We start from the raw sequence: 57,671 nt of genomic DNA, 5'->3' as shown, positions 1-57,671 counted from the left end.
TCCCAGTCCTCAGTCAACTGGCGCAAGAGAACACCAATGAGAGGCGAGGCCTCATGATGCAACGTGGCCCGACGCAAATCCACGTAATAATCTGCTTCCTTACCAGAGGACAGTGTCACTCTCCCCATGACCACCGCTAGTTCTTTTACCAGCTCAGCCAGCCGTGCACGACGTTCCGGGTCAAGGGCAGGCACACTGGTTGAGGCCTCCACTCCTCCGATCATCGGGGAGGGATCTGTGGTGGGTTGCTCCGACATCAACGGCATACTCCTTCTCGCTACTCAGGCATGATCGCTCACTACTGATGCGTCACCGATCAATTGTCCTCTAATGATCCTGGTCTACCTGATTCTCTGGTTCCAACTCACCATCAACGATGGGTGGTTCGTCATCCTCCCGGCGGTGCGACGCACCATGCCGATCCGACGTCTTCCGATGGCGACCTTCCGAGGGCGAATCACCAAAGATGGTGGACTTCTCATAATCAGATTCCACACGAATGACACGCCCCGAACGTTCCTGTGCACGTGAATGGTCAGGGTCACTCCCCACCACCGGAATATCTTCGCTGGACTTTCCAATACCATCCCATACAGCGTCATCGGCAGTGCGCCCCTCCCGGCGGCGGCGGTCCCGCCGTGGCAAATCCACATACTCGTGACGAAACTCAGGACGATCCGACCACCCGATCTCAGAATCCACCGCCGAGTGCTCGTCCTGGTGAGACGCCGGCGTGCCATCTGCGTCAACAACGTCAGAGTTGTCCTGGTCACCGGCCTGCGGGACAGCCTGTATACGCGGCCCCTGCCCCAGTGTGAAGACATCATACGAGTATGGACGACCGGGATCACCATCGGTGACATCAAGATATTCAGCCGTGGGATTAGGCAATACGCGGGCGGCGTCGTCAAGATCCGCGATGAAGGAGAAGAGTCTGGGAAGATCATCGACAGTGGGCCGCTTGCTGCACCGAACAAGAATCCACCACGGGTCAATGACTATGGCTGAAGTGGCCCCGCGCAAACAGGTAAGCGCTCGAGCAGCGCGGGAATCCAGCATGAGCTGGACAGCAAGCAGATTCGAGGAATACGCCACGAACCCACCAGAGAGACCCGCGTATTCCTGGCCAGGCCGGGGTGGCCCTGCACGGCGAATATCATCCTCCGTATGCGCTTCGGGAGCCCACACCGTGCGATCCCAGAAGTCAATGAGGATGTCCGAGGACCCCGATCGACGCAGGCCCACATACGAATTTTCATTGATATCAGCCACACGAATATGGTGAGCACGCGCACGACCGGAGAGAACATCTTTGGCTTCGCTCGCCGATACACCAACATGATCGGCCCACTCCTGGGCCAACTCGGTGTCGCTGCGGTCAAATTGCCATCCCTGCTCAGAAGCCCACGATCGACGAGCACGGCGAGTGGCGAGGGGCGTGTTCGTAAACCACGGTTTCGACGTCACCTCACTGGCCGCCGGCGGTGCCGGTGTGGAGGCCTCACCCGACGCACCGTCACTATCATTCGACGACGCCCCGGCCGATGCCATGCCAGACGCCTGCCCATCGACCGCCGAACGACTAACATCATCGTCAGCACAGACAGGCGGAGAAGCAAGACGCTGCCCGGTCGGCTGCTCGTCCCCGCCCGATGGGGACGACGAACCACTGTGATCAGCCACAACGCCACTAGTTTTCTGCCGTGCTCGCCGCTCAGTTCTCAATTTTCGACGGCGCGGAGGAAAGGCGACCGAGGCCTCTCCATCATTCAGACACGCACCCGCCACCGGCGATACCGCTGAGGCAGGCTCACCCCGGCGAGCGTGCCCGTGCCGGGGCTTCGTCGACACGGCACTCTTTCCCCGTGGCTCTTCCGAGGTCGAAGCCATCGATTGCCCACGGGCACCAGCACGAAGTTGACGCAGTTTCCGCCAGACACCAGCATCCGCCGGCTGATTGGCAAACCACAGTAGCGCTGCAGCTGAGAGAAGCAGCAGAGCGCCGAGAAGAAAGAAAACTGCGGAGTTCATCGATAGATAGTCTATCCGCTCTATCGGTTGTGAACGCTATATGGTGCGTTACGCTTCACTATCATTCTCCGAAGCGTACGTACCCTGATCCATCAGATCACCCAGGTCAGAGATACGCACCTCATAAAGCCAGCCGTCACCATAGGGATCAGAATTAATAAGTCCAGCGTCATCACCGAGGTCCTCATTAATCGCAACCACCTCACCGGATACCGGCGCAAAAATGTCCGACACCGACTTCGTAGACTCGACCTCACCAAAGGCCTCGCCGGCTTCCACCTCCGTCCCCACGTCAGGCAAGTCAACGTACACAATGTCACCCAACTGGTCAGCAGCAACATGTGTGATACCCACACGAACAGTGTCGCCAGGCTCGGCAGCATCATTATCAATCCACTCATGATCACCGGAGTAGAGGTAATCGGTAGGCATTGAAACACTCGACATAACGGGTCTCCTTCACAATGTCATCCACGTCATCATCACTGTGAATGTGTGGACGTTACCGTCAGTAAATGAAAAATTCGCTCAAACTAGCCAAGGCCAACACGTGAATCAATGCTCACGCTTATAGAACGGAAGCTGAACCACCGTGTACGAATAATGCTTACCACGAATGTCAACAGAAAGCTCGGTTCCCGGCTCCGCCACGCCAACATCAACATAAGCCATGGCCACCGGGTACCCCAACGTTGGTGATAACGCCCCCGATGTCACCTCTCCAACGTCAACACCATCGCTGGTCAGCACGCTGTAGCCAGCGCGAGCAGCGCGCCTACCCTCCCCCCGCAGGCCCACGAGTGTCCGCGTCGCCCCGTTCTTCTTCGCCTCGACAAGAGCGTCACAACCAATAAACGACTCTTTACTCGTCGTGGCAGCCAGGACACCCAGCCCCGCGTCAACAGGAGTCACCGAACGACTAAGTTCATGCCCATATAGGGGCATACCAGCCTCCAAGCGCAGCGTGTCGCGACTAGCAAGACCGCACGGAGTAACAGCACCCGTGTCCATCACCGCAGCCCATACATCACGGGCGCCATCATTCGAAACGAAAATCTCAAAACCGTCCTCACCGGTGTATCCCGTACGCGCAATGATGACATCGTGACCACCCACCATTCCGCGGAAGAATGCGTAGTATTTGACATCCGCCACCTTGTGAACATCGACGCCAGGCAGGGACGCCACCACATGTTCCGCATTGGGCCCCTGAACAGCAATGAGCGATGTCTCGTGGGATTCGTCGACAACGGTGCAGTCATAATCCGCCGTCCGGGATACCAATTCTGCCGCCACTGTGCCGGCATTCCCAGCGTTCGGGATCACCAAGAACTCGTCGTCGGCCACACGGTATGTGATGAGGTCATCGATAATGGTGCCCTCGTCGGTACACATCATCGAATATTTCGCCTTGCCAATAGACACCGCCGACAGGCGAGAAATCAACGCGTCATCGAGCGCCTCACTAGCCTGAGGCCCGCTGACCCGAACCTCACCCATATGGGAAAGGTCAAAAATACCGGCATCGGTACGAACAGCCCTATGCTCGTCTAATTCGCTGCCGTATTTGAGGGGCATATCCCACCCACCAAAATCAGTGAACCGAGCACCAAGAGCCTCATGAACATCGTAGAGAGCAGTTTTCTGCGGGGTGATCCGCCCAGATTCAGGTTGTGCTGTCATTCTTGTTCTCCTCATGAAATGTTTCCGCGACACAACATCATGCAGCAGCATGCGCTACACGGAAGGGCCCGGCGTGGTCAAAGAAATGGATTCATCATCAGTGATGGCAAAATCCTCCAGCGGCGGGCACGAGCACACAACGTTGCGGTCACCGTAAGCGTTATCAATACGACGCACCGGTGGAAAGTACTTCGTCCGACGCAGACCCGGCACCGGAAATGCTGCTTGCGCACGAGTGAAATGCCCATGGGAAACAGCATCATCGAAATCGTCACGTGTCACTGACCACGCCGTATACGGGGCATGCCGAAGCACAGAATCGTCCTCAGAGACAGTGCCATTGATAACATCATCGATTTCTTGTCGAATTGTGCGCATCGCTTCAATGAAACGATCAAGCTCGCCTTTATCTTCACTCTCCGTGGGCTCCACCATAAGCGTTCCAGGAACAGGGAAGGCCAACGTCGGTGCGTGAAAACCAAAATCCATCAACCGCTTAGACACATCCTCAGCTGTAATACCGGACCGCTTCGTGAGATCACGCACATCGAGGATGCATTCATGCGCAACCAACCCATTCTTACCGGTGTAGAGCGTCGGGAAATCATCGGCAAGCTGATGGGAAATGTAATTCGCATTCACCAAAGCCATTTCCGACGCGGCTGCCAAACCATCCCCACCCATCAAGGCAATGTACGCCCACGAAATCGGCACGACACCAGCCGAACCATACGTGGCACCAGAAATCGGAACACCAGTAAGGTCACCATTCTCACCCCCACTACCCGACGCCTCTCCGGCGCCCATCGCCGTAGACCCCATGGGATCACTGGGAAGGAAAGGCACCAGGTGCTCCGCCACACAAATCGGACCCACACCCGGACCACCACCACCATGCGGAATGGTGAACGTTTTGTGGAGATTCAGGTGGCTGACGTCCCCACCAAACTGGCCGGGTTGCGCAAGCCCAACCAGCGCGTTGAGGTTCACACCATCGATGTACACCTGGCCGCCAGCAGCATGAACCTTGTCACAAACAGCGCGAACATCGTCTTCATACACGCCGTGGGTGGACGGGTAGGTGATCATGATGCCAGCAACCTTGTCGCCCAGCGTGTCCAGTTTCGCATCAAGATCACCCAGATCGATAGATCCATCGTCGCGGGACTTCACAGCAATAACCGTGAGCCCAGCCAACGCGGCAGACGCCGCGTTCGTGCCATGAGCGGATTCGGGGATCAGGCAGATCGTCCGTTGGCCATCACCCCGCGACTGGTGGAAACGACGAATGGCAAGAAGGCCAGCAAATTCACCCTGCGACCCGGCGTTCGGCTGTATACTCACCGCCGCGTACCCAGTCATGTCCGCCAGGGTGTGCTCAAGGTCCTCAATGAGCGCACGCCACCCTTCCGTGTGCTCCTTCGGTGCCAAGGGGTGGATGGAGGCGAATCCTGGCCACGTAATCGGTTCCATCTCCACCGCAGAGTTCAGCTTCATGGTGCATGAGCCCAGCGGGATCATCGTGCGATCAAGAGCGAGATCACGATCAGCCAGCATCCGCATATAGCGCATCATCTCGGTTTCCGACGTCACCGCGTGGAAAATGGGATGCGTGAGAATCTCATCCTGACGGAGAAACGCCACAGGCATATGCGCGGTCCCGCGTACCGCCACGGTGCGGTGGTCACCAGGCAAACCCGCCGTGAGAGTCCGCACGTCGTCCATACTATCGGGGCCAGTGCCACTATCGCGCCCCTCAGCACTGATGAGGATCGCAGCCAACTGTCGAATATCAGCATTGGTGGTGGATTCACCGAGGGAAATACCCACCATACGACCACCAAGCTCACGCAGATTGAACCCTTCCTCACGCGCCCGGGCAAGAGCAATACGTGCTGCATTCTCCGTGCTGTGTTTGACCGCGATCGTGTCAAAAAACGTGTCGTGAACGATCTGTAGACCCGCCACCACAATGGCATCCGCCAACGCTGCCGCCTGCGAATGGATACGCCCAGCAATCTCCTTCAACCCCTCAGGGCCATGCCACACGGCGTACATCCCCGCCACTACCGCCAGCAACGCTTGCGCCGTACAAATATTGGATGTGGCCCGATCACGACGAATATGCTGCTCACGTGTCTGCAACGTCAACCGATACGCGGGGGTTCCCTCCTCGTCCTTCGATACACCCACGATACGACCAGGCATTTTCCTCGTCAGCGCCGACGTCACCGCCATGAACGCCGCGTGCGGGCCACCGAAGAAGAGCGGCACACCAAAGCGCTGCGCCGAACCAACCGCGATATCCGCACCGAGTTCACCAGGCGACGTCAATAATGTTTGCGCCAGGAGATCACAATCCACCGTCACCAGCGCTTTCTTTTCTTTCGCAGAGTTGATTAACGGTGCGAGATCCCTCACTTCGCCCGTCGTCCCTGGCTGAGCAATGACGACGCCAACCAGGTTATCCGCACCCGCAATGACCTCAGAGGTGATCGTCGACACGCGAAGAGCAATACCCGCTGCCTGCGCCCGTGACCGAGCAACGGCGATGATCTGGGGATGGCAGGCACTATCCAACAAGACGAGCGCATCACCACCGTTACTGCGGCGACCCCCACGAACCATGAGCTGGATAGCTTCTGCCACCGCTGTGGCCTCATCAAGCAAGGATGCATTGACCACATCAAACCCCGTCAACTCCCCCACTGCTGTCTGAAAGTTCAGCAACGCTTCCAGGCGGCCCTGAGAAATTTCCGGCTGGTACGGCGTATACGCCGTGTACCACCCGGGATTCTCCACAATATTTCGCCTGATAACAGCGGGAGTCACAGTATCGTAATACCCCGCACCAATAAGCTGCTTCTTCTGGACATTCTTATCTGCGTAAGCCTGCAAAGCAGCCAACACATCCTGCTCCGACCGACGCGGCGGAAGGTTGAGCTCTCTGTTCTTAATCGAATCAGGCAACGCCGCATCAGCAAGGTCACGCGCCGACGCATAACCCAATGTGTGTAGCATCTCCTGGATGCTTGCAGCGTGAGGACCAATATGACGCGCCGGAAAAGACGAGGTAGACACCCTCGGGGAGCTCAACGGCGCCGTGAGCTCGGAGGTAGCCTGGACAGGTTCGGAACCTGTCTGCTGAGGACTATTCGGATCAAACTTCTGCTGAGACAGTGGACGAGGCATGAGTTCCCATTCGTCGAAGGCGATGACCGGTCGCCTCCCCCGCACTGTCCCTGATACCTGAGAGCTTCAGCACCCCTACTCGCCATCCCTTCATACGACGGCGTGCCGGGCTACTTTTCCCCGTCGGCGGCTGCATACGCAGCGCTTTCCAGTGGTGCCTGATTGCAGCGGTACTGGGCCTGAGAGATTCCCGGGGAGGGTTTGCTCCTACGGCGCCCCTCCCCCGGCCAGGAGCACAATGCGCCTAGCGAGAAAGTGAGCTCTCCCGATGCAACTCGTAGCGGCATGTTCGCCCCTCGACTATATCGATAACCCCACCATGCCTGGAGCCTAATCCACCTTCCACCCCACCGATCAACACAACGACCAGGTAGGACAGCCACGTCGACTACCCCCATGAGACACAAGAACTAACCGCGCACCCTCTCAATTGGGTTATTCGGATTTCCCGCCCACTGTGACCAGCCACCAGGGAACAACCTCGCACCGTAGATACCTGCATGCTCCATCACGGCCACCATCGCACACGAATGCAAACCAGACCCGGAATACACCGCGACCCTCGACGCATCGGAGATGCCAGCGTCATCGAAACGCGAACGAATATCATCAGGCGAGCACACCGTCCGATCGTCGTTAAAGAAATCCCGGACAGGCATATTGACTGCACCGGGAATGTGACCGGCACGAAAATCCAGCTTTTCAGCGATGCCGTTAAACCGGCGTTCATCCCGAGCATCCAGAAGGATGCCTCCATCTTGAATCCACTGGTCAACCTCGTCGACATCAATCGTTGGCATATGTCCGACGGAAATCATCGTCTGGAACCGTCGTGGCAAACTACCAGGACCTGCGATCACGGGGTGCCCATCCGCTTCCCACCTAGCCAAACCACCATCGAGAATGTGGAGATCAGTAAACCCCGCCCACTTCAACACCCACCATGCCCGTGCAGAATAAATCCCGTGGTGCTGGCCATAGATAACAATCGGCGTTTTTCTATCAAGACCCCACCGTAATACCCATTCCTGCAACACTTCTTTATTCGGCAACGGGTTACGACCATCCTCCCGGGAGGGGAGCCCCGTGAGTGCCAGCTCCGGAGGACAGAACTGCGCAGCCGGAATATGTTCAGACACAAACCTCGAATACGCAGTACAGCTTCCATCAGACCAGTGGGTGCTCACAATACTAATGCGATTCGACTTATGAATAGCTCTCGACAAAATCTCGGGGGAAACATACACAGTCATACACCCCACTTTATGCCGATGCCCACAAACCCGCAGCGCAGAGCAAAGAGGGTCACATGCTGACCGTCAGGCTAGGTGGCTGCACTGGAACACAGCAGTGCAGCCAACCAGATGCTTACACCGGTGCAGCCCCCGCACCATGAACGTCAAGGTGGTCCCCATCAGCGGCCACCGAGACCCGGACAACGTCACCGTCGCGGACCTCCCCAGCAAGGAGTTCCTTCGCGAGCTGATCACCAATGGCTTGCTGCACCAGCCGACGCAACGGGCGGGCCCCATAGGCTGGGTCATACCCGCGCTGGGCCAGCCACGCCTTGGCGTCGTCGTCCACATCCAGAACCAGGCGCCGGGATTCCAGACGTGTCGCTAGAGCATCGATCTGAATATCCACAATCATGGTTAGCTGATTACTCGTGAGGGCGTCGAATATGACGACGTCATCGAGTCGGTTGATGAACTCCGGCTTAAAGGTAGCCTTAACAGCAGCCTCTACCTGCTCTTTTGTTCCACCTGCGCCCAGATTGGAGGTAAGGATCAGGATGGTGTTCCGGAAATCCACCGTGCGTCCTTGTCCATCAGTGAGTCGACCCTCATCCAGGACCTGCAGAAGAACATCGAAGACATCTGGGTGCGCTTTCTCCACCTCGTCGAACAGAACGACAGTGTAGGGGCGACGCCGCACAGCTTCGGTGAGCTGGCCACCAGCGTCATAGCCAACGTATCCGGGAGGGGCGCCAACCAACCGCGCGACCGAATGTTTCTCCCCGTATTCCGACATGTCGATGCGCACCATGGCTTTATCATCATCGAAGAGGAAGTCAGCCAGTGCCTTGGCAAGCTCGGTTTTGCCGACACCAGTCGGTCCGAGGAAGAGGAATGATCCCGTCGGGCGGTTGTCATCGGCAATGCCAGCGCGGGAGCGCCGCACGGCGTCCGATACCGCGGTGACAGCATCGTCTTGCCCAATGACTCGGCGACCCAGGACATTCTCCATTGCCAAGAGCTTTTCGGTTTCGCCCTGCATCATCTTGCCCGCTGGAATACCGGTCCATGCGGAGACAACCTCGGCAACAGTCTCCGGTGTAACTTCCTCAGAGAGCATGGAGTTGTCTTCCGTCGAATGCACGGAGTTCTCCGCCGCAGTCAGCTTCTTCTCTAGCTCCGGGATGGTGCCGTAGCGTAGCTTGGCAACAGTTGCGTAGTCGCCGTCGCGCTCAGCGAGCTCCGAATCAGACCTCGCTTTCTCCAGCTCCTCTTTCACACTCTGAACCTCAGTGATAGCGGCCTTTTCGTTTTCCCACCGGGCTGTGAGTGCCTTGAGGTTTTCACGCTCGTCAGCAAGTTCCTCTTTGAGATGGCCTAGCCTTATCTTTGAGGCGTCATCCGTTTCCTTTTCCAGGGCCATTTCTTCAATTTCGAGCCGACGTACAACACGCTCGGCAGTGTCGATCTCCTCGGGGCGGGAGTCGATTTCCATGCGCAATCGCGATGCGGCTTCGTCGATAAGGTCAATAGCCTTGTCAGGAAGGAACCGCGCTGTGATGTAACGGTCCGACAGTGATGCAGCAGAGACTAGGGCAGAGTCCATGATTCGGACACCGTGGTGTACTTCGTAGCGTTCTTTAAGGCCACGCAGGATGCCGACGGTGTCGTCCACGCTGGGTTCGCCAACGTATACCTGCTGGAACCGGCGCTCCAGTGCAGCATCCTTTTCGATGTATGTCCGGTATTCCTCTAGGGTGGTGGCGCCTACGAGGCGGAGCTCACCGCGGGCGAGTAGTGGCTTAATCATGTTGCCGGCGTCCATGGCAGAGTCGCCAGTTGCACCAGCGCCCACAATGGTGTGGAGCTCATCGATGAAAGTGACGATGTTGCCGTCGGCATTCTTGATTTCGTCGAGGACGGCTTTGAGTCGCTCTTCAAACTCACCGCGGTATTTCGCGCCTGCGACCATCGACCCGAGATCTAGCGAAACGAGTTTCTTATCCTTCAAGGATTCAGGCACATCACCAGCGACGATACGTCGCGCGAGGCCTTCGACGATGGCAGTTTTACCGACGCCGGGCTCACCGATGAGCACAGGGTTGTTTTTCGTCCTCCGTGATAGCACTTGGACGACGCGGCGGATTTCGGCGTCGCGTCCGATAACGGGGTCAATTTTGCCGTCGCGTGCGCGGGCGGTGAGGTCCGTCGAGTACTTTTCGAGAGCCTGGAACTGGCCTTCTGGGTTCTCGGTGGTGACTTTTTGGTTTCCACGTACCGACGGGAATGCCGCTTTGAGTGCGTCTGAGGTGGCACCACACTCTTGCAGCAATTTCGCTGCATCGCTATCGCCGGAGGCAATGCCGGCGAGCAAAACCTCGGTGGACACATAGCTATCGCCGAGCTGCCCTGCTAACTCCTGGGCGGTGGTGAGCGCATTGAGCGAATCGCGGTTGAACTGCGGGTTCGCCATTTGTTGGCCACTGGCGGTGGGGTATCCACCCACCAGACTTCGCGCTCGGGTGAGAACGTGGTTCGGGTCTACGCCCACAGCCTGAATAACGGGCGACGCAATGGAATCGACCTGCTCGAGGAGTGCGACGAGTACGTGTGCTGGCCGTATGTCTGGGTTACCTCGTTTCGAGGCGTCTTGGAGTGCAGCCTGGAGGGCTTCAGCTGTGCGGGTGGTGGGGGTAAAAGAGCTCATGATGTCACCTTTCTGTTCTGGTTTCGATGTTTCGGGGTTTGTTTGTCTGTGGTTCGTCGTCGGGTTCACGCGGGGTTCTGCGGTGTGAGGTTCGCTGCTCAGTCGACGGACACTGCGGGGTTGTCGACGGGGACGCTGACGACGACTGCCACTATAACCATTATTGAGTGTGCTTCACGCAAGTTTTAGTCACATCTAGTACAACTAACACGACATTGAGTCTATTCCACTCAAGGCAGATTTTTTAGCGATGGAAGCAAGGGGGCTGACCTCGTCGAAAGTTAGACGCGTACGCGAGTGACCCAACTACGCGCAACAACACCGCGGCCCCACGACCACAACCTGCAGCCACACACCCCATAGCCACAACACTGTAGGCAATGCCCCCGCCAATCGTTTCCCACCCCAGATAACGAGCCGTCATCATGCCGACTACACCAACGAGAATGAGAACACATAATGACCGACAGAATCAGGCGTGGACGGTCCGCCAAACGCCCGATCCGACAAGGCTACACATCCCACTTCTACCCTCGGATATTCACTAAGCCGTAATCCTTAAATTCTACAGGGAAGTATTAACACCCCCCTTCCCAAACTGACTTACGTCGGTAGCTTGTTTTGCTACTACTCTCTTAGTTGGACTAATTAACCCTTCTTTGACTCACAATTCCCCACAGCGAAGGATGACACCAGCTTAAATCACACCAACACAGCGCCAGCCATGAGCAATAGAAAGACACGATAACGTAAACTCTACATTTAATTCAGGTGACAACGATGAATACACAATACAGAAAATTACCAATTATCGAATTCGCATCGATTGCCGTTGGCATTCTCTTAATTTTTATTGGCTCCGCCATAAAAGGCGCGTGGCCAATTGGCCTGGTAGGAATTGGATTAACTATCGTATCAATTTTTGGCCTCATCCTTTTTCTCCCCATCGCGTTGATTGATTCAAAAAACAGTACTTCGTCTGGATCACAAGCACTATTTTAATTATTTTCGGACTATGGTACGGGGTTACCCAGCAAGAAGACACAGAAATCTTCTCACCATCCCTACTCGGATTCGTTGGTGGAGGCGCTTTACTAACGTCGCTAGCCACTCACGTCAGGAAACGGTCACACTAGATCGCTACCCCAGACGTCGTCCTCAGCCCAGCCGTCGGCATTAATCCTCACCGAGCACCGGGAGGCTTTCCCGCACAGAATCTACCCGGCCAGAATCAATAGTCGCGGTGACATATCCGCACGTATAGCCCAATTCCGCCACCCTCGTTCCGTCTGGCCCAACCACCACACTATGGCCAATCCCGGTCGGACCCGCGGCCTGGCCGGCCTTGTCATACCCACCAGGACGCGCTTGCCCCACCGCCACAATCCACGTCGTCGAATCCAACGCCCGCGCCGCCGTCAACGTCCGCCACTGCTCCCTCTTCCCCGGCCCATCCGACCACGACGTCGGCACCACAATCACCTCAGCCCCACCCCGCGCAAGGTCCTTAAACTGCTCCGGAAAACGCACGTCATAACACGTCGCCATCCCCACACACATTCCAGCGCACTGAAAGTACGCCAGCTCACCTCCCGGGCGCACAGTATCGGACTCACGGTACCCAAACGCGTCATAGCAATGAATCTTCCGATAAACAGCACTCACACGCTCCCCGCCGGCACCATCACGACCGACCGCCACAGCAACATTATCCACACGCTGGCGCGTTCCATCCTTCGTCTCGACAAAATCCGCCGGAACAAACATCCCCACCACAGCAACAATCCCAGCAGCCTCCGCCACCTCGCGGATCCTCGTCGCAAAGCACCCGTCCAACGGCTCCGCAACACTGTCCAACCGCCCCTGCCCAAAGGGATACATCGAGGCCTCTGGAAACACAATGAGATCACACTGATCCAACGCCGCACGCCTGATCAGCTCACACACCGCATCAGTATTCGCCACAACATCAGGAACAGAACACATCTGAGCTAGTGAAACCCGCATAGGGCCAGGCTATCAGCGCCCGTCATGCCACATGACCAACACGACCTACCACTGATCACCTCTTCTCCATCACCAACGCTCTTTATCCACAGGCACATAGTTATCCACAGCAAACCCCATCCACAGCGCAACGCGACACGAACAAACTCACACCGAGTGACACCATATGCCGCATGTCTCTCACCGTAACCCCCGCCGCGCTACGCAGCCTCACCCACACCCACAACGAACACGCCGACACGATCCGAACCGTCGGTGGCACAGCCGAAAACATCCCCAACCAAGCGTCAAGCTTCCATTCCTCACAGACATTCACCGCCCTCCTCGCCATGGCCGACGCCGCCCGGGCCCACACCGACAACCTCCACGCCCGCCATAGCCGCTTTGCAGAATCTGCCGACCATCTACGACACGCCACCTGCGCCACCGACGACACCGCCGCCGCACAGTTCCACCAGATGGAGACAGCCTCATGGCACTAACCCGAGCACCACAGTGGAACCCCCACGAACTCGATCACATCGCCACCACACTGAGTGATCTCATCCCTCCGATGGCGCGCAGCATCACCACACAGCCCATCCACCACACCATCATCGGCGGAATCAACGGCGACGCCGCCAATGCAGCGCTGAAGTCAATCAACACCCACACCCACACCGTCATCAACCAGATCACCCAATCCACCGGGCTTCTACGCGCACACGCAGCAGCAGTGGCTGGCCCCCTCCGGCTCGCCCACCGTCTGGAAGAAAAAATTGACGACCTTGAGCACCGGATAGAAACCGCCACCAACCCCCTTATCAGCGCTGGGCTGAAAATCCTTAAAGTCCGCTGCAAATGTGTGCTCACCGCCATCCTGACCTACATTGATGTCCTCGACGGGGTACTCGCACACCTCATCACAACAATATGGAACAGCCTAAACAACCAATCACACACCTACCCCCTCTCCGATACAGAAAAAGCGGAACTCACCCGTGACAACTCAAACCCCTGGCACGACGGACAATCCCTCCACGACACCGACCACATCCTCCGCGAACGACTCAGCACCTGGATATCCACCGCACACAACGATGAAGAACGCAAGTATCTCGTAGGAATCGAACAAACCCTCAAAGACAACCCCGATGCCCACCTCATCCACCTCGACCACAACGGCGTAGCCATCGCACTCGGCGACCCCACCACCGCACCTGCCGTCGCCACCCTTATCGGCGGGGTCGGCTCCAGCAAACCCGAACACATCGGCGGACACACCGAATGGGCCAACACCATCCGCCAGAAAAGCGGCAACACAACCAGTGTCATCGCATGGTCCGCCTACCCTGCACCACCCACACTCCTCGACGCCCCCAGCACCGCAAACGCCACACGAGGGGCCCACAATCTCCGCTCATTCCAACAATCACTCCGCCAACGCAACCCCAACGCACAACTCACCGTCACCGGACACAGCTACGGCAGCGTCGTCGTTGGCCACGCCGCACAACCATCCGAGACCGCCCCACCCCTCGAAGCCGACAGTGTCATCATCCTCGGATCCCCCGGAACAGGCGTGAATAGCGCACACGAACTAGCACCCCACGCCCGCGATGGACACGCAGAAATCGTCGTCGGACGAAAAGACGCCGACCCCATCATGTTGGCCGTCGGACCACGCGGAGGTGCACACGGAACCGACCCCTCCTACCCACACTGGGATGCCGACGCCTGGATCACCCGTGATGGGCTAGCCCCAGCACCCCCGTGCGACCAAAAGATTCGAGACCTTGGCGCTCTCCTTGCCTCCCGTGTCTCGGGCAATCTTCTGAAAAACCACGACTACAAAGACTATTCCGACGCCATCGCACGCGTCACCACCGAGGGAGTCACCACAACGCGCACCAGTGCTCACTAATGCCATCGGGGGGTGAAGATTGCGGGGGAAATGACGGAACAATAATCTAGTGTCCACACGTACTGACCAGCACAATCGCGTCTTTTCGACCACGCGCTGCAGCAGGACACTGATAACCCCATCATTCACCGCACTCCACAAGGGAGCACCCATGAACAACAGTCACACCGTCACCAACCCAGACATCCTGACACCCCCGTCTAACTCACACGACCTCGAAACCATCACGCACCGCGCCATCGCCCGAGCACACGACTGGCTCGACGCCACCAACGGCGAACAAACACGCAAAGAATCATCATCCACCGAACAACTCGCCGCCCTCGTCCACGACCCCCAGGGCATCGACTTCACCATGGGCTTCGTCGACCGCGTCGCCCGCCCAGAAGACAACACTGTCGCAGCCAAGGAATTCGCCGCCCTCGGCAGCCCTCTTGCGCGCAAAGAATCACTCCCTGACTTCCTCGGACCTCTCAACACCGCACTCGTCTCCCTCGGAGCGCTCGCCGGTCAAGTCCTCCCCAGCATCGTCATGCCCATCGCCCGTGGCTACTTGCGCAAAATGGTCGGCCACCTCGTCCTCGACGCCAACGGCAAAGCCCTCGACAAACTCCTCGACGACGCCCACGCCAACGGCTTCCGCCTCAACATCAATCTTCTCGGTGAAGCCGTCCTCGGTGAACGCGAAGCCACCCGTCGCCTCGACCGGACCATCGACCTTCTACGCAACCCCAAAGTGGACTACGTGTCCATCAAAGCATCATCCGTCTGCTCACAACTTAACCCGTGGGACATCGACGGCAACACACGCCGACTAAAAGAACGCCTCCGACCGCTCTACCGCGAAGCCGCCAAACGCTCACCACACCCCTTCATCAACATGGACATGGAGGAATACAAAGACCTCCATCTCACCATCAAACTTTTCAAAGAACTCCTGAGTGAAGACGAATTCATGAGCCTCGAAGCCGGCATCGTCCTCCAGGCGTACCTCCCCGACACACTCGAAGCACTCCACGAACTCATCGACTTCGCTCACGAACGAGTCAACAACGGCGGAGCAAAAATCAAAGTCCGCGTCGTCAAAGGCGCCAACCTATCCATGGAACGCGTCGACTCCGAAATCCACGACTGGAAACAAACGCCCTACCTCACCAAAGCCGAAGTCGACGCCAACTACCTCCGACTTCTCGACGTCGCCCTCCAACCCGAGCACGCGAACGCCATCCGCATCGGCGCAGCCTCGCACAACCTCTACACCGTCGCCACCGCACACGAACTCTCCGTCCAACGTGGCGTCGAAGACCAACTCGACATCGAAATGCTCCAAGGCATGGCACCCGCCCAAGCCCGAGCCGTCCGCCAAGTCACCGGCACAGTCATCCTGTACACCCCCGTCGTCCACGCAGAAGACTTCGACGTCGCCGTCTCCTACCTCGTCCGACGCCTCGAAGAAAACGGAGCACATCAAAACTTCCTTTACGCCCTCTTCGCCCCCGACGTCACCGGCGATGACGACATGACCCCCATGCAGGAGCAAGAAAAGCGCTACCTCAACGCCGTCAACGACCGCTGGAACACCTTCGCCGGACCACGACGCGAACAAGACCGCCGACAAGAGAAAACCGCAGCCGACATCTCCAAACGAGTCGAATCCGTCCCCGGGCACTTCGTCAACGAACCCGACACCGACCCCTCACTCCCCGCCAACCGCGAATGGGCCCAGCACTGGCTCGCCCAGGACCCCGGCCCCACCACCAGCCCACTCATCACAGACAAATCCGACATTGACGCCGCTGTCGCCCGCGCGCGTTCCCGCTCCTCAGCATGGAGCGCCACCAGCGGCCACGACCGCGCCACTCTCCTCGACGCCGCTGCCAACGCCATCGCAGCACACCGCGGCGAACTGCTCTCCGTCATGACACACGAGGCCAACAAAACCGTCGCGGAAGCCGACCCCGAAATCTCCGAAGCCATCGACTTCGCCCGCTACTACGCTGAATCAGCCCGCGCACTCGACAACCTCAAGGGCTCACGGTTCACCCCCTACTCCGTCGTCCTGGTCACACCACCCTGGAACTTCCCACTAGCTATCCCCATGGGAGGCATCTTCGCAGCCCTCGCCGCTGGTGCAGCAGTCATCATCAAACCTGCCCCACAGGTCGTCCGTATCGCCGAAGTCGCCATCTCGATCCTCCGCAAAGCAGGAATCGACGACGACCTACTCCAACTCGTCAATGTCGCCGAGAACGAAGCAGGACAACACCTCGTCTCCCACCCCGCCGTCGACTCGGTCATCCTCACTGGCGCCTCCGACACCGCCCGACTCTTCCGTAGCTGGAAACCACAGATGGTCATCAACGCCGAAACATCCGGCAAAAACGCCATCATTGTCACACCATCGGCTGACCCAGACCTCGCCGTCGCCGACGTCTACAAATCCGCATTCGGACACGCGGGACAAAAATGCTCCGCCGCATCCCTCGTCATCGTCGTTGGTAGCGTCGGAACATCACAGCGGTTCATGAACCAACTCGTCGACGCCGTCGAAACACTCCACGTTGGCCCCGGAACCGATATCTCCACCACGATGAACGGGATTATCGAGGCCCCATCCGACAAACTCATGCGAGGCCTCACCCAACTCGATAGCGGAGAAAAATGGCTCGTCAAGCCACGAAAACTGAACAAAGAGGGAACACTGTGGTCCCCGGGGCTCCGCGACAACGTCAAACCCGGATCCTGGTACCACACCCATGAATGCTTCGGCCCCGTCCTCGGAATCATGCACGCCAGTACCCTAGAAGAAGCCACCGCATGGCAAAATTCCACGGGCTACGGCCTGACAGGCGGCCTCCACTCCCTCGACACTGACGAAATTGACTGGTGGATCGACCACGTCGAAGTCGGTAACGCCTACGTCAACCGAGGCATCACCGGCGCCATCGTCCAACGCCAATCATTCGGCGGATGGAAAGCCTCCGCACTCGGCTCAGGTGCCAAAGCAGGCGGCCCCAACTATGTCACCCAGCAAGGAACCTGGTCCGAAGGAGACGTCGACGAACTCCCCCGCGCTGGACTCCAACGCCACGTCGCCCAACGCCTCCGCCAGATCAAAGGCCAACTCGATAACACCCTTACCCCCGCCGACCTCCACTGGCTACGACGCGCCGCAGAATCCGACGCGTACGTCTGGAATACCGAATTCAGCGTTGACCACGACAACACCGCACTCATCGCTGAATCCAATATCTTCCGCTACCGGCCACTCCTCGAACCACTCCGCGTCCGAGTCGGCTCGCCTAGCTCATCCCCTACCCTGATTCGCGACCTCGTCCGACTCACGTTGGCATCGGAAATCACGGGTACCCCCATGGACGTGTCCTCCACAGCTGAAACCGCAACAGAACTCGGAGCCATGGGATTCAGCATCCGCCGCGTCGAAGATGCCACCTACGCTGCTGAAATCGAAAACGCACAATCAGTCCGTGTCAGAACCCTCGGCACCGTCGACTCCGCACTGTACAAAGCAGCAGCACACTCAGGATCCATCATTCTCGACCAACCCGTCCTCGCTGACGGCCGACGTGAAATCCTGCCATTCCTCCTGGAACAAGCAGTGTCTATCACCAACCATCGATTCGGCTACGTCAAGGGCCTCACCAACTGACCTCACCGGGCGGCATAGCGGCCGCTACAATCATCACACAACCAGCTAGCCTCAACGTTGAGATAGGAAGCTATGCCACACCGCCAGTTCTCCAAGGTTCTCGTCGCCAACCGCGGCGAAATCGCCATCCGCGCATTCCGCGCGGCCAATGAACTCGACTCCAAAACCATCGCCATCTACCCCTGGGAGGACCGGCACTCCTCCCACCGCGTCAAAGCCGATGAGGCTTACCAAATCGGGGAAGAAGGCCACCCAGTCAAGGCCTATCTCAACGTCGACGAAATTATCTCTGTCGCCAAGAAAGCAGGAGCACAAGCCATCTACCCCGGCTACGGCTTCCTCTCGGAAAACGCTGACCTCGCCCGCGCTTGCGAACGCGAAGGCATCACCTTCGTTGGCCCCACCGCCGATGTCCTTGACATGACTGGCAACAAGGCAACCGCTATCCAGAACGCGAAAGAGGCCGGTCTCCCCACCCTCGGCGACACCCCCGCCACCGACGACCTCGACGAACTGGAACGCCTCGCCGACGAGTCCGCCATGCCCTACCCTCTCTTCGTCAAAGCCGTCGCGGGCGGCGGCGGACGCGGTATGCGGCTCATTCCCTCCCGCGACAAACTCCGCGAACTCTGCGAAACTGCAGCTAACGAAGCAAAAACAGCCTTCGGCGACCCAACAGTCTTCCTCGAACAGGCCGTCGTCAACCCCAAGCACATCGAGGTCCAAATCCTCGCCGACGGACAAGGCAACGTCGTCCATCTCTTCGAACGTGACTGCTCCGTCCAACGTCGACACCAAAAAGTCGTTGAACTCGCCCCCGCCCCCAGCCTCACACCAGAACAACGAGAGGCCATCTGCACCGACGCCGTGAACTTCGCGCGGCACATCAACTACCGCGGAGCAGGAACTGTCGAATTCCTCGTCGACGACGCCGGCAACCACGTCTTCATCGAAATGAACCCCCGTGTCCAGGTCGAACACACCGTCACCGAAGAAATCACCGACGTCGACATTGTCCGGTCACAGCTCCAAATCGCTGCAGGAGCGTCCCTCCCCGACATCGGACTCACCCAAGACACCATCTCCTTCCACGGTGCCGCACTTCAGTGCCGCATCACCACCGAAGACCCCGCCAATGACTTCCGCCCCGACACCGGATACATCACCGCCTACCGCTCACCAGGCGGCTCCGGTATCCGCCTCGACGGAGGAACCTCGACGGGCGCAGAAGTCACCGGACATTTCGACTCACTCCTCGTCAAACTCACCTGCCGTGGGCGTGATCTCGACTCCGCTGTCCACCGCGCCCGCCGTGCTCTCCACGAATTCCGCATCCGCGGTGTCGCCACCAACATCAGATTCCTCCGCGGCGTACTCAGCGACCCCGATTTCCGCGCCGGGAACTTCACTACCTCGTTCATTGCCGACCACCCCGAACTGCTCGACACTAAGACGCATACCAGCTGCGCAGAGAAAATGATGCGGTACTTGGGCAATGTCACGGTGAATAAACCCAACGGTGACCGCGCAACCACGCTCAATCCCGCCGACAAACTGCCACCGATCGACTTCTCAGCTCCACTGCCTGAGGGGTCCCGCGACCGCCTCCTGGCACTCGGCCCAGAGAAATTCGCCCAAGAGCTGCGTTCACGTCAGGGTGTCGCGATCACCGACACCACATTTCGTGATGCACACCAGTCGTTGTTAGCCACACGTGTCCGCACCAACGACCTCATCGCGGTCGCTGGCCACGTCGCACGCACAACCCCACAGCTTTTCTCTGTCGAAGCCTGGGGTGGTGCAACGTACGACGTCGCCATGCGATTCCTCAAGGAAGACCCGTGGGCACGTCTCGATCAGCTCCGCCAAGCTATGCCCAATGTGTGTATCCAAATGCTGCTTCGCGGGCGCAACACGGTCGGCTACACCCCGTACCCAGAGACTGTCACCACAGCATTTGTCAAGGAAGCTGCTGAATCTGGCGTCGACATTTTCCGAATTTTCGATGCTCTCAATGACGTGAGCCAAATGAAAGCCGCGATCGACGCTGTCCGTGAAACAGGAACTGCTGTGGCAGAGGTAGCAATGAGCTACGCCGGTAACCTCGCTGACCCCACTGAAAAACTGTACACACTGGATTACTACATGAATCTGGCGCGCAGCATCGTGGACGCTGGCGCACACATCTTGGCAATCAAAGACATGGCCGGACTCCTCCGCCCCGAAGCAGCACGGATTCTGGTCACTGAGTTGCGCAAGGAATTTAACCTTCCCATCCATATCCATACACACGACACTGCCGGCGGATCCCTGGCAACCTACATGGCCGCGTGGGAAGCTGGCGCGGATGCCATCGATGGTGCCTCCGCTCCCATGGCAGGCACCACATCTCAACCGTCACTATCCGCGATTGTTGCGGCAACGGCGAACACCACCTATGACACCGGCCTTGACCTCGCTGCAGTCAGCGCGTTGGAGCCCTATTGGGAGGGTGTGCGTTCTGTGTACGCACCTTTCGACAAGGGTCTTGCCGCCCCCACGGGGCGGGTATACCACCACGAAATCCCCGGTGGCCAATTGAGCAACCTTCGCGCCCAAGCCACCGCACTGGGGTTGGAGCACAACTTCGAACAAATCGAAGATGCCTACGCAGCTGCCGACGATATGCTCGGTCACCTCGTCAAGGTCACCCCTTCGTCGAAAGTTGTCGGTGATCTCGCTTTGCAACTTGTCGGTGCCGGCATTGCCCCAGAGGCATTCGCCGCTAACCCGAATGACTACGATATTCCAGAGTCGGTGGTCGGCTTCCTCAATGGCGAACTTGGTACTCCTCCGGGCGGGTGGCCGGAGCCGTTCCGCAGCCAGGCACTCAAAGGCAGGGAGAAAACACCAGAGATCACGCCCGTATCTCCCGAAGATGAGAAACTTCTCAACGGGGCCTCGGATGACCGCCGCAACACGCTCAACCGGCTGCTCTTCCCCGGTCCTGCAGCGGACTTTGATTCCCACCGCAACGAGTATGGCGATGTCAGCCGCCTCTCCACCAACCAATTCTTCTTCGGCCTCTACCCCAATGAAGAGCAGAAAATTGAGCTGGCCAAGGGTATTTGCCTCATCGTCCAGTTGCAATCTATCTCAGAGCCTGATGCACGTGGTGTCCGCACCGTGATGTGCTTCCTCAATGGAGAATTACGGCCTGTCTTCGTTCGCGATGAATCCGTCGAAGCCGATGTTAATCCGGCAGAAAAGGCCGACCGCTCGAATCCCGGTCATGTGGCTGCGCCATATGCAGGCAATGTCACTGTGACTGTCGGAGAGGGCGACGAGGTTAACGCTGGCGATAAGATCGCTGTCATCGAAGCTATGAAGATGGAGGCCAGTATTACTGCCCCCGTCGATGGCATCATCGAACGGGTTATTTCTGGTGACACTGTCCATGTCGATGGTGGTGACCTCGTCATGGTTATTTCGTGACAGGTATTCTCCCGCGCCGGGGCGCCCCCGCCCTGGTCGCTGAGGAGGCTTAGGTCGCGTTACGCCTAGGAGCTCATGGTGATCAAGGCCGGGTTCATCCCGGACGCCATGAGCTTTCTTTTTATGTCTGCCACCATCATCTTGGGGCCCGACAACAATGTTTCATACCCGTGCCAGGGGCCATATGACATGATGTCGTCGACGAGTGAGACGCCCTCGCGAACAGGGAAGTCACGCGGTGCAACGGCGTAGGCTGACATGCGGGCGAAGGCATCCTCCTCTGAGTGTAGCGACGAGGGGTGAACGGTCAACCAGTCCATCGCTGTGTCGAATGACCACAACGTGCGGAGTTCATACAGGTCGCTGGGATATTCTGCGCCGAAGAATAGGTGCGTCTGTGGTGGTGACGGTTGTGATGCGGTGTCAACAATCATGGAGCGAATCGCAGCCAAATGTGCGCCGTGGGCAGCCATCAGGACCGGGCGTGAGCCGTCTATAAGGTCAGTTGTCATCACGCCGCGTGCTGAGCCAATTTCCCACACATCGCCTGGGCGGGTCATTCGGGCTAAATCGAAGGCGAGGGAGTAGTCGGCGTTTGTGTATGTTGGACTGTGTCGGCGTGGCACTTCAATGTGAAATTCGATGAGTCCATCTTCGCTCGAGGGGATAGCTGGAGCCAGCCATTTCCGTTTGCCCGCCGACTGTGGTGCGAGGACGGGAACTGCTTGTCCGGCGCGGTATGGGATGGGGGCGTCGGCGGCGAGACGGACGACAGTGATGGAGTCGGAGCGTTGGTCGGTGTTTAAGACGGTGGCGCCCCATCGAACCTGGACTTCTTGGTATTCGGCTGCGGCTTCTTCCATGAGGCCGGTGATTTGGCCGGTTGCCATGACGAAGAGTTCGAACTCGACTTCGCTGACCTGAGGTTCGATGATCTCGAAGCCGGCGTCAATCATGGCATCGCCCATCGCAACGTAGTCGGCGGCTTCGACGCCGAAGCTGCGGTGGTCTTCGGCAAGGTGGCGGAGAAATCGGCGTGTTCGTCGATCAAGGCCGCTGCCTGTGGCTTGCTTGGCGTAGACATGTGTCAGGGCGCGTCGGAATTTTGGCTTTAGTTGGGATAAGTCAGCTGGAAGGCGACGGATGAACGAGGGGTGGCTGGCAAAAAGATGGGTGAACACGGCATCGACGTATTCAATGCCTTGTGTTTGGAGGAGTGTGACGACGGGCGCGAGCGATGCCCCGTGAGGGTTCGCGCCGAGGAGATCTGAGAGGATGTCATCCTCGTCGTATGATCCGGGTGCTCCGGTGCGGGGGTTGCTCTCCCAGGGGTCTCCGGGGCGTGGTTGGCTACCTTCCATTGTGTCTGTCCTTCCTGCGACGTGCACCTGGTTCCCACATGACAACAGCAGTGGACCGTGGTACGTGCACAATTTCACCCCGCGACCTACTAGGTCGAGCTTCCATCCGAGCTAGCTGCTCCCGAAGCCGATAGTTTTCCTGTTGAAGTTCGTCGACCTGGGATTTCAGTTCGATTATTGCTCGTATCCCCGCAAGGTTAACGCCGTCTTCATGCGATAACCTCTGTATTTCACGAAGCATCTCAATGTCATCCGAACTATACCGGCGTCCACCGCCGCGAGTACGTCCTGGGGTGACCAAACCCATACGATCATAGGTCCGAAGTGTCTGAGCGTGAAGTCCTGTGAGCTCAGCGGCCACAGAGATTACATATACCTCGTCTCGATGTGTCTCGCCAGTGGTTTCTTTCCCGCTGTTCGTGGCGTTGGGGTTGTCGCGGTGGGTTTCGTTGGAGGCCATGGTTTAGCCCTCCTTTCCTGGCCAGTCAGCGCGGGGGTCGAAGCCTATGCGTTGTTCTTCGGCGGCGTAGCTACGGAGTGCGGAGGCTGCTCCTTCGTCGAGTTGTGGTGGAATCGTGACTTTCACTGTTACCAAAAGGTCGCCGCTGCTTTGGTTCCGTTTTGGGACACCGCGACCGCGTACACGCAATGTTCGGCCGTCGTTGGTGCCAGCGGGGATCTTTACTCGCACTTTGCTGTCCAGTGTGGGCACGGTAACAACGCCGCCGAGGGCTAGTTCAGCGAAGCTGGCTGGCACTGTGACGCACAGGTCGTCTCCTTTTCGTGTGAAGAGTTTGTCTGGTCGGACGTGCACTGTGACGAACAAGTCACCCGCTGGGCGCCCCCGCAGCCCGGCTTCGCCTTGGCCGGCCAGGCGGACGCGTTGCCCGTCGACGACTCCGGATGGGACGCGGACGGTAATTGTGCGTGTGCGGGTGGTGACTCCGCTGCCGTCGCAGGCTGTGCAGGGATCGTCGATTTTGGAGCCGGTGCCACCACAGGTGGAGCATGGTTCTGAGAACCCGAAAGCACCACGGTTTTCTGAGATGACTCCGTCACCGTCGCATGTGTGGCAGGTGTGCGGTGATGATCCGGGCTTGGCGCCGGAGCTATGGCATTGTTGGCAGGGGGATGGGTTGGTGAGGCGAATCGGGACTGTTGCACCTCGTGTGGCTTCTCGGAAATCTAGTGTAATTTCCGTTTCGACGTCTGCGCCGCGTAAGTTTCGTTGCCCTCTGGTTGCGGCGGCTGAGGCGCTGCCTCGTCCGCCGTTGAAGAGGCCGCCGAGGATATCTCCGATGCCGCCGCTAGATTCGCTTCCGAAGAGGTCGGAGGTGGAAAAACCGCTCCCTGTATCAAAGTTGCTGTTAAATGTGGTGCGGAAACTTCCCGATGCCCCGTTCCTGGCAGTGTTAAAGCCATGCCCTCCGAAGCCGCCTAGTCCGCCGGAGGCGAGCATGTCCTTCAGCTCGTCATATTCTTTACGTTTTTTGATATCTCCGATAACGGCGTAGGCCTCGCTAGCTTGTTTGAAGCGGTCCTCTGCGGAGGAGTCTCCGGGGTGGCTATCGGGGTGGTTGTCCCGGGCGATTTTGCGATATGCTTTTTTAATCTCGTCCTCGCTGGCGCCGCGAGTAACTCCTAAGTCTTTGTAATAGTCTTTGTCGGCCCATTCTCGTTGAGCTGCCATGGTTTCCCTCTTCCGCGATTTATTGCATGGTGGTGCTATCTTTATCGTCTGATGGGGTGACGCCATGGTGGCGGTTGTTCGCTCACCATCACCCGAAGTTGAGTCTAATAGACTTAACTTTACATTGGGAATAACGCATTAAGCAGGGAAAATATTCCGACTTTATGCACCCCAGTTATGGTCGACGTAGACACCATACGTGATCGATGAGTGTTGAGTCATAGCCACGCAACTACTCGACCAATAAACCAGGTAGCACCGCACGTCACAAAGATGCCCCCCGGGCATCGTTAGTCGATATTCAGGGCGTACATGGACTCGTTTGTCAGGCCCAACTTTTTATCAAAAAGCTTCACGGCAAGGTAGCCGGACAAGCAGGGCACCACGATGTATACCACGGCAATGATCGCGACGTTTCCAACACTCCAGCCCCAGCCATCTGCATTAAGGGCCGCCAACGGGCCCACCAGCCCAGAGACCCCAAAACCTGCAGAAATCGGCGTGCCCTGCACTCGGAAAATACCAGCGACCACACCACTGATCGCACACGACACCACAACAGGGAGCAGCGCCACCGGGCGACGCAACATGTTGGCAACCTGTACTTTTGCTGATCCAATCACATGGACAAGCGAACCACCAGGGCCGTTTACCCGCCAGCCGGCCCACATCAAGGTAAACGCCACCGCACAACAACCAACGTTTGCTACACCTGAGGCCGTGCCCGACAGGAAGATCGCAGTGGCAATGCCGACCGTCGAAATTGGCGACGCCATCATGACACCAAAAATAACGCTCAGGACAACCCCCATCACGATAGGCTGAAGGTCCGCAGCTCCACCAACAAGCGATCCTAACCACTTTGTGGCGATCAACACGGCCGGGTAGGTCACACATTTACCCACCCCTCCGGCGAGGACAATTACAGTTGGGGGAACAACCAAGATGGTGTAGCTCTTCAGCTTGTCGCCGATGACAAGGATGAGGAGAACAGCACATGCAGCGGTTAACCCGGTGTTGATCACCAGCCCGGTGCCCTTAATGTGAATAATGCCATCCGCAGTGATCCCGGTAACGACACCGGACCCCATGACAGATGCAATTGCCACGGTGGCAGTTTGAATATGTGTCAACGCGAACTGCATCGCCACAAGTAAGCCAATGGCAATGGGCAACATACTTGAGGCGACGGTCACCATTCCCAGTATTTCTTTGCCCTGGGGGAACACGGGTAATAGGGCTTTGAAGAGTTCTCCTAGCAAAGCCTGAGGAACCAACGCTACAACAACGGCGATTGATATGCCATTGAGCACATTCATGGTGAATGTGCCCGGCGCTATTCCGAGCGACCATCGCTCTCGTGGCTGATCATTGTCAATAGGCAACTCCTCGAGGGGAACGTCTGTCTCAGAGGCTGGTGCTTCTTTCATAAATTTTCCATCATCAGGGAATGGGTAACGTGGCGAATAGCTGTGGCTTGATGTGAACAACTGGCCACATATGTTTGGGTATGAAGATAGTAGCTATATTCGCAACATTGACCTATTCGCTCAAGATTATGTTTTTGTTTCATGAAAAATGGCCCAGCACAGGTGATATCCCATGCTGGGCCAAAGGTTGACGTACGTGCTTGTACTTTAACCTTGGTATTTATCCGACAGTATCACGTGTTCTGCCAGCTTTGTGATTATTCTCAATCGTTGCGGTACTCCAGTTTATTCCGGGTCGCCAATGATAACCATGGCGGTCCGAAGTACACGGTCGCCCATGCGGTAGCCAGAGCGCAACACGGTTGCAACGATTTTCTCGTCGCCAGAGGATGCATCCTGAACAGCCTCGTGGAAATTCGGGTCGAAAGAGTCGCCCTCAGTGCCAAACTTTTCGACGCCTAGATCCGTGATCAGCTTGGTGAATTTGTCAGAGAATGCCTTGAGCGGGCCGTCCTCCGTCAAATCGCCGTGCTTGTCAGCAAGGTCGAAATCGTCCGCCATGGGGAGGAGATCTCCTGCGACCTGAGCTTTCGCGAGCTCAAACGTGGCAGTCCGGTCGCGCTCTGCACGTCGCCGATAATTGGTGTATTCAGCGGAGACACGCTTCAAATCGGCAGTCATCTCTTCAAGTTGCTGATCAACGGAGGGTGTCTGTTCATCATCCTGCGCGTCACGCATGGCATCGTCTTCCGCAGACTCCGTTGCACCATCCGTGTCAGTCAGGAGGCTGTCGGCCACCTCGGCGTCAATGTCGTCAAGTTCCTCGGCAATGTCGGCATCAGCCGCAGCGGCAGCGCCGGCGGGGACGTTCCCGTCGGGTGTGACCTGTGCACGACGTGCTTCGTCGACAGCGGCTTCGGCCTCGTTGGGGGATGTTCCCTCGGGATCCGTGTTGGCTGGCGCACCCGGGTCATCGGGCATGTCGTTGCCTAGACTCACTTGTCATCATCCTTCTTGTCTTCATCGACAACTTCGGCGTCAACAACGTTGGGATCGGAGTTGCCCGCACCGGCAGCGGCATCTGCGCCGCCCGCTGCACCAGCGTTAGCAGCTTCTGCTTCGTAGAGGGACTTGCCCATCTCCTGGGACTCTGCGGAAAGTTTCTCAACGGCAGACTTGATGGCTTCGATGTCGTCGCCCTTGAGAGCTTCGTCGACTCCCTTAGCTGCGTCCTCAACCTTGTCCTGGATATCCTGGGAGACCTTGTCCTTGTTGTCGTCGACGAACTTGCGGGTCTGATAGGCCATGGACTCGGCAGAGTTGCGGACTTCTTGTTCCTCGCGGCGCTTCTTGTCCTCTTCAGCGTGGGCTTCGGCGTCTTTGACCATACGGTCAATCTCTTCCTGGGAGAGGCCAGAGCCATCCTGGATCTTGATGGTGTTTTCTTTGCCGGTGCCCTTGTCTTTCGCAGTGACATGGACGATGCCGTTGGCGTCGATGTCGAAGGTGACTTCAATCTGCGGGATGCCACGCGGTGCTGGCGCAATTCCACCCAGTTCGAAGGATCCGAGCAGTTTGTTTGCGGATGCCATCTCACGCTCACCCTGGAAGACCTGGATCTGGACCGAGGGTTGGTTGTCTTCGGCTGTGGTGAAGGTCTCAGAACGTTTTGTCGGGATGGTGGTGTTGCGTTCGATGAGCTTGGTCATCACGCCACCCTTGGTTTCGATACCGAGGGACAGTGGGGTGACATCAAGAAGGAGAACGTCCTTGACCTCGCCGCACAGAACGCCAGCTTGCAGCGCTGCACCCACGGCCACGACTTCGTCAGGGTTGACGCCCTTGTTGGGTTCCTTACCGCCGGTAAGTTCCTTGACCAACTCGGTGACGGCCGGCATACGGGTAGATCCGCCGACGAGGACGACGTGATCAATGTCGGACACCGCGATATCAGCGTCGGAAAGTACCTGCTGGAACGGCTTACGGGTGCGATCCAGGAGATCCTGGGTGATGCGCTGGAACTCAGTGCGGGTCAGGGTTTCATCGAGGAATAGCGGGTTTTTGTCCTCATCAACGGTGATGTAGGGAAGGTTGATACTGGCCTGCTGCGAGGAGGACAGCTCGATCTTGGCTTTTTCGGCAGCCTCGCGGAGACGCTGAAGGGCCATCTTGTCCTTGGTGAGGTCAATGCCGTGGGAGGTCTTGAACTTGTCGGTCAGCCAATCAACGATGCGCTGATCCCAGTCATCGCCGCCGAGTTCGTTGTCGCCATTGGTTGCACGAACTTCCACAACGCCTTCACCGATTTCAAGGAGGGAAACGTCGAATGTTCCGCCGCCGAGGTCGTAGACGAGGATAGTTTGTTCGTCTTCGCCTTTCTCAAGTCCGTATGCCAGTGCGGCGGCCGTTGGTTCGTTAACGATGCGGAGGACGTTGAGACCTGCGATCTGGCCGGCGTCTTTGGTGGCCTGGCGCTGGGCGTCAGAGAAGTACGCCGGAACGGTAATGACGGCGTCGGTGACGTCCTCGCCTAGGTAGCTTTCTGCGTCCCTCTTCAGTTTCTGGAGAACGCGGGCGGAGATTTCCTGCGCCGTGTATTTTTTGTCATCAATGGCGACGTTCCATCCGTCGTTGCCGATGTGGCGCTTCACGGAGCGGATCGTGCGGTCAACGTTGGTGACGGCCTGGTTTTTTGCTGACTGGCCGACGAGGACCTCGCCGTTCTTGGAGAAGGCGACAATGGACGGTGTCGTCCGTGCGCCTTCTGAGTTAGCAATAACAGTGGGGTCTCCGCCTTCGAGGACAGATACCACTGAGTTTGTCGTACCTAAGTCAATGCCTACTGCACGTCCCATTTTTCTTGCTTCCCTTTCTTGGCGTTTGTTGGATTGTGAGTCGATCGCGCTTGAGTTCTACTGTGCGCTTCTACTGGTTACCATCGCAATGAGCGGCAGAAACTGAGTAGTTGAGACTCAACCACGTGTCACAGTGTGACGCAGGGCGGCAATCTTGTCAAGATAACCTGAGCGCACCACGCTCAACCCTGCGGTATTAATCTCAACAGGCGAAAGTAAAAAGTTATTCCAGCTCAACTCAACTTCTTATCTTCGCAGGCCACAAACGCATTATCGCGGCAGAAAACAGCTCACCAGGACTACAGTGCCCCGGCACGATCACACTCCATACACGCACATCACAGACAGTCAGATCCCCCTACCCACATACACACATGACGCCCGGAGCTAGCTTCCCACGCTCCGGGCGTCATACACCACATACCTGCCTGCTATCGCAGACGCTACGCACCATCCAATATGGTCGCAGCTATAGGCCTATTTCTTATTTTTGACCATTCCCACAATCCATAGCAGCACGACCGAACCTACCAGGCAGGTAAAGAAGCTGAAGATCTTTCCCCCGCCCTTAACGTCGAATCCCAGCACTCCGAGCAGCCACCCTCCGAGGAAGCCACCAATAATGCCCACAAGGACGTTAAGAGTGACGCCCATGCTGGCGTCTGTGCCCATAATCTTCGAAGCAACCCATCCTGCAAGACCGCCAATAATGACCCATCCAATGATTCCTAGCGGTGGGGCAGCTGCCGAAGCTAAAACAACGTTGCTCATCATTCAACCTTTCTTACAGCTTTACGACAAGACATCAAATACGCAACAGAAAAATGAACGTTATGATGTCAGCAAAACATCGGATAATGACAAATAGGCGACACGTAACATAAATACGTATAACCTATTCAATAAAATAGCTTACCTGACAATTGGTCATTGTGGAAGAACAAACAATATTTTTTCCCGATAATGCTGCGCACCTCCCACAGCTACCGACGCCGCCCCGTCAACCAGCCGAGACACCCACAGAACACTCAAGGTGACATTGACCCCACCCATTCACGCATCGCCCCCACAATCACTAAGCTAGGTACCGAATTATTCCCGTAGGAACTCCAACCTGCGCGTACAATTATCTTTTATCATCGTCACAGCCTGAGGAACACGAATGAGCACTACCCCCTCCGACCCGACTTCGCAGTCTGATTCGGAAGGCCACTCCGCCCGAGACAAGGATCAGATTTCTACAGGATCCGACCACGACACCTCGGGCAGCTCATTTCAGCAGCGTCTCGAGAAAGAAAAGCGTCACGCCCCCACATCCGAGCCGTCCTCACACCCCGCCCCCGAACGTGGTACAGCTCGCGATGCCCTACCAGACAACAACTCACTCGGTGAAGACCACGCCTTTGCCGACCCACACGCAGAGAGCGAAACGCCAATACCAGAAACCCCAGAACCTGAGGTCACAAAACCAGAGGTTCCTGAACCCGAGGCCACAGAATTTCCGGCTATCACCCCGGAAGTGCTGCATAGTGCCACCAGTGAAGACACCACGAACGACACCACCGACAGTAATAATTCCGTTAACGACGACGCCCCACAGGAAACCCCTCAACACGACACCACGCTAGAGACCGCTCTGCCGCCCCAGGAAACACCCTCCACGGAGACAACCACCGATTCGGAACCCGCCGAACAGGCATCCCCCGACACAGAACCGAGTGACCCCACCCCCACCACCACGAAACCAGCCAGCGACACCACCGACGCCACCACCCCACCCGATGAGCACACCCCGGACACGGATGCGGAAGAAGAACAAGCCCCACGCCGAATTACCCTGGGATCAGCAATAGCCGTTGCTTTCATGGTTGTGATATTGGTCCTTGCTGGCATTTTTGGCGCTCTATGGATGACAAAAAACAATAATTTCGCCACCACATCATCCACAGGCTCGTCGGCTACTCCGTCGAAAGACAGGCACGCTGATCGTTCCGACCACAACTTCCCCATTCCTGGCGGGAAAACGATTAAAGGATCCATCGGCGACACAATCAACCTCGACGCACGCAAAGTTCAGATTTGTGGTGGCAGCACTGGCGAATACACGCGTTCCGCTATCCCCGTAGGGTGGGATTGTTCCGTCGCTGATGCCTCCCGCCAGGCCTACAACGACAGCAACAAACACGATCGCGACCATCTTTCCGTGAGAAGCCCGGTTTCTGGTTCCATGCTGAAGTTGGACTGCCAAGAATTCAGCCCTGGACTAATTCGCTGTGAGAATAGACGTGATGACCTCCACGTCTATATTGGCAACTGATACATTCTGCTGGGTGGATGAGCCGACCACGCGGCTCCTCGATTTCACCCATGCCGACCGGTCGCATGGCATATTGGTCGAGTGGCTACTTCCGATAACAACGCTGATACGACAGGGCGCCTTCGGCTACGCACCCTGGATCAATCGAGCAAACTGCGCAATGTCCTCTACGAGATCCGCGGACCGGTCAATGCTGAAGCCGAACGCATGATCGCTGACGGGCACCGCATTTTGCAGCTCAATACAGGTAACCCAGCCGTGTTCGGGTTTGAAGCTCCCGATGTCATTATGCGAGACATGATTGCTGCCTTACCCACTGCACAGGGGTATTGCTCCGCCAAAGGCATCATTCCGGCCCGACGTGCTATCGCTACTCGTTATGAGTTGGTTCCTGGTTTCCCAAGCGCTGATATTGACGATATTTATTTGGGTAACGGGGTCTCTGAGTTGATCACCATGACAACCCAGGCTCTCCTTGATGATGGCGACGAGGTTCTTATTCCCGCCCCTGATTATCCGCTGTGGACGGCGGCAACGTCGCTGGCTGGTGGAAAGCCGATTCATTATATGTGCCGGGAAGAGGACAATTGGGATCCTGATATTGAGGACATCACGGCCAAGGTCACTCCACAGACCAAGGCGATTGTTGTCATTAATCCGAATAACCCCACGGGGGCGGTGTATAGCCGTGAGACTCTCCAAAAGATTGTTGATGTCGCCCGGGAGCATTCTCTGCTCATTCTTGCCGACGAAATCTATGATCGAATTCTCTACGATGATGCTGAGCACATCAGTATTGCATCCCTAGCGCCCGATTTGTTGTGCATGACGTTCAACGGCTTGTCCAAGACGTATCGTGTGGCTGGTTATCGTTCGGGGTGGATGGTTCTCACTGGGCCGAAGGACCATGCTCGTGGTTTTATCGAGGGGCTTGATTTGCTTGCGTCGACACGATTGTGCCCCAATGTTCCTGCTCAGCATGCTATTCAGGTGGCGTTGGGTGGGAGGCAGTCGATTGATGACCTCACCCTTCCTGGTGGGCGTTTGCTCGAGCAGCGGAATGTGGCTTATGAGAAGTTGAACGAGATTCCTGGTGTTTCCGTTGTCAAGCCAATGGGGGCGTTGTATGCGTTTCCTAAGTTGGATCGGAATGTGTATGACATTCATGATGATGAACAGTTCATGTTTGATGTGTTGCGGGCGGAGAAGATTCATCTCGTTCAGGGAACGGGGTTCAATTGGCCCGAGCCTGACCACTTTCGTGTGGTTACGCTTCCATGGGCGCGGGATTTGGCTGACGCGATTGAGCGCTTGGGGAATTTCTTGGCGAGCTATCACCAGTAGCTGGTGGCGCGGTGTGTTCTGCGGCCGTCGCGCTATCCTGAGGAGGATTAGTGCGTTACTGGAAATTGTTCCTTTCATGATGAGGAGTCCTGGTGGGTAAACACTCAACATCCAACGACGAGGTCTCACAGCCTCATCACCCCCACGGGAATCTCTCATCCGGTCGAGGCGGGAGCCCGGTGCCGTCAGGTGGCCTGCGTGTGGGGAGCGTGACGCGTGTTGCCGAGTGGACGGTGGGCCAACGTATCCTTGCTGTATTTTTGCTGGTTGGTTGTGTTCTCAGTGCCGTGTCTGCTGTGTGTTTATGGCCGTCGAGTGCGCCGGCTCGGGTTGATAAGTCTTTTCATGAATCATCGGCGCTACCCCAGCGTGTGGCTGATGGGTCTGTCTCGATCGTGACCGAGGCAGCGTGTGGCTCCCCCAGCGTTGGTCGTACGTTTGATGACACTCCTCTCGAGCCCGCAGGTATTACGTCAGGAACCTGTACTCGTGCGATTGTCGACATCACGAATGGGCCGGACAAGGGTAAACGGACGCTACTTGAAACGTCTCACAAGCCGGGCGACCCTGATCTTCATGAAGGTGACAAGATCCGGATGACGCGTCGTGCCACCGATGACGGCACCATGGGATACGCGTTTAATGATTACCAGCGCAAAGTGCCTGTGGTTGTGTGGCTGATTGTGACGGCTATCGCGATGGTGGCGATTGGTTCGTGGCGAGGTGCACGCTCCCTTGTTGGGCTTGTCATCACGATGGGGATTATTGGTGTATTCCTGTTGCCCGCACTTCTCCGTGGGGGGAATCCACTACTCCTGGCGGTGACGTCGTGTGCGCTCATCATGTTCGCCGTCATTTATCTTGTGCATGGGGTTAGTTGGAAATCGAGTTCGGCACTCGCTGGCACTGTGATCGCCTTGGGACTTGCCGCGGTGATGGCTGGTTGGGGTATCGACGGGACACGTCTGCGTGGTCTAGGTGAGGAGGATAACCTTCTTATCCAGCTATATCTTCCCGACGTCACTGTGCATGGTCTTATGTTGGCAGGGTTCATTGTGGGTGCGATTGGTGCTCTCAATGATGCCACCGTGGCACAGGCCTCGACGGTCAATGAGCTCGCGATCATCGACCGCGATGCGTCGCCGTGGCGTTTGTTTAAGGGGGGTATGCAGGTTGGCCGAGACCATATTGCCTCGATGCTGTATACGCTAATTCTCAGCTACGCTGGTGCGGCCCTTCCTATGTTGTTGCTCATTACTGCGTCGGGGCGTCCGCTTGGCCAGGTGTTGACGTCAGATCTCATTGCCACAGAGATCGTCCGCTCTGCAGTGGGGGCTATTGCGTTAGCACTGGCGGTACCGATCACGACGATTATTGCCGCGTTCACTGTTCATCCCGACGCTGCGGATAGTCACGGACATGGGCATGTCCACGTCCACCACTAGGAACCGAGGCCCTGTGAGTGGTGAGGGCGCCGATCACTGCTCAAGGTTCCCCCGCCCTAGCGCCCGGACGGTCCACCCGGCCTGTGCCCATGCAGCAGCGTCGAGGCAGTTCCGTCCATCAATGACAATGGGTGAGGATACACATTCGCGAACCTCATTCGGGTCTAGCTCCCTGAACTCTTTCCATTCTGTCGCCACCACGACCGTGTCGGCGTTGCGGAGCGCGTCCCGCGCAGTATCAGCGTAGGTAAGTGTGGGGAATATTTTTGCCGCGTTCACCATAGCCTGCGGGTCATACACGCTCACGTGTGCGCCAGCGAGGCTCAACGCACCGGCAACCGCCAGGGCTGGCGAGTCACGCACATCGTCCGACTCTGGTTTGAACGCTGCACCCAAGACGGTCACACGAGCATCACCCAAGGAACCGCCGCAGGCGTCTTTCACCATGCTGACTAGCTTCTCCCGGCGCCGACTATTGATTGCGTCTACCTCACGCAAAAATGTCAGCGCTTGGTCGGCTCCTAACTCTCCTGCACGCGCCATATACGCTCGAATGTCTTTCGGTAGGCAGCCGCCACCAAAACCGAGCCCCGCGTTCAGGAATTTTCGGCCGATACGGTCATCTAAGCCAATCGCGTCGGCGAGGACAGTGATGTCTGCACCGGAGGCCTCACAGACTTCTGACACCGCGTTAATAAAGCTGATTTTCGTAGCAAGGAACGCGTTGGCTGACACTTTCACTAGTTCAGATGTTGCAAAGTCGGTGACCAAGAGTGGTGCCCCGTCGGCGATCGGCTGAGCGTAGATTTCACGGGCTATCTCTTCTGCTCGTGAATCCGGATTACTGACGCCAAGGACGATACGATCTGGCCGAATTGTGTCCTGAACAGCATGCCCTTCACGAAGGAACTCAGGGTTCCATGCGATCTCAACCGAGGTGTGATCAGCCGTGGTCGGCGACGCGTCAATGAGCTGCCGGGATAACTCCTGGAGGGTGTGCGCCGTCCCTACAGGAACTGTCGATTTACCAAAAATGAGGTGGTCCCCCCGCAATAGTGGCACCAAATTCTCGATTGCGGAGCGAACAAAAGTCATATCAGCGGCGTAGGAATTTTTTTGCTGTGGAGTTCCCACTCCCACAAAGTGAACGTGCGCCGCATCGGCAGCCTCCTGATATGACGTTGTAAAACGAAGGCGCCCCGATGCGATATGTTTTCGGACGAGTTCATCAAGTCCAGGTTCAAAGAAGGGTGTTTCACCCCGCGATAGGAGCTCAATTTTGTGGGGATCAACATCCACCCCGATGACCTCGTGCCCCAGTTCCGCCATGCATGCTGCATGTGTTGAACCCAAGTAACCCGTTCCGATAACAGACATCCGCATGCCCATGAATGTACGCGGTACGGCTCACGGAAGCATGTCCACGCGGCGTACCCCGTTATTGTGACGGTGTCTTGTTCCCTTGCCTCACTGGAAGTTCATGTAGGCTTTCGAGGCCGTTGGCCCACGCTGGCCTTGATACTTTGATCCCAACGATTCCGTTCCATACGGTGTTTCCGCCGGGCTCGACATCATGAACAATGCCAACTGTCCGACCTTCATATCTGGATACAAAGCAATGGGCAAATTCGACGCGTTAGATAGTTCAAAGGTGATGTAGCCACTAAAACCAGGATCGATAAATCCCGCCGTTGAATGCGTCAACAACCCCAGCCGCCCCAAGGATGACTTCCCTTCGAGGCGGCCAGCAAGGTCCGCTGGCAGTGAAAACTCTTCCAACGTGGATCCCAGTACGAATTCTCCAGGGTGAAGAATGAACGCGTCTCCCTCTTTAACCTCCACCAACGACGTCAGTTCGTCCTGTTCTTCCTTCGGATCGATATGCGTATAGCGCGCGTTGTTAAACACCCGGAAGTAGCGATCCAGACGAACATCGATACTGCTTGGCTGAATCATTGCCGAATCAAACGGGGAGATCCCCAAACGTCCAGAATCAATGGCAGAACGAATGTCACGGTCGGAGAGAATCACACGCGATAGTGTATACCTTCCGCACACCACCACGCAGCACACCGACACACCCGCAAGCCCCCACCCGCACCACTAGGTTGACCGGGTGTTTTGTTTGCTCAAAACAGGCGGTGCTACGGTAAGAGGGGAACATGCATTGTTCATCTGCCGATGTAGTTCAATGGTAGAACTCTTGCTTCCCAAGCAAGCGGCGCGGGTTCGATTCCCGTCATCGGCTCCACATCACCCCCCGGGTCAACAACTCGTCACCCCGGGGGGTTCAGTCAATTCTGCACGTTACTCTGTTGACCCGACACCAGCGTTGACCTGCCGTGCTGCTCGATTAGCAATGACAGCAGCCCACATAGAACCGGCGATAACAACAGCGAACGCCAGTATCGCACTCACCACGGTAAGGACAGAACAGGCATCTTCTCCCTAGCCGCACGTTATTTTCGGTGAAGGATCATACTTCGTTGTCGTTGTGTTTCGTGATATTTCCTGCCCTGTAGCCAGGGATGTCACCACCCGGGTGTCGGTCACCGTGAACCCTCGAGATCCTGACGATGGGTGGCACTGAGGTCCGCGCAGCTGCTGGGTTGGCGGATCAGTGAAGTTTGTCTTCGGCCCTTCGATGGAATCAACCTTCACGTGGGGTATGCCTTTAATTTTCACGGTGACGTCGTGGTCCCCAGTCAATGCTGTAATTAAAACAGGTGTATCAAAGGGGTTTTTAAATTTTAAGTCGATTGCCCCCTCATACACGGTCGCTTCACGGCCCGGTGGGTATCGCGAAATGTAAAAACTGTGGGGTGTGTGCGATACATCTGTCATTCCTGCAAAGTACGTTGCGTTATACAGTGTTGTAGCGAACTGGCTAATTCCACCGCCAACGCCCTCATCGGAGTGCCCATTTTTAATAATTCCCGCTTTGACAAAGCCTTGCGCTTCTCCGCGAGGGCCAGTGTAACCATTCAGGCTGAATGTTTGACCTGGGGCAATAATGGCGCCGTTGACCATCTCCGCGACACGGCGGATATTCACGCCGGATTCAGCTGCATACCCGCCGGTGGTAAATTCGCCCATCGTCTGGCGAAAGTCCGCTCTATGGGCCATATCAGTGGTGAAGGTTGCGGGTTCATCTGAATACACGACGTCGTAGTGGCGAACAGTGGTATTGGTCAGCTTCCCCTGTAGATCGTCAAGTGTGTGTGACCAATCAATACTCACACCATCTTCACTTGGTGAGGTCACCGACACTGAACCATCGTCCCCGATGTGAATGCCAGCGTCTTTCTTCTGTCGTTCTGTTGATTCCAATTGCCACGATAGGATCGACTGTGCCGCATTCGTGTCATAATCTGCGGTGAAGTGGGCACCATCAACACGGAAGGTGACAATTTTTCCCATGTCTTCCGGATTGATAATGCCGCTTGTATTATCACGGCCATTGAAGGTCAGCGGCCCAGAGACTACCTTGTTGAGGATGTCTCGCTCTGCCCGCTTGACAGCATCCTCCCCGACAGCAGGTTGGAGATGAGTAGCCGGGATATCCACGACGCGGTTTGTATTGAGCCACCGGCGGGAGACATTATCAGCCAACACGTCATGGTTGACTGACTGACCAGCAACGGCATTCTTCACGGCAGCTTTGCCGTCAATGCCGATGGCAAGCTCGGCATTCGCGGGGGCGCGTGTCAGTTCTTTATCGACGCGCTGGAGTGCATTATTTAGTGCGCCTTGATCAACATCGTTGACAATGCCGACTTCTCGGTTTTTCCAGAATGATTCAATTCTGGTCCACGGATTTTTAGGTTGCTGGCCTGCTTTCTTGACGGTCTCATCCCAATCCACCCGCAATCCAGACATCGTCGGGTCAAGCGATGATGTCATGTCGCCAGCATGAATAGAAACAGGTTCGCGGACCTTATCTCCTAATTGATTGCGAAGCGTCGTATCTGCACTTGCTTTCGTCATCCCGCCAATATTGACCCCACCGACCGTGACTCCACGAGGAACTTGCCCCTGACTCATCACTAAGTCAGTGGCATAGGCAATTCCTGCCATCACGAACAGAAATAGCAAAAACCCTAACGACCACCAGGAAGCAGTGTGACGTTTCCGCCCGGAGCCAATTGAGCCATGCGTGCGATTATTCTCAGACACAATGTTTAGCTTATATGTATTGTCCTTGCACCTAAACGAAAAGACCTAAAATGGGATCACGTCGACCGAGAGGATTTCCCATGTCTGATTCCACCGCTTCCGCCACACCAGCCACCCCCACCACATCCACCGAGAACGACAATGATGCTCATACCGACACCATGCTCATCGCCTACGATGGCTCCGTCGAGGCCAAGCGGGCACTGGAATACGCTGGCCGGTTCCTCAGCACCCCTCGCGCATACATCCTGACAGCGTGGGAGCCCTTGCAGCATCAAGCCAACCGTGGCGTCGGAGCATCAATGGCTGGCGCGATGTACCACCCCTCAGACCGCCCTGGGGAGGACGACCCCGCCCATGCTGACGCACTGGAAATATGCAAAGAAGGCGTTCGCATTGCGCATGATAACGGCTTTGAGGCAGAGCCGTTTCTGGTCGAATCAGCCACCACCATTTGGAGCGCCATCGTGGATGCTGCCGATGAACTCGACGCCGATATCATCGTGTCTGGCACTCGTGGACTCACTGGATTCAAGTCGCTATTTCAAGCAAGTGTGTCCGATAATGTTCTTCGACACGCTGGGAAACCTGTCCTTATTGTTCCCCCCTTGCCTGACGACAAATAAACTAGAACACTGCACCGGCGACAGGGGGACGAGTAGACGCAGGTCACATCCCCCACCTAGGGTGAGAGCAGTACACCGTCGATGAGGAGAATCCGTGAATGCGAACGCGGGTGGCCGCAGCTTCTTTTCCAGGCTTCCTGGTCGCGCCTTCGGCGCCCGTCATCGCACGGCGCTAACTCGAGGGGCAATTAGCGTCGGTGTCGTTCTTTTGATTCTCGCGATTGCCGCGCCGACAATCATCGTCCCCTCGCTCAAAGAATTGCCAGCGGATGTTCACTATGACGTCTCCATGCAACCAGCACGAGGAATACTCATTGACTCTGCCGCCTACCGCGACAGGCGACCGTCGACCTCCCATGCGTCCGATCCCACCTGCACTGGCCGCACTATGCCAACGCGCTGCTATATCGAGACGAACGTTCCCCTTCGGGCCACGAAAAAGATCACAACAGCGTCATCGTCAAAGAAAAAAGCCAAGCTACGCGTGTCATCTACGTTATACGCTGGCACCCCCCAGGGAACAGAGGCAAAAAACGAAGTCGGATCCATTCACGATCACGTCACCCTCAACCGACACACCATGTTTCCCTCGAAGAATGCCGAATCATCGGTATCTATTGATTTCCCTGGATTCGGCACCACGGGTGACATACACCTATCGACAAGACCATTCGTTCGCGATGGCTACCAATTCCGGTTCCCCTTCGGGTCTGAACGGCGGTCCTATCGCTTCTTTGATACCGTCACCGGCAGCGCCACACCGATTGATTTTGTCGATGCTGTTCAACAGCGCGGAAAAAATGTGTACACGGGCGGAATTGATGTTTATCAATATAGCCAAGACCTCGGCCCGGTGAATCTCTATGATTCTCAGCAGCGGCTCATGGACAATGCCGGTGGGATATCCGAGAAGCAACACACCCAGTTGAATACACTTCGGCGGACTATACCGGCATCGTCGTGGGGGTTGAATTCTGACGCTCCCATTCACATGGATCCCTATTATGTGGCGACCCGAACAATCAACGTCGAACCTGCGTCGGGGATAATAACCAACAATTCAGTGAAAATATGGGTTTTTTATGCGCAAAATTACAATGAGGCAAAAAACATTGTAGACAATCGTGACAATGAATTAGCCTCACCCACCCGGACCATGCTCTACTTCGATTCATCGTGGGACGAGCACTCCACAGAATCACGGCTTCACACCGTGCATGACGTCATTAAACCACTGAATATATGGAGCAAAGCTGTCCCCTGGATCACGGGCCTGACCGGCATGGTCCTCCTGCTCGCAGGGTTGTACTCCTCGTTCGACAGTCGGCAACCACAGCGGAAACGATCCCTGAGCTCATAGTGGCACGGCCCAGGCCACCATTTTCTTCCCATTCACACCACACCTCCACACCACTCACATATAGTGACTCGTGACACAAAGGCGCGAGTATGTGAACACGCTCGCAGTATCGTCGTAGGAAGACACTAACTAATCAGGGAGGGCACCGCATGGCTTCAACCACCACCGAGACACAATCTCAAGCATTCATTTACGAGGCACTTCGCACACCCCGTGGCAAAGGAAAAGCCACGGGTTCACTGCATATTGCCAAACCTGTCACACTTCTGACCACACTCATCACAGAGATTCGACGACGTAACCCCAGCATCGACGAACATCGCATCTCCGACGTCATCACCGGCTGCGTCACCCCTGTCGCCGACCAGGGCATGGACATCGCCCGCACCGCAGCACTCCTCGCCGACCTCCCCTACTCCGCCACCGGCGTCCAACTCAACCGCTACTGCGCATCCGGCCTCAGCGCCGTCAACATCGCCGCCGCTAAAGTCCGCTCCGGATGGGACGAACTCATCCTCGCCGGCGGTGTCGAATCCATGTCCCGCGTCCCCATGGGATCCGACGGCGGCGCCCTCGCCATGGACCCCCAATCCGCATTCCACACAGACTTCGTCCCCCAGGGCATCTCCGCAGACCTCATCGCCACCCTCGACGGCATCACCCGCGACGACGTCGACGCCTACGCCGTACGCTCCCACCAGCGCGCCGCACAAGCATGGTCCGAAGACCGCTTCGCCACCTCCATCGTCCCCGTCACCGACCAAAACGGGCTCCTCCTCGACAAAGACGAAACCATCCGCCCTGACACCACCACCGAATCACTCGCCGCACTACAACCATCCTTCGCCACCATGGGAAGCATGGGCGGATTCGACGCCGCAGCGCTCACCCGCTACCCACAAGTCCAAAAAATCAACCACATCCACCACGCCGGCAACTCCTCCGGCATCGTCGACGGCGCCGCCATGACACTCATCGGCACCGAACAAGCCGGCACCGATATGGGGCTCACCCCACGCGCACGCATCGTCGCCACCGCCACGACCGGCGTCGACCCGACCATCATGCTCACCGCCCCCGCCCCCGCCTCACGCGCAGCCCTCAACAAAGCCGGCCTCACCACCGACGACATCGACGTCTGGGAAATCAACGAAGCCTTCGCCGCCGTCGTCCTCCGCGCACAACGGGAACTCCACATCCCAGACGACAAACTCAACATCAATGGTGGCGCCATCGCCATGGGTCACCCCCTCGGAGCCACCGGCGCCATGCTCATCGGCCACGCCGTCGACGAACTCCACCGCACCGGCGGCCGCTATGGCCTCATCACACTGTGCGTCGCCGGCGGAATGGGCGTCGCCACCATTATCGAACGCGTATAACCACCTTCCAGCACAGCAGTACTCACCTGCACAATTCACAACAAACAGAGGACAAAACATGACAGAGACAACGATCCACTGGGACGTCGATAACGCCGGCATTCTCACCCTCACCATGGATGACCCCACGTCCTCGGTCAACACCATGAACGACGCCTTCCGCACCAGCCTCCACAACACCATCACGAAACTCACCACAGCCGTCGACGACGGACACGTCACAGGGGTGATCCTAACCTCCGCCAAAAAAACGTTCTTCGCTGGTGGGGACATCACATCCATGATCACCGCCGGCCCCGAGGACGCACAATCCACCTACAACATGATCACCGACATGAAACGGGACCTCCGCACACTCGAGACACTCGGCATCCCCGTCGTCGCAGCCATCAACGGCGCTGCTCTCGGTGGCGGCCTCGAAATCGCACTCAGCTGTCACCATCGCATCGCCTCCAAGGAGAAAAGCACCCGCCTAGGACTCCCTGAAGTCACCCTGGGTCTCCTCCCTGGTGGCGGTGGTGTCGCGCGAACCGTACGCATGCTTGGTATCCAGGAAGCCCTCATGTCCGTCCTGACCACCGGCAAACAGATGCGCCCAGATGCGGCCAAAGAACTCGGCCTCATCGATGATGTTGTCGCCCCCGACAACCTCATCACCGCCGCACGCGAATGGCTGGCCAGCAACCCAGACCCCATCCAACCGTGGGACAAAAAAGGCTACCGCATTCCGGGCGGCACCCCCACCACTCCGAAACTGGCCAGTATCCTCCCGTCCTTCCCGGCTACAGTCACCAAGCAAATCAAGGGCGCACCCATGCCCGCCCCGAAAGCTATCCTCGCAGCCGCTGTCGAAGGTGCACAGGTCGATTTCGACCACGCCCTCGACATCGAGTCCCGCTACTTCGTCGAGCTCGTCACTGGCCCCACCTCGACCAACATGATGCAGGCCTTCTTTTTCGACCTCCACCATTGCAACGGCGGCGGGTCACGCCCCCGCTCCGTCGAGAAGAAACAGTTCACCAAACTCGGCATGGTTGGTGCTGGCATGATGGGCGCAGGCATCGCCTACGTCGCAGCCAAAGCCGGGATGGAGGTTGCACTCAAGGACGTCGAGCTCGCCAACGCCGAGCGTGGCAAAGCCTACTCTGAGGACCTAGAGAAGAAGGCACTCGAACGCGGCCGAACCACCCCTGAAAAATCCCAGGCACTGCTAGACCGCATCACACCTACCGCAGACTACGCTGACCTTGCGGACTGTGACATCGTCATCGAGGCCGTCTTCGAAAACACCGAACTCAAACACAAAGTCTGGGCAGAGATCGAAGAAGCCGTCCCCCATGATTGCCTCCTGGGATCCAACACCTCCACACTGCCCATCACGGGCCTCGCCGACGGCGTCACCCGCCCCAACAAGTTCATCGGCATCCACTTCTTCTCCCCCGTGGACAAGATGCCACTCATCGAGGTCATCAAGGGCGAAAAAACAGATGACGACACCCTCGCTGGCGCACTTGACTTCTCCAAACAGATCCACAAGACACCCATCGTCGTCAACGACTCCCGTGGCTTCTACACCTCACGTGTCATCGGATTCATGCTCGACGAATCCCTCCGCATGCTGGCCGAAGGCATCGACCCCGCCGTCATCGAAGCTGCAGGACGCCAAGCCGGCTATCCCGCACCGCCGTTGCAACTCACCGACGAACTCAACCTGAAACTGGTCCGCAAGATCAACACCGAAAACGCTAAAGCCGCCGAGGCTGCTGGCATCACCATTGATGACGGTGGCGTCACCACGATCGTCAACGCCATGCTCGATGACTATGATCGCCCCGGCAAACTCGAAGGACGCGGTTTCTACGAGTACACCGACGGCAAACGCACGGGCCTCTGGGAAGGTCTCTGGAGCAAGCTCGGAGCAGGTACCGTGTCCATCGGCGACTACGAATCAAAGGTCTCCCACACCGACCACCGCGGTCAACGCCGGGACGCCCCCAACACACCCAGCGCCAACGCCCCCACATTTGCCGACCTGCGTGAACGTATCCTCTTCGCCGAGGCGCTCGAAACACAAAAGTGCGTCGATGAGGGTGTCCTCATGGACGATGCCGATGCCAACATCGGCTCCATCATGGGCATCGGATTTCCCGCATGGACCGGCGGCACACGCCAGTACATCAAGAACTACGTCCGTCCCGCCGACGCCGACCTCCCCGCCACTGCGGACGATGACTACCCCACCCGCGGTATCCCTGGATTCGTGGCCCGCGCCCGTGAACTCGCCGCGAAGTACGGTCAGCGCTTTGAGCCTATGGAATCGCTGACGTCGTAGGACGCGCGGCCATCAACACGCGTGTCATCAAAACGCTAGCCTCCTGTGTATCCAGCGGGACACCGTCAATAGGTGGTAGGCGCCGGATCATTTCGTTCAATGCCCGGCGGGCGCGCCGGGCGTTGATCACTTCGTCCGGGTTCTCTACCCAACACCCGCACAGGACTACATACGAAAATTCGTTGATTAATGCCGACAGATCCTCCCACTCATGGAGGTCTTTCGGCAGGTCGCGGGCGTAGAGTTCATCCATACGCCGTGAGGCGCTGAGCTCAAGTAGCACTTGGCGTCGTGCAACAATACCTGGCCGTGTCAGGTCAGTCCGGTCCGCGATGTAATCCAATAAAAAGCCATCGGCGAGAAGGACACGCCGCGCCTGCCGCCGTACAATCGATGTGGGGGCACGTGATGATCCGGTCGACCACAACACGAACAAGGCGACGATGGCTCCAATGACGGTCTCTCCGGCACGTTGGGACACAATATCAACGGCGGTCAGACTATTCGTGGGAGCGGTGTTGAGGATCAGCAAAATCATCGCAGTCATCCACACGGATCCCAGTGCGTAATTGCGTGTGATGGTAAATAGTGTCATCGAGTACAGCAGGGCACAGATCAGCAACAACATGATGGTTGGTGGTTCACACACATGGACCACACCAAACAGTGCGATGCCCACCAGGGTGCCAACGACGCGATCACAGCCCCGGTGCGTCGTACTAATGCGGTCTCGCCCGAGGCTGAGTACCATTGCGGAGGTCATTACCGCCCAGTATGGGTGGCCGAATCCTAGGCCGTAGGTCAATGCCCCCGTGATGAAGATAGATATTCCCATACGCAGACCGATGTGTACCGCTGCTGATCGGAAACTCAGCGACCATTTCACACGACGTATCGCCGATGGTGGCCCCAAGTATGGAGACACCTGTGACAATGCGGGTGGATGGTCCATATTCATGAGGAAGCCCATGGCGCGCAGTGTGCGCCACCGGCACCACACCACGGCTTCCACAAATCGCGCATGAATGTCTCGGGCTTCCCTCGCCGCTCGTCGGCCATACTGTGATACTGGTGTGTGATGTCGGCCCCACCCGTAGCCGACACGGACATCTTCTAATGCTGTAAATACGGCCGCGTGCGCGGTCAGGCGACGCTGCGCTGCCTGCCTACTTGTCAAGTTTTCTTCGTATAAATCGTCCACGGCCTTGTCCGCCGCGGCAATGTCGTCGCGCATTGCTTGGTGTCGGTCCATCAGCTGAAGCGTCATCGAGATACAGAGCGCCATGATATAGCCCCATGTCCCCGCCACGATCAGGGTTGCTCCATCGACGCCTCTCGTCGGCATGTACGTCGCGACAGCACACGCGATCACATACTGCATGGCCCCGGGAGGAAACGTAATCAAGCTGTGATAGACAATGCTGCCGACACACCCAATCAACGCCATCACCACAACAGTGAGCAGGATGTTCCCGGAAATTGCCACTCCCACTGAGGTCGAGGTAACGAAGCAAATACCGAACACGAGGACAATGCGAAGGCGACGCAGTGGCGGCATATCGCGCGCCGACATCGCAATAAATACGCCAGTTAATCCGGACAAAGCTAGGACTGGGGAAAACACAACGGCGAGGGTGAATAAGGTAATCAGTCCTGTGATTATGCCGTGGATCGTGTAACTACCGATCCCCGGGGTCTCAGGTAGCGAGAAAAAATTATGTGCTTCCCGCCGGGAAAGCTCTATACACCTATTCCACCATCGCACTAGCTATGTCCACGTCTCCTCTACCCAATGATCGCCACGAGCCAGGAACAACCTCGAGGTCAAGGTATACCCCGCAACATGGACTTCCATTATCGACCCGTCCACGCTCAGCAATAATTCGGATCGTCCCATGTGGCGCCGATAGTTCTCAATCGCTTCAGATAAAATCATGACACCACGAACGTCAGGTCCATCGTGATATGACTGAGCATTCCGATCGATACGAACCAACACATCGCCGGCTTTATTCCGCATCAAATCCACATCAACATGGACACCGTCTGCCGAAACCACTTCCAGGTGCAGCCGTCCGCTCGGCTCAGGAAGGTCCCGGCGCACGCCGATGACCGTGCCATACACGTTTGTCTCCGGGATGATCCCCGAATCAATCGCGCCTGATGCGACAGCTGCCGCAGCGGAGGCCGTGGTCACAAATTCCTGGGCAAGACGGCCGCCACACAGACGGACCCGGCGTGGCATCGTCAAACAATGAATCCAGCCGTCATCCGCCGATGGTTGGTCATCGGCTTCCGGTAGGCCTGCCCAAGCGATGAGCACAGCATCATCAACAACAGCATCGGTATCAGTGCCAGCATTCGTGTTCCCACTCGGTTCATGCTCAGCGGGGACTGGTGTTAACCGCGCAGCGTAAAATTCGTGTCCTAGATCAAGTTCGCTACATCCACGCTCCACGTGGAACGTGGTGCCTTCGAGTCGGCCCACATAATAAACACACTGTGCCGAACTGGTGAAATGATGGGCTCGGGGTTCCACCCCACGCATGCTCACTACAAGAACATCCTTCTCCTCACCGGTTATGCAATCACGCATGCGAAGAAGGTTCGGGTACTCCCATGTCGAGGCATCAGGGGCAATGTCGAATGTGTCCCCCTCGACGGCGGCGGATATATCAAGTTTCAGTGGTCCTTCTGGCGTCCACGACCGCAGGTTATCCGACCTATATAGGTGTGCTACCGGTTCCCGCTCCGACCCGACAATCATTCGCCACCCTCCGACGGGTGAATCAGGATCGCGGAACACGAATGGGCCACATGTCCCCGGTGGTGATTCCACACCCGCGACCAGCGGATTATGGCTGTGTGGTCGGCACCATCCGCCGTGCCGGCCACTTGTGTCAAATAACGCCGCCATATTCACGGACGTGTTACACCATTCGGCAGAGAAGCGTACCGAAGGTGAGTCTTCCGCACCTGGTGAATCAGGGAGGCCACGAGACTTGCCTGTCGGGGCAACAATCCCTGTATACACCAGGCGAACGGTGCCGTCGTCGTCACGAACTGCGCTACCCGCAAGGCACCCGTCACGGTCATACTCATGATTCGGTACCAACACATCCGGGTGAAACCGCCATTCAGACTTCAGCTGCGACGACCGTCCCTGCGGACCTGGGGTCACAGCCACGCTGGCGTGCCCCCATCGAAGACGTGAATTCACCACGGGAAAGCGCTGATCATGCGCGAAAAACACATGGAGGCGACCACCGTCCATCACAACACCATTGGGTGCCAGAATACGGCCACCGGCCGGCGTAACGTGGAATCGTGGACGCCATGACTCCACTATGGTTGCTTCACGACGGGACGTAGACACTAATCTTTCACCTCAGTTGTATGAAGCTTCTCGTCCAAATTCTCTGGATCTCGATCTGCTCGAGAGAAATCCTTGGTCAACGGGAGTTTCAGCTGATAACGTATCCCGTCGATGATGACCATCTCGCCATCGACGGCATCGAAGGTCCCCAACCCGAAGTTACCTTTTCCTAGTAACTCATCAGTGGTCATGTCACCGTCGTGAATACCATCCAACAACGCGGTCATGAGTGAGTGTTGAAAGATGGAATGTCGAACGAGTGGATGATCATGACTCATGACCAGCAATATATTACACGCAAAGGGTGCACACCAGTGATGATGTGCACCCTTCCCTATTGTCCCTCATACGAGGAAGGTCTTACTTTACCTTCATGTCGTCGAGAGCATCGTTGCCGTCATTATTAGCTGTCGTGATCCGCTTTTTCAGGTAGTCGAACTCATCCCACATCTCCTGAGGAACCTTCGGCCCCAAGTGGGTCAACCACTTTTCAGTGTCAGCCAAATCCATCTGCCACTTGTCTGCAGGGGCAGTCAATGCGGCTTTCACGTCAGCCGGATCGGTCTCCAAGCCATCAATGTCGATGTCTTCAGCACGCGCGGTATATCCCACCACGGTCTTCTTGGCATCGACGCGCCCCTCAATACGGTCCACGATCCATTTCAGGACACGACTGTTCTCGCCGAATCCTGGCCACAAGAAACGACCATCGTCACCCCGACGGAACCAGTTGACGAGGAAAACTTTAGGAAGCTTGTCTCCACCCTTCTTACCCATGTCCAACCAGTGCTGGAGGTAGTCCCCGACGTTGTATCCGATGAACGGAAGCATGGCCATCGGATCATAACGGAGAGTACCCACCTTAGCTTCGGCCGCCGCAGCAGTCTGACCGGACGCGAGAGTTGCACCAATGAAGGTAGCGTGCTGCCAGTCGATAGCCTCGGTCACCAGGGGAACCGTGTCAGGGCGACGACCACCGAACAGGATTGCATCCACCGGTACGCCCTGAGGGTCATTGAATTCTGGCGCAGCTACCGGGCATTGCTCAATCGGGACGCAGTATCGAGAGTTCGGGTGTGAGGACAGGGAATCCCCCTCTGGGGTCCAGTCCTTACCAGTCCAGTCGATCAGATGATCTGGTGTACTCTCCAAGCCTTCCCACCAGACATCACCATCATCGGTCAGGCCCACGTTGGTAAATAGGCTGTTGCCCGGTTCCATCGTCTTCATAGCGTTGGGGTTGGACTTGTAATTCGTCCCTGGGGCGACGCCGAAGAATCCGTTCTCTGGGTTCACGGCATAGAGGCGACCATCCTCACCGAAACGCAGCCATGCGATGTCGTCACCAATGACTTCAGCTTTCCAGCCCGGAATGGTCGGCTGGATCATGGCGAGGTTGGTCTTACCGCACTGCGACGGGAATGCTGCGCAGATGTGGTAGGCCTTTCCTTCTGGTGATATTAGCTTCAGGATGAGCATGTGCTCAGCCATCCAACCTTCGTCTTTACCCATGACAGAGGCAATACGCAGGGCGTAACATTTCTTCGCCAAGATCGCGTTTCCGCCGTAGCCAGACCCGTACGACCAGATCTCACGGTCCTCAGGGAACTGCGTAATATACTTGGTTTCATTGCAGGGCCACGTCGAATCCTCGTGACCGGGTTCTAGCGGTGCGCCAACTGAGTGCAGCCCCTTCACAAAGGGGCCGTCACCAATCTTGTCCAGCGCTTCTTTACCCATGCGAGTCATGATCCGCATCGACATCACAACATACTCGGAGTCGGTCAACTCAATACCGAGCTTAGGGTCGGTATCGGTTATCGGGCCCATGCAGAACGGAACCACATACATGGTCCGACCTTTCATTGAACCCCTGTAGTGCTCCGACATCTCGGCGCGCATGTCCTGGGGATCACGCCAGTGATTGGTCGGGCCAGCGCCATCTTCAGTGCGAGAACAAATAAACGTCCGAGACTCAACACGAGCCACATCGGCGGGATCAGACGATGCTAAATATGAATTAGGGCGCTTGTCTTCATTGAGCTTCACCAACGTCCCTTTTTTGACAAGATCCTCTGCGAAGGCTTCCCATTCTTCATCCGAGCCATCACAGAAAACAACCTTGTCTGGTTGGCATAGCTCAGCACACTCGGCGATCCAGTTGAGCATATCTTGGTTTGTCGTCGGGGCGCTACCGTCAAGCCCCGGAATCGTCGCTGTTGACATAGGATCGTCTCCTCACATCGATATACAACACCAGGCGCGCCACACGATCAGTGTGACGCTCCCGGCTTCTGGTAACACTGTAACTGGAAGTGGAAAGAATAAGGCTGTCTTTACCCCAATTTGTGTAGCGACGAATTTCACAGTGTGGGGGATACTTTATCCTTGTTCAATCACCCCCAATTTCCACGCTCAAGGCATTCCCACCGCCCTCTCGTCCACGCCTCCACACATTGATGCGGCCTCGATGAATCCCGGTGTGCCACCACCGCGTCGCGATCCTTCGACGCCTCACCCGCATCACCCCGTTTGTGATTTTTCTCACCACCAGGGTGTGCCCCCATGTCCCCACTAAGCAACCGACGCGACATCTCGTAACCAGAGCGATGGCCATGACCATTGCCAGTATCACCGTTCCCATCACCCCCACGATGATGGTCACGATCCTCGTCATCACTGGAATCCATCGCCCATGAGGCATATCCACCGTCAAACCGCACGGTCGTCACCCGGTCAACCATGCCATCACCATCCGAGTCGGTATATACCGTCAAACCGTGATCATCAGACAGTGTCACTGAATCACTCGCACCATCACCATCCGCATCCAGGCGCGCATCCCCCAGGTCATAAAAATTTCCTTCTAACGACAACGTCAGCCCCGACACGCCAGGCAACCCCTGATGGCAATCCGTCAAACCACACAGGACAGACGCTGATGGCTCACTCGCAAAGGAGCTATCCCACAGTCCATCTAACTGCCCACTGTCATCAAAGAATAACCCGTCGGACATCTTTATCCCCTCCTCCGCCTCTCATCAACAGCAGTGCTATCGCCTCATCCGTCGAGATGACACCATCTCCGCATGAGCCAACGCCTCCTGCAACGCAACCGTTCGCAATCCGCCTGAACGCAAACGCCTCACACGATTTTCCTCAGCGTGGCTCATGACCTGACGCGCATGATCAACCCACTGATCTCGCGCCAACGACAGCGCTTCAGCACCACCTACCCGCCGGAAATTGTTCTGAAGTTGTTGATGCCGCATATAACTGACGGCGACCGCACATAACAGGCCAAATGCAATACCCAGACTGATAGATACTCCAAACGCTGTCCCCGTCAGTGGCATTACCACCATTCGAGCAACACCCAAACCTAAACTAATACCGAGAGAGATAATCAAGATTCGTTCCGCCAAACTTGCTGCTGGAGGATCAAAAGGCACATCGATATACGGCACTGGTTCAGTACCATCAGGCCGATTTTCATTCAACTGATCAGTGGCAGCATCAATAATCTCTGGGAGTTCTTGTGGGTCAAGGCAGGACCGCCACTCGGACGACGCCGATCGGTATGCATCCTGAATAGCACGATCCATCGTTGCCCGAGAATTTTGATTGATGACAGCCATGCTGTCCCGCCGCTGTTTTTCCTCCGCATGAAGCCAATTTCGCAGCGTATTCGATGGGAGCAACGCATGCGGCGAAACATCATAAGTCATTTTTGTTTCGGGTACGCGAACGACACCAATATCAGACAATACCGCTGTCGCAGCCGCACTCGGAGTCGATACATTCTCTCCCCGAGTGTGCTCGTCGCCAGAGAGTTCCCTGTCGTATCTCGACGCCGCGTCCCCGTTGTCACGGGTAGCTGACGTCGATAGAGCTGTCAATTCCTGTGCACACGCCTGACATGCTGCCATCAATTCATAGTCGGAATAGACAATGGGGACGCCGTCCCAATCACGAGGCAGCATCTCACCGCATGCAGCACGGTGCTCATCATGTGCAAAACTCGGAGACAAATTCCCATCCGGGGACGACACAATCACGACATGGCTCACCGCCCGACGGATCGCGTCGACAACTCGCTGATCTTTATCAGGAATGATTTGCCCAGATGCCGGAGGGATCACGGCGATGACAACATCAGGCTGAACTTCTGGGCCCGCAGCCACAGCAACGTGCCACGATACCGAGCTAGAATCACCGACGGTCCCGCTCCTCACCGCTGCCTCCACCACACCGGCGATCCGAGGAAGCCCAATCACACCCGGGCCAATGATACTGACCACGTACTGGGGTTTATCGTGCCCATACCCCCCACCGGACGACGTGGACGCCATACCCCATGATGGCTGGCGAGACATCGAGGGCCCACTCATGCACCATCACCCACCTGCATATCAATGACCTCTTGTATCCGATCACGCATCGCAGGATCCACTGCCGCGCTCTGCTCCAACGCAGCGCGAACCGAGGCAAGGTCCCCCACATTATTCACCGCTTCATCAAAAAAATGTCGAGCCTCACAGTTGCTATGTGGATACGACATTTGAATGAAACGGATTAACGACGCGACAGACCTATCTGATTGCATGGCATCCCCCTGATTCACGTGCCACCGCCGCACCGCAGCGCGGCTTATCCGGCAACATAGTGCGACCATATTATGACCAGGATCCGTACGAGGGGCAACCCCTCATGCCACACGACGTAAAAATTCCGAGACATCACAGCCGAAAGATTGATTAAAGTTAGACCCCCCTGGCAAAATAGCCCCGGTGTCCACGAATCTTGAACACCCTATTGGTGAGCTCCCCCACGGTCGACCCCAACAAACCATTGTTGATGATGGTCGCGACTACCCCCGATTAGGAACGGTGAGCTTCCGGCGGGGAACATTAACCCCTCGTCAACAAGAACTGTGGGACGAGAAATGGCCAACCTACGGCCGCATCCTTGATGATGATGTCATCTCCGTCGAAGACTGGTTTCACCGTCCTGGCCCAACGATCCTAGAAATCGGATCCGGAACCGGTACCTCAACCGTAGCCATGGCGCCCCATGAGCCCAACGCCAACATCATTGCCGTCGACTTATATAAACCTGGCCTCGCTAAGCTGCTCGGTGCGTTCATCCGGGAAGAGATCGAGAACATCCGCATGATTCGCGGTGACGGTGTTGAGGTCCTTCACCGCATGATCCCCCCTGCGTCACTCGCAGGGGTACGCATTTTCTTTCCTGACCCCTGGCCCAAAGCCCGCCATCATAAGCGCCGCATCATCCAGTCAGGGACTCTGCACCTTATCGCCTCGCGTCTTCGACCCGGCGGTGTTGTGCACGTCGCCACTGACCATGCTGGCTACGCGGAATGGATTGACGAACGCGTCAACGTCGAACCTGATCTCGAGTACATGGGTTGGCCGTGGGATGAGGCCCCTATTTTGACCGACCGCCAGCTCACCACCAAGTTTGAAAACCGTGGGCTCAAAATGGACCACACCATCAGGGAATACTTGTGGAGGCGGAAGTGACACATCACGCACATACCCCGTCCCGAGGCCATTCGTACTCAACAGTGCCCGACGTCACCCCCTCCGCGCTTCTCATCTGGGATGCCCCCAATATCGACATGGGCCTGGGCTCAATCATCGGTGGACGGCCTGGCTCCTCCTATCGCCCTCGGTTCGATGCCCTAGGCCAATGGCTGATCCGAGAAACAGACAAGCTTGGTGCCGCACGCGCTGAGAATATCGAGCCAGAAGCGACCGTTTTCACCAACATCATGCCCGGATCTGCGGACTCTATTCGCCCGTGGATCGACGCGCTCCGTAATGTTGGCTTCGCGGTGTTCGCGAAGCCAAAACTTTTCGAGGACACTGATGTTGACCCGGATATGCTGGCACACATCAACCGCCGGTATGACGAAGGGGTCTTACGGTCGGTCTATGTCGCCAGCGCTGACGGGCGAAATTTCCAGCCACGGTTAGAAGAGCTTGCCGCCGACGGTATCGACGTTGCCGTGCTCGGATTTTACGAACACGCCACGTGGGCCGTGATGAGCGAGACGATCCGGTTTATCGATCTCGAAGATGTCCCTGATGTCTTCGCAAATCCACTCCCGCGGGTCAACCTCGACCGCCTCCCCGACGAGGGCGCGTGGTTGCAGCCTTACCGTTCCCTCCGCTCGGTGAAGCCTTCATCATGACGGCTGAGCACGAGAGGGCTGATGCGCTGCCCATGGGAACCACTGTCTCGCCGGACGTCCGAGCTTCACAATGGTCCCACGCCTCTGGGCGTCGTGGGTGTCAATCTCGTCCACGGGGGCGGCTAGCCATTACACTCTTGCATCACCCTCTTGTGCGGGTTATTTTCTTCGTCGTTGTCGCAGCCGCCGTCACTCTTGCTGTGAGGGGAAGCGTCGACTTCGTTTCACAAGGTCTCACCTCCATCGCATCAGCACGTCCACCCTGGATTATCGTCGGCATTATTGTCATCTCTGTGTCCATACTGGCGATGGGCGAATTCATGTACGTTCTTTTGCGCAGTGCTGGGGTTTCATGCACACGATCCAGTGTGTATGCGCTCACTCTGACATCAAACTCTATCTCTGCGACGTTTCCCGGTGGCCCTGCTATCTCAGTAGCAATGATCTTCCGTGAGCAGCATAAATGGGGAGCATCCTCTGTCATCGCCAGTTGGTACATGGTCATTTCAGGGGTCATCGCATCAGGGGTACTTGCGCTCTACGGCCTCACCGCGTTCTGTTTCTTAGACGCACACGTTAATCCGTGGACTCTGGTGGTCTCTCTCGCTGCCGTTGTTGTCGTCGTGTTCGTGGTGAAATGGCTAGCATCACATGTCTCCCTGGTGGAGGATATTACTGTCAAGATCCGCCGCCGGATCAACCACTACCGGGGACAACCGGGCGACCACGGGGTGGAGACCACTCGTGACAACATCACCACGTTGAAGAGCGTTGATCTTCCTTTCCCTAAGCTCGTGGTGGCCGCTTTGTGGTCAGCGGTTAACTGGGGTGCAGATTGTCTCTGCCTCCTTATGTGCTTGTGGGCTGTGGGTGCACATCCGAGCATCGCATCGGTGGTATTGGCTTTCGTCACTGCCAAGATTGTAGGTACAGCCCAGGTCACGCCAGGTGGATTGGGCCCCGTTGAAGCAGCGATCGTTGGCACGCTGGTGGCAACTGGTTTGCCGTCTGCGACGGCCTTGGCTGCGACGGTTATCTTCCGGATGATCTCATTCATCCTGTTAGCGGCGGTCGGTTGGGTAGTCTTTTTTATCCAATATGCTGGGCCAAAACGCGCGATGATGCTCGAACGGTCATGATTTAAGTAACAAACGTCTACAGGAAACAACGATTGGAGCCCATCATGTCAACATCCATCAATACCGGGTCTGTCCCCTATGGCCCGGAAACTTCCACAGACACGCCAGCGGGGGAAGCGGAGGCTGCATCAACCGTCGCATCGGTTACTCAGGGCACCAGCAATGGGGGTGCTCCCGGTCTGCAGGTCAGCTACGTACAAGCAGTGATCATGGACATCGTCGCAGTTCTACTCTTCGCACTGTTCGCACGCATTGCGCATAACTCACCGGAGCTGCCGTTCACGTGGGGTGGGGTCGTGGCTACTGCGTGGCCGTTCGTCCTCGGTGCAGCAGCCGGGTTCGGGGGCATGGCGATTCTCCACAAGCCTGCTGGAACTGTGAAGCCGTTCGGGATGACCGTATGGATTCTGGCTGTCGTTGTTGGGCTGACGATCTGGGGGATTCACCACAATACATTTCCGCATTGGTCATTCATGATTGTCGCAACAGTAGTGTCGGCGTTGTTTATTCTTGGATGGCGAGGGCTTACGCGTTTTTCCGCGTCACGGACACGCAAACGGCGTGAGCGTCGACAAGCGCTGATTGATGCCGAAGAAGTATCGAAAAACACAAGTAGATAGTAGTTTGGTGCGGGGTTTTCAACGACATGGTGCATGTCTTTGGGTGGGGCGAATGCGACGTTATGTGTGACGAGCACTTGTGGAATGCTTCAATAGCCGTATGTCAAAAACCGACTCGGGCCCGAGTTCTACTCTGATGGGCCGAGAGCAGACCGTCACGAGAACATTTTTCGGCCACCCGTGGGGATTGGCGAATCTCTTCGGCGTTGAAATGTGGGAGCGCTTCAGTTTCTACGGGTTGCAAGGTCTTGTTCTCTTTTACCTCTATTACAGCAGCGACGATGGTGGCTTGGGTCTGTCGGAAAGTGTGGCGACCTCGATCGTTGGTGCTTACGGTGGAGCGGTTTTTCTTTCCTCTATCGCTGGTGCATGGATTTCTGATCGTGTTTTCGGTGCGGAGAAAACACTGGTCTATTCAGCGGTGATGATCATGGTGGGGCACTTATCGCTTGCGCTTGTACCTGGGTTCACAGGGTTGATTGTTGGCCTTGTGTTGATTGCTGCAGGGTCGGGAGCGTTAAAGACTGCAAACTCTGCGCTGGTGGGGGCACTGTACCATGAGCAAGATCCTAAGCGCGACGGTGGGTTCTCGTTGTTCTATATGGGTGTGAACATCGGTGCCTTGATTGGTCCTTTGGTAACGGGTGTGTTGTGGAAGGATATGGGGTTTCACTGGGGTTTCGGTGTTGCTGCAGCGGGAATGGCTTTGGGACTATTCCAATACATTCTCATGAGGAAAAGTACGCTGGAGAATGCTGGTGCACACGCTCCCAACCCGTTGCCTTCCGACGGGCGCGGGAAGGCTTGGGTCGGGGCCGTCACTCTGGTTATCGTCGTTGTGGGTATTTCGCTTCTGATTCCAGCGTCCCACCTGTCGACATGTGCTGCGGTCATCGCTGTTGTCGCTGCGGTCTACTTTTGGCAGGATATGTACCGCTCGTCGTTGGTGACTCGGACTGAAAAGAATCGGCTTCTTGGTTTTGTTCCGATGTTTGTTGCTGCGTGTGTGTTCTGGTCGATCTATCAGCAGCAGTTCACCATGGTTGCGCTGTATGCGGATAAGAAACTGAATTTGAGCTGGGGCTTCATGGATACTCCGGCATCATGGGTTCAATCGATTAATCCGATTTTTATTGTTCTTTTGGCTCCTGTGTTTACGTTTATGTGGGATCGTTTGGGGGTACGGCAGCCGTCGACTCCAGTGAAGTTTGGTATGGCGGCGATGTTGTTGGGTTGTGGTTTAGTGCCGTTCTTGTTCTTTGTGGGGTATGCCGATCACACCACGCCTTATTACATGATTGTTGTGGTTTTATTCCTGTTTACTCTGTCAGAGCTGTTGATCTCGCCGGTTGGGTTGTCTATGGCTACTAGGCTTGCTCCACGCGCGTATCCAGCGCGGATGGTAGCTATGTGGAATCTTACGGTGGCGGTGGGGACTGCGCTAGCTGGGACGTTGGCTGGTTTCTATAACCCCAATTCGACGGATGATTCCACGATGTATTTTGTCGCAATGATCGGTGCATGTGTCGCAAGTGGGCTGGTGATTGTGGCTGTTGCTTTGCCTATTGTGAAGCTGTTTGACGGGGTGAAATAGCGTCGAGATTGGCGTGCGCCGCGGCGATCTTTTCACCGCGGCGGTCATCACTTTGTGGTGATGTGATTCTGTGCACGATCACTTAATAGTGCACAGAGATGTTTTATGCATATAAGTAGGGGGCAATGGCGTCGTCGCCGCAGGAGCTGGAGGTTCCCAGGCTGTCGAAACCGCAGTCGCTGCCGCCGTAGATCGAGTCACCGAAGCCGGTACCGCAATCACTGCCACCGGTACCGCAATCACTGCCACCAGTACCGCAGTCACCGCCACCGAAGACCGAGTCACCGAAGCCGGTACCGCAATCACTGCCACCGGTACCGCAGTCACCGCCGCCAACGCCACAGTCACCACCACCAGAGGTCGAACCACCACCGATACCACCGGAAATCAAATCACCGATGCCACCACCAATGGCACCACCGATGCCACCACCGGTACCGCAGTCACCGCCGCCAACGCCACAGTCACCACCACCAGAGGTCGAACCACCACCGATACCACCGGA

At 56.8% G+C, this 57,671-nt stretch carries 42 protein-coding genes, 1 tRNA gene, 1 pseudogene and 1 riboswitch (1 of these 45 running past the window's edge); of the genes and pseudogenes, 18 read left to right on the top strand and 26 right to left on the bottom strand.

Annotated elements, in window-relative coordinates; all coding sequences use genetic code 11:
• From pyrE to clpB, 7 genes are all read right to left on the bottom strand, one after another.
• Positions 1 to 224 carry the start of an orotate phosphoribosyltransferase gene (pyrE, locus tag V5S80_RS08140; RefSeq protein ID WP_395170355.1) on the bottom strand. It extends 355 nt beyond the left edge of the window, so 224 of the gene's 579 nt are visible here — the first part of the coding sequence; it begins with the start codon at positions 222 to 224; its stop codon lies off the left edge, out of view.
• Positions 225 to 327: 103 nt separating this feature from the next.
• Positions 328 to 2,031, bottom strand: a complete 1,704-nt coding sequence (locus V5S80_RS08135) for a hypothetical protein (protein WP_395170274.1) — start codon at positions 2,029 to 2,031, stop codon at positions 328 to 330.
• A 48-nt stretch (positions 2,032 to 2,079) separates the two neighbouring features.
• Entirely contained in the window at positions 2,080 to 2,478 is a 399-nt protein-coding gene (gene gcvH, locus V5S80_RS08130; protein ID WP_395170273.1) for a glycine cleavage system protein GcvH, read from the bottom strand.
• Between the two features lie 108 nt (positions 2,479 to 2,586).
• A complete protein-coding gene (gcvT, locus tag V5S80_RS08125; protein ID WP_395170272.1) occupies positions 2,587 to 3,714 on the bottom strand; it encodes a glycine cleavage system aminomethyltransferase GcvT in 1,128 nt (375 codons plus the stop codon).
• A 54-nt stretch (positions 3,715 to 3,768) separates the two neighbouring features.
• The gene (gene gcvP / locus V5S80_RS08120; RefSeq protein WP_395170354.1) at positions 3,769 to 6,906 is read right to left on the bottom strand and encodes an aminomethyl-transferring glycine dehydrogenase; all 3,138 of its coding nucleotides are present in this window, start codon (positions 6,904 to 6,906) and stop codon (positions 3,769 to 3,771) included.
• Between the two features lie 34 nt (positions 6,907 to 6,940).
• Positions 6,941 to 7,068: riboswitch (glycine riboswitch) on the bottom strand.
• A 248-nt stretch (positions 7,069 to 7,316) separates the two neighbouring features.
• On the bottom strand, positions 7,317 to 8,159 hold the full coding sequence (locus V5S80_RS08115; protein WP_395170271.1) for a sulfurtransferase: 843 nt from the start codon (positions 8,157 to 8,159) through the stop codon (positions 7,317 to 7,319).
• Between the two features lie 115 nt (positions 8,160 to 8,274).
• Positions 8,275 to 10,848, bottom strand: a complete 2,574-nt coding sequence (clpB, locus tag V5S80_RS08110; RefSeq protein WP_395170270.1) for an ATP-dependent chaperone ClpB — start codon at positions 10,846 to 10,848, stop codon at positions 8,275 to 8,277.
• Between the two features lie 771 nt (positions 10,849 to 11,619).
• Here clpB and V5S80_RS08105 point away from each other — a divergent pair.
• A complete protein-coding gene (locus V5S80_RS08105; protein ID WP_395170269.1) occupies positions 11,620 to 11,850 on the top strand; it encodes a hypothetical protein in 231 nt (76 codons plus the stop codon).
• A gap of 174 nt (positions 11,851 to 12,024) precedes the next feature.
• Here V5S80_RS08105 and V5S80_RS08100 read toward each other — a convergent pair whose 3' ends face one another.
• Entirely contained in the window at positions 12,025 to 12,855 is an 831-nt protein-coding gene (locus V5S80_RS08100) for a carbon-nitrogen hydrolase family protein (protein ID WP_395170268.1), read from the bottom strand.
• A 173-nt stretch (positions 12,856 to 13,028) separates the two neighbouring features.
• On the opposite strand from V5S80_RS08100, the gene V5S80_RS08095 reads away from it, so the two are divergent.
• The 4 genes from V5S80_RS08095 (at position 13,029) to V5S80_RS08080 (ending at position 21,902) form a co-directional block, all read left to right on the top strand.
• Positions 13,029 to 13,337 (top strand): type VII secretion target, encoded by a 309-nt coding sequence (locus V5S80_RS08095; RefSeq protein WP_395170267.1) that lies wholly within the window; start codon positions 13,029 to 13,031, stop codon positions 13,335 to 13,337.
• On the top strand, positions 13,328 to 14,758 hold the full coding sequence (locus V5S80_RS08090) for an alpha/beta hydrolase (protein ID WP_395170266.1): 1,431 nt from the start codon (positions 13,328 to 13,330) through the stop codon (positions 14,756 to 14,758). Before V5S80_RS08095 ends, V5S80_RS08090 begins: the two co-directional genes overlap by 10 nt.
• 151 nt (positions 14,759 to 14,909) lie before the next feature.
• Positions 14,910 to 18,428 (top strand): proline dehydrogenase family protein, encoded by a 3,519-nt coding sequence (locus V5S80_RS08085; RefSeq protein ID WP_395170265.1) that lies wholly within the window; start codon positions 14,910 to 14,912, stop codon positions 18,426 to 18,428.
• A gap of 72 nt (positions 18,429 to 18,500) precedes the next feature.
• Positions 18,501 to 21,902: a pyruvate carboxylase gene (locus V5S80_RS08080; RefSeq protein ID WP_395170264.1), complete on the top strand. Its 3,402-nt coding sequence runs from the start codon at positions 18,501 to 18,503 to the stop codon at positions 21,900 to 21,902.
• 65 nt (positions 21,903 to 21,967) lie between these two features.
• Here V5S80_RS08080 and V5S80_RS08075 read toward each other — a convergent pair whose 3' ends face one another.
• The 7 genes from V5S80_RS08075 to V5S80_RS08045 form a co-directional block, all read right to left on the bottom strand.
• On the bottom strand, positions 21,968 to 23,263 hold the full coding sequence (locus tag V5S80_RS08075; RefSeq protein WP_395170263.1) for a hypothetical protein: 1,296 nt from the start codon (positions 23,261 to 23,263) through the stop codon (positions 21,968 to 21,970).
• Positions 23,253 to 23,723: a heat shock protein transcriptional repressor HspR gene (locus V5S80_RS08070; RefSeq protein ID WP_395170262.1), complete on the bottom strand. Its 471-nt coding sequence runs from the start codon at positions 23,721 to 23,723 to the stop codon at positions 23,253 to 23,255. The genes V5S80_RS08075 and V5S80_RS08070 overlap by 11 nt, the downstream gene beginning before the upstream one ends.
• A 3-nt stretch (positions 23,724 to 23,726) precedes the next feature.
• Positions 23,727 to 24,953, bottom strand: coding sequence for a molecular chaperone DnaJ (dnaJ, locus tag V5S80_RS08065; protein WP_395170261.1), 1,227 nt, complete (start codon positions 24,951 to 24,953; stop codon positions 23,727 to 23,729).
• A 290-nt stretch (positions 24,954 to 25,243) separates the two neighbouring features.
• Entirely contained in the window at positions 25,244 to 26,272 is a 1,029-nt protein-coding gene (locus V5S80_RS08060) for a PTS sugar transporter subunit IIC (RefSeq protein ID WP_395170353.1), read from the bottom strand.
• A 396-nt stretch (positions 26,273 to 26,668) separates the two neighbouring features.
• Positions 26,669 to 27,382 (bottom strand): nucleotide exchange factor GrpE, encoded by a 714-nt coding sequence (gene grpE, locus V5S80_RS08055; protein WP_395170260.1) that lies wholly within the window; start codon positions 27,380 to 27,382, stop codon positions 26,669 to 26,671.
• The gene (gene dnaK, locus V5S80_RS08050; RefSeq protein WP_395170259.1) at positions 27,379 to 29,238 is read right to left on the bottom strand and encodes a molecular chaperone DnaK; all 1,860 of its coding nucleotides are present in this window, start codon (positions 29,236 to 29,238) and stop codon (positions 27,379 to 27,381) included. Before dnaK ends, grpE begins: the two co-directional genes overlap by 4 nt.
• A gap of 477 nt (positions 29,239 to 29,715) precedes the next feature.
• Entirely contained in the window at positions 29,716 to 30,009 is a 294-nt protein-coding gene (locus tag V5S80_RS08045; protein WP_395170258.1) for a GlsB/YeaQ/YmgE family stress response membrane protein, read from the bottom strand.
• Positions 30,010 to 30,400: 391 nt separating this feature from the next.
• On the opposite strand from V5S80_RS08045, the gene V5S80_RS08040 reads away from it, so the two are divergent.
• The 3 genes from V5S80_RS08040 to V5S80_RS08030 all read left to right on the top strand — a co-directional run bounded on the left by V5S80_RS08040 (position 30,401) and on the right by V5S80_RS08030 (position 34,344).
• Positions 30,401 to 31,555 carry a hypothetical protein gene (locus V5S80_RS08040; protein WP_395170257.1) on the top strand — a complete coding sequence of 385 codons (1,155 nt, stop codon included), beginning with the start codon at positions 30,401 to 30,403 and terminating at the stop codon, positions 31,553 to 31,555.
• Between the two features lie 81 nt (positions 31,556 to 31,636).
• Entirely contained in the window at positions 31,637 to 32,899 is a 1,263-nt protein-coding gene (locus V5S80_RS08035; RefSeq protein ID WP_395170256.1) for a pyridoxal phosphate-dependent aminotransferase, read from the top strand.
• Positions 32,900 to 32,991: 92 nt separating this feature from the next.
• On the top strand, positions 32,992 to 34,344 hold the full coding sequence (locus tag V5S80_RS08030; protein ID WP_395170255.1) for a YibE/F family protein: 1,353 nt from the start codon (positions 32,992 to 32,994) through the stop codon (positions 34,342 to 34,344).
• A 33-nt stretch (positions 34,345 to 34,377) separates the two neighbouring features.
• On the opposite strand, the gene V5S80_RS08025 is transcribed toward V5S80_RS08030, so the two are convergent.
• Positions 34,378 to 35,727, bottom strand: a complete 1,350-nt coding sequence (locus V5S80_RS08025) for a UDP-glucose dehydrogenase family protein (RefSeq protein WP_395170254.1) — start codon at positions 35,725 to 35,727, stop codon at positions 34,378 to 34,380.
• An 84-nt stretch (positions 35,728 to 35,811) separates the two neighbouring features.
• Complete coding sequence (gene dcd, locus V5S80_RS08020; RefSeq protein WP_395170253.1) at positions 35,812 to 36,375, bottom strand: dCTP deaminase; 564 nt, start codon at positions 36,373 to 36,375, stop codon at positions 35,812 to 35,814.
• Between the two features lie 146 nt (positions 36,376 to 36,521).
• On the opposite strand from dcd, the gene V5S80_RS08015 reads away from it, so the two are divergent.
• Positions 36,522 to 36,595 (top strand) — tRNA-Gly (locus tag V5S80_RS08015).
• A gap of 197 nt (positions 36,596 to 36,792) precedes the next feature.
• Here the strand turns inward: V5S80_RS08015 and V5S80_RS08010 are convergent.
• Positions 36,793 to 38,421, bottom strand: coding sequence for a VanW family protein (locus tag V5S80_RS08010; RefSeq protein WP_395170352.1), 1,629 nt, complete (start codon positions 38,419 to 38,421; stop codon positions 36,793 to 36,795).
• Between the two features lie 179 nt (positions 38,422 to 38,600).
• Here V5S80_RS08010 and V5S80_RS08005 point away from each other — a divergent pair, with 179 nt between their 5' ends.
• The 4 genes from V5S80_RS08005 (at position 38,601) to V5S80_RS07990 (ending at position 44,220) form a co-directional block, all read left to right on the top strand.
• A complete protein-coding gene (locus V5S80_RS08005; protein ID WP_395170252.1) occupies positions 38,601 to 39,146 on the top strand; it encodes a universal stress protein in 546 nt (181 codons plus the stop codon).
• A gap of 94 nt (positions 39,147 to 39,240) precedes the next feature.
• A complete protein-coding gene (locus V5S80_RS08000; RefSeq protein WP_395170251.1) occupies positions 39,241 to 40,506 on the top strand; it encodes a DUF3068 domain-containing protein in 1,266 nt (421 codons plus the stop codon).
• Between the two features lie 149 nt (positions 40,507 to 40,655).
• A complete protein-coding gene (locus V5S80_RS07995; RefSeq protein ID WP_395170250.1) occupies positions 40,656 to 41,888 on the top strand; it encodes an acetyl-CoA C-acetyltransferase in 1,233 nt (410 codons plus the stop codon).
• Positions 41,889 to 41,946: 58 nt separating this feature from the next.
• Complete coding sequence (locus V5S80_RS07990) at positions 41,947 to 44,220, top strand: 3-hydroxyacyl-CoA dehydrogenase NAD-binding domain-containing protein (RefSeq protein ID WP_395170249.1); 2,274 nt, start codon at positions 41,947 to 41,949, stop codon at positions 44,218 to 44,220.
• Here V5S80_RS07990 and V5S80_RS07985 read toward each other — a convergent pair.
• From V5S80_RS07985 to V5S80_RS07955, 7 genes and pseudogenes are all read right to left on the bottom strand, one after another.
• The gene (locus V5S80_RS07985; RefSeq protein ID WP_395170248.1) at positions 44,198 to 45,844 is read right to left on the bottom strand and encodes an FUSC family protein; all 1,647 of its coding nucleotides are present in this window, start codon (positions 45,842 to 45,844) and stop codon (positions 44,198 to 44,200) included. The genes V5S80_RS07990 and V5S80_RS07985 overlap by 23 nt on opposite strands.
• Positions 45,845 to 45,988: 144 nt before the next feature.
• Positions 45,989 to 47,596 carry a glycoside hydrolase family 32 protein gene (locus V5S80_RS07980; RefSeq protein ID WP_395170247.1) on the bottom strand — a complete coding sequence of 536 codons (1,608 nt, stop codon included), beginning with the start codon at positions 47,594 to 47,596 and terminating at the stop codon, positions 45,989 to 45,991.
• A gap of 86 nt (positions 47,597 to 47,682) precedes the next feature.
• Positions 47,683 to 47,874: pseudogene (locus tag V5S80_RS07975) on the bottom strand (acetolactate decarboxylase); the annotation flags it as partial.
• A gap of 82 nt (positions 47,875 to 47,956) precedes the next feature.
• Entirely contained in the window at positions 47,957 to 49,822 is a 1,866-nt protein-coding gene (locus tag V5S80_RS07970; protein WP_395170246.1) for a phosphoenolpyruvate carboxykinase (GTP), read from the bottom strand.
• Between the two features lie 170 nt (positions 49,823 to 49,992).
• Complete coding sequence (locus V5S80_RS07965; protein WP_395170245.1) at positions 49,993 to 50,613, bottom strand: DUF6802 family protein; 621 nt, start codon at positions 50,611 to 50,613, stop codon at positions 49,993 to 49,995.
• Positions 50,614 to 50,649: 36 nt separating this feature from the next.
• A complete protein-coding gene (locus V5S80_RS07960; protein WP_395170244.1) occupies positions 50,650 to 51,987 on the bottom strand; it encodes a hypothetical protein in 1,338 nt (445 codons plus the stop codon).
• Positions 51,984 to 52,202: a hypothetical protein gene (locus V5S80_RS07955; RefSeq protein ID WP_395170243.1), complete on the bottom strand. Its 219-nt coding sequence runs from the start codon at positions 52,200 to 52,202 to the stop codon at positions 51,984 to 51,986. Before V5S80_RS07955 ends, V5S80_RS07960 begins: the two co-directional genes overlap by 4 nt.
• A 184-nt stretch (positions 52,203 to 52,386) precedes the next feature.
• Between V5S80_RS07955 and trmB the strand changes: the two genes are divergently transcribed.
• From trmB to V5S80_RS07930, 5 genes are all read left to right on the top strand, one after another.
• Positions 52,387 to 53,139 (top strand): tRNA (guanosine(46)-N7)-methyltransferase TrmB, encoded by a 753-nt coding sequence (gene trmB / locus V5S80_RS07950; protein ID WP_395170242.1) that lies wholly within the window; start codon positions 52,387 to 52,389, stop codon positions 53,137 to 53,139.
• Complete coding sequence (locus V5S80_RS07945; RefSeq protein ID WP_395170241.1) at positions 53,136 to 53,813, top strand: NYN domain-containing protein; 678 nt, start codon at positions 53,136 to 53,138, stop codon at positions 53,811 to 53,813. The genes trmB and V5S80_RS07945 overlap by 4 nt, the downstream gene beginning before the upstream one ends.
• A complete protein-coding gene (locus V5S80_RS07940) occupies positions 53,765 to 54,952 on the top strand; it encodes a YbhN family protein (protein ID WP_395170240.1) in 1,188 nt (395 codons plus the stop codon). The genes V5S80_RS07945 and V5S80_RS07940 overlap by 49 nt, the downstream gene beginning before the upstream one ends.
• A gap of 44 nt (positions 54,953 to 54,996) precedes the next feature.
• Entirely contained in the window at positions 54,997 to 55,572 is a 576-nt protein-coding gene (locus tag V5S80_RS07935) for a DUF3054 domain-containing protein (protein ID WP_395170239.1), read from the top strand.
• A 100-nt stretch (positions 55,573 to 55,672) separates the two neighbouring features.
• A complete protein-coding gene (locus tag V5S80_RS07930; protein ID WP_395170238.1) occupies positions 55,673 to 57,166 on the top strand; it encodes a peptide MFS transporter in 1,494 nt (497 codons plus the stop codon).
• Positions 57,167 to 57,269: 103 nt separating this feature from the next.
• Here V5S80_RS07930 and V5S80_RS07925 read toward each other — a convergent pair.
• Positions 57,270 to 57,671, bottom strand: a 402-nt coding sequence (locus V5S80_RS07925) for a hypothetical protein (RefSeq protein ID WP_395170237.1), incomplete at its 5' end; no start/stop codon positions are given.

It is taken from the genome of Corynebacterium sp. PCR 32 (genome assembly GCF_037464985.1).
GTDB lineage: Bacteria > Actinomycetota > Actinomycetes > Mycobacteriales > Mycobacteriaceae > Corynebacterium > Corynebacterium kroppenstedtii_D.
The sequence above is the reverse complement of the archived record's forward strand: the minus strand, read 5'-3'. Positions and strand labels throughout refer to the sequence as shown.

Bases quoted from the DNA above. Each gene is read 5' to 3' on its own strand.
- V5S80_RS08135 (WP_395170274.1), bottom strand. From the start codon at position 2,031: ATGAACTCCGCAGTTTTCTTTCTTCTCGGCGCTCTGCTGCTTCTCTCA.
- gcvH (WP_395170273.1), bottom strand. From the start codon at position 2,478: ATGTCGAGTGTTTCAATGCCTACCGATTACCTCTACTCCGGTGATCAT.
- gcvT (WP_395170272.1), bottom strand. From the start codon at position 3,714: ATGACAGCACAACCTGAATCTGGGCGGATCACCCCGCAGAAAACTGCT.
- gcvP (WP_395170354.1), bottom strand. From the start codon at position 6,906: ATGCCTCGTCCACTGTCTCAGCAGAAGTTTGATCCGAATAGTCCTCAG.
- V5S80_RS08115 (WP_395170271.1), bottom strand. From the start codon at position 8,159: ATGACTGTGTATGTTTCCCCCGAGATTTTGTCGAGAGCTATTCATAAG.
- clpB (WP_395170270.1), bottom strand. From the start codon at position 10,848: ATGAGCTCTTTTACCCCCACCACCCGCACAGCTGAAGCCCTCCAGGCT.
- V5S80_RS08100 (WP_395170268.1), bottom strand. From the start codon at position 12,855: ATGCGGGTTTCACTAGCTCAGATGTGTTCTGTTCCTGATGTTGTGGCG.
- V5S80_RS08095 (WP_395170267.1), top strand. From the start codon at position 13,029: ATGTCTCTCACCGTAACCCCCGCCGCGCTACGCAGCCTCACCCACACC.
- V5S80_RS08090 (WP_395170266.1), top strand. From the start codon at position 13,328: ATGGCACTAACCCGAGCACCACAGTGGAACCCCCACGAACTCGATCAC.
- V5S80_RS08085 (WP_395170265.1), top strand. From the start codon at position 14,910: ATGAACAACAGTCACACCGTCACCAACCCAGACATCCTGACACCCCCG.
- V5S80_RS08080 (WP_395170264.1), top strand. From the start codon at position 18,501: ATGCCACACCGCCAGTTCTCCAAGGTTCTCGTCGCCAACCGCGGCGAA.
- V5S80_RS08075 (WP_395170263.1), bottom strand. From the start codon at position 23,263: ATGGAAGGTAGCCAACCACGCCCCGGAGACCCCTGGGAGAGCAACCCC.
- V5S80_RS08070 (WP_395170262.1), bottom strand. From the start codon at position 23,723: ATGGCCTCCAACGAAACCCACCGCGACAACCCCAACGCCACGAACAGC.
- dnaJ (WP_395170261.1), bottom strand. From the start codon at position 24,953: ATGGCAGCTCAACGAGAATGGGCCGACAAAGACTATTACAAAGACTTA.
- V5S80_RS08060 (WP_395170353.1), bottom strand. From the start codon at position 26,272: ATGAATGTGCTCAATGGCATATCAATCGCCGTTGTTGTAGCGTTGGTT.
- dnaK (WP_395170259.1), bottom strand. From the start codon at position 29,238: ATGGGACGTGCAGTAGGCATTGACTTAGGTACGACAAACTCAGTGGTA.
- V5S80_RS08045 (WP_395170258.1), bottom strand. From the start codon at position 30,009: ATGAGCAACGTTGTTTTAGCTTCGGCAGCTGCCCCACCGCTAGGAATC.
- V5S80_RS08040 (WP_395170257.1), top strand. From the start codon at position 30,401: ATGAGCACTACCCCCTCCGACCCGACTTCGCAGTCTGATTCGGAAGGC.
- V5S80_RS08025 (WP_395170254.1), bottom strand. From the start codon at position 35,727: ATGCGGATGTCTGTTATCGGAACGGGTTACTTGGGTTCAACACATGCA.
- V5S80_RS08010 (WP_395170352.1), bottom strand. From the start codon at position 38,421: ATGGCAGGAATTGCCTATGCCACTGACTTAGTGATGAGTCAGGGGCAA.
- V5S80_RS08005 (WP_395170252.1), top strand. From the start codon at position 38,601: ATGTCTGATTCCACCGCTTCCGCCACACCAGCCACCCCCACCACATCC.
- V5S80_RS07995 (WP_395170250.1), top strand. From the start codon at position 40,656: ATGGCTTCAACCACCACCGAGACACAATCTCAAGCATTCATTTACGAG.
- V5S80_RS07990 (WP_395170249.1), top strand. From the start codon at position 41,947: ATGACAGAGACAACGATCCACTGGGACGTCGATAACGCCGGCATTCTC.
- V5S80_RS07970 (WP_395170246.1), bottom strand. From the start codon at position 49,822: ATGTCAACAGCGACGATTCCGGGGCTTGACGGTAGCGCCCCGACGACA.
- V5S80_RS07965 (WP_395170245.1), bottom strand. From the start codon at position 50,613: ATGTCCGACGGGTTATTCTTTGATGACAGTGGGCAGTTAGATGGACTG.
- V5S80_RS07960 (WP_395170244.1), bottom strand. From the start codon at position 51,987: ATGAGTGGGCCCTCGATGTCTCGCCAGCCATCATGGGGTATGGCGTCC.
- V5S80_RS07955 (WP_395170243.1), bottom strand. From the start codon at position 52,202: ATGCAATCAGATAGGTCTGTCGCGTCGTTAATCCGTTTCATTCAAATG.
- V5S80_RS07935 (WP_395170239.1), top strand. From the start codon at position 54,997: ATGTCAACATCCATCAATACCGGGTCTGTCCCCTATGGCCCGGAAACT.
- V5S80_RS07930 (WP_395170238.1), top strand. From the start codon at position 55,673: ATGTCAAAAACCGACTCGGGCCCGAGTTCTACTCTGATGGGCCGAGAG.